Source organism: Methanobrevibacter woesei (genome assembly GCF_003111605.1).
In the GTDB taxonomy this organism is placed as follows: Archaea; Methanobacteriota; Methanobacteria; order Methanobacteriales; family Methanobacteriaceae; genus Methanocatella; species Methanocatella woesei.
Map to the genome: position 1 here is coordinate 1 of NZ_MZGU01000007.1, position 57,671 is coordinate 57,671.

The 57,671-nt window shown below is 28.0% G+C and carries 56 protein-coding genes (1 of these 56 running past the window's edge); 21 read left to right on the forward strand and 35 right to left on the reverse strand.

Annotation, left to right across the window (positions count from 1 at the left end; all coding sequences use genetic code 11):
- The 7 genes from MBBWO_RS07515 to MBBWO_RS07545 all read right to left on the reverse strand — a co-directional run.
- Positions 1-292, reverse strand: a 292-nt coding sequence (locus tag MBBWO_RS07515) for a glycosyltransferase family 2 protein (protein WP_133241511.1), incomplete at its 3' end; no start/stop codon positions are given.
- Entirely contained in the window at positions 285-1,886 is a 1,602-nt protein-coding gene (locus tag MBBWO_RS07520; protein WP_116670285.1) for a glycosyltransferase, read from the reverse strand. The genes MBBWO_RS07520 and MBBWO_RS07515, both read right to left, overlap by 8 nt.
- Positions 1,877-3,490, reverse strand: a complete 1,614-nt coding sequence (locus tag MBBWO_RS07525; protein ID WP_116670286.1) for a glycosyltransferase family 2 protein — start codon at positions 3,488-3,490, stop codon at positions 1,877-1,879. Before MBBWO_RS07525 ends, MBBWO_RS07520 begins: the two co-directional genes overlap by 10 nt.
- Positions 3,491-3,500: 10 nt before the next feature.
- Positions 3,501-4,523 (reverse strand): glycosyltransferase domain-containing protein, encoded by a 1,023-nt coding sequence (locus MBBWO_RS07530; protein ID WP_116670287.1) that lies wholly within the window; start codon positions 4,521-4,523, stop codon positions 3,501-3,503.
- 167 nt (positions 4,524-4,690) lie between these two features.
- Positions 4,691-4,975 carry a hypothetical protein gene (locus MBBWO_RS07535; protein ID WP_116670288.1) on the reverse strand — a complete coding sequence of 95 codons (285 nt, stop codon included), beginning with the start codon at positions 4,973-4,975 and terminating at the stop codon, positions 4,691-4,693.
- A gap of 9 nt (positions 4,976-4,984) precedes the next feature.
- Positions 4,985-5,302 (reverse strand): hypothetical protein, encoded by a 318-nt coding sequence (locus MBBWO_RS07540; RefSeq protein ID WP_337956480.1) that lies wholly within the window; start codon positions 5,300-5,302, stop codon positions 4,985-4,987.
- Between the two features lie 136 nt (positions 5,303-5,438).
- Positions 5,439-6,989: a glycosyltransferase family protein gene (locus MBBWO_RS07545; protein ID WP_116670289.1), complete on the reverse strand. Its 1,551-nt coding sequence runs from the start codon at positions 6,987-6,989 to the stop codon at positions 5,439-5,441.
- A gap of 65 nt (positions 6,990-7,054) precedes the next feature.
- On the opposite strand from MBBWO_RS07545, the gene MBBWO_RS07550 reads away from it, so the two are divergent.
- Positions 7,055-8,170, forward strand: a complete 1,116-nt coding sequence (locus tag MBBWO_RS07550) for a glycosyltransferase family 2 protein (protein ID WP_116670290.1) — start codon at positions 7,055-7,057, stop codon at positions 8,168-8,170.
- Here MBBWO_RS07550 and MBBWO_RS07555 read toward each other — a convergent pair.
- From MBBWO_RS07555 to rfbD, 8 genes are all read right to left on the reverse strand, one after another.
- Positions 8,160-10,733, reverse strand: a complete 2,574-nt coding sequence (locus MBBWO_RS07555; RefSeq protein WP_116670291.1) for a glycosyltransferase domain-containing protein — start codon at positions 10,731-10,733, stop codon at positions 8,160-8,162. The two genes, MBBWO_RS07550 and MBBWO_RS07555, sit on opposite strands and share 11 nt — an antisense overlap.
- Positions 10,734-10,737: 4 nt before the next feature.
- Complete coding sequence (locus MBBWO_RS07560; RefSeq protein WP_116670292.1) at positions 10,738-12,357, reverse strand: glycosyltransferase family 2 protein; 1,620 nt, start codon at positions 12,355-12,357, stop codon at positions 10,738-10,740.
- 10 nt (positions 12,358-12,367) lie between these two features.
- Entirely contained in the window at positions 12,368-13,804 is a 1,437-nt protein-coding gene (locus MBBWO_RS07565; RefSeq protein ID WP_116670293.1) for a glycosyltransferase family 2 protein, read from the reverse strand.
- A 7-nt stretch (positions 13,805-13,811) separates the two neighbouring features.
- Positions 13,812-14,951 carry a glycosyltransferase gene (locus MBBWO_RS07570; protein WP_116670294.1) on the reverse strand — a complete coding sequence of 380 codons (1,140 nt, stop codon included), beginning with the start codon at positions 14,949-14,951 and terminating at the stop codon, positions 13,812-13,814.
- A 2-nt stretch (positions 14,952-14,953) separates the two neighbouring features.
- Entirely contained in the window at positions 14,954-15,958 is a 1,005-nt protein-coding gene (gene rfbB, locus MBBWO_RS07575; RefSeq protein ID WP_116670295.1) for a dTDP-glucose 4,6-dehydratase, read from the reverse strand.
- A 9-nt stretch (positions 15,959-15,967) separates the two neighbouring features.
- Positions 15,968-16,525 carry a dTDP-4-dehydrorhamnose 3,5-epimerase gene (gene rfbC / locus MBBWO_RS07580; RefSeq protein WP_116670296.1) on the reverse strand — a complete coding sequence of 186 codons (558 nt, stop codon included), beginning with the start codon at positions 16,523-16,525 and terminating at the stop codon, positions 15,968-15,970.
- 6 nt (positions 16,526-16,531) lie between these two features.
- Positions 16,532-17,398 (reverse strand): glucose-1-phosphate thymidylyltransferase RfbA, encoded by an 867-nt coding sequence (gene rfbA, locus MBBWO_RS07585; RefSeq protein WP_116670297.1) that lies wholly within the window; start codon positions 17,396-17,398, stop codon positions 16,532-16,534.
- A 62-nt stretch (positions 17,399-17,460) separates the two neighbouring features.
- Complete coding sequence (gene rfbD, locus MBBWO_RS07590) at positions 17,461-18,297, reverse strand: dTDP-4-dehydrorhamnose reductase (protein ID WP_116670298.1); 837 nt, start codon at positions 18,295-18,297, stop codon at positions 17,461-17,463.
- Between the two features lie 103 nt (positions 18,298-18,400).
- Between rfbD and MBBWO_RS07595 the strand changes: the two genes are divergently transcribed.
- A complete protein-coding gene (locus tag MBBWO_RS07595; RefSeq protein WP_116670299.1) occupies positions 18,401-19,639 on the forward strand; it encodes a nucleotide sugar dehydrogenase in 1,239 nt (412 codons plus the stop codon).
- Between the two features lie 4 nt (positions 19,640-19,643).
- Here the strand turns inward: MBBWO_RS07595 and MBBWO_RS07600 are convergent, their stop codons facing one another.
- The 3 genes from MBBWO_RS07600 to MBBWO_RS07610 all read right to left on the reverse strand — a co-directional run bounded on the left by MBBWO_RS07600 (position 19,644) and on the right by MBBWO_RS07610 (position 23,213).
- Positions 19,644-20,786, reverse strand: coding sequence for a polysaccharide pyruvyl transferase family protein (locus MBBWO_RS07600; RefSeq protein ID WP_165807948.1), 1,143 nt, complete (start codon positions 20,784-20,786; stop codon positions 19,644-19,646).
- Entirely contained in the window at positions 20,786-21,916 is a 1,131-nt protein-coding gene (locus tag MBBWO_RS07605; RefSeq protein ID WP_116670301.1) for a glycosyltransferase, read from the reverse strand. Before MBBWO_RS07605 ends, MBBWO_RS07600 begins: the two co-directional genes overlap by 1 nt.
- Positions 21,917-22,001: 85 nt before the next feature.
- Positions 22,002-23,213 (reverse strand): DUF2264 domain-containing protein, encoded by a 1,212-nt coding sequence (locus MBBWO_RS07610; RefSeq protein ID WP_116670302.1) that lies wholly within the window; start codon positions 23,211-23,213, stop codon positions 22,002-22,004.
- A gap of 98 nt (positions 23,214-23,311) precedes the next feature.
- On the opposite strand from MBBWO_RS07610, the gene hacA reads away from it, so the two are divergent.
- From hacA to mmp11, 6 genes are all read left to right on the forward strand, one after another.
- Positions 23,312-24,559: a homoaconitase large subunit gene (gene hacA, locus MBBWO_RS07615; protein WP_116670303.1), complete on the forward strand. Its 1,248-nt coding sequence runs from the start codon at positions 23,312-23,314 to the stop codon at positions 24,557-24,559.
- Positions 24,560-24,563: 4 nt separating this feature from the next.
- Complete coding sequence (locus tag MBBWO_RS07620) at positions 24,564-25,049, forward strand: 3-isopropylmalate dehydratase small subunit (protein ID WP_116670304.1); 486 nt, start codon at positions 24,564-24,566, stop codon at positions 25,047-25,049.
- Positions 25,050-25,064: 15 nt separating this feature from the next.
- The gene (locus tag MBBWO_RS07625) at positions 25,065-26,048 is read left to right on the forward strand and encodes an isocitrate/isopropylmalate family dehydrogenase (protein WP_116670305.1); all 984 of its coding nucleotides are present in this window, start codon (positions 25,065-25,067) and stop codon (positions 26,046-26,048) included.
- Positions 26,049-26,058: 10 nt separating this feature from the next.
- Complete coding sequence (locus MBBWO_RS07630) at positions 26,059-28,404, forward strand: glycosyltransferase (RefSeq protein ID WP_116670306.1); 2,346 nt, start codon at positions 26,059-26,061, stop codon at positions 28,402-28,404.
- Positions 28,405-28,557: 153 nt separating this feature from the next.
- A complete protein-coding gene (gene ribH, locus MBBWO_RS07635; protein WP_116670307.1) occupies positions 28,558-28,974 on the forward strand; it encodes a 6,7-dimethyl-8-ribityllumazine synthase in 417 nt (138 codons plus the stop codon).
- A gap of 8 nt (positions 28,975-28,982) precedes the next feature.
- Positions 28,983-29,921: a methanogenesis marker protein 11 gene (gene mmp11, locus MBBWO_RS07640; protein ID WP_116670308.1), complete on the forward strand. Its 939-nt coding sequence runs from the start codon at positions 28,983-28,985 to the stop codon at positions 29,919-29,921.
- A gap of 27 nt (positions 29,922-29,948) precedes the next feature.
- Here the strand turns inward: mmp11 and MBBWO_RS07645 are convergent, their stop codons facing one another.
- Positions 29,949-31,664: a glycosyltransferase gene (locus MBBWO_RS07645; RefSeq protein ID WP_116670309.1), complete on the reverse strand. Its 1,716-nt coding sequence runs from the start codon at positions 31,662-31,664 to the stop codon at positions 29,949-29,951.
- 157 nt (positions 31,665-31,821) lie between these two features.
- On the opposite strand from MBBWO_RS07645, the gene MBBWO_RS07650 reads away from it, so the two are divergent.
- Positions 31,822-33,975 carry a Tex family protein gene (locus tag MBBWO_RS07650; RefSeq protein ID WP_116670310.1) on the forward strand — a complete coding sequence of 718 codons (2,154 nt, stop codon included), beginning with the start codon at positions 31,822-31,824 and terminating at the stop codon, positions 33,973-33,975.
- Here MBBWO_RS07650 and MBBWO_RS07655 read toward each other — a convergent pair.
- Positions 33,958-34,899 carry a glycosyltransferase gene (locus tag MBBWO_RS07655; protein ID WP_116670311.1) on the reverse strand — a complete coding sequence of 314 codons (942 nt, stop codon included), beginning with the start codon at positions 34,897-34,899 and terminating at the stop codon, positions 33,958-33,960. The two genes, MBBWO_RS07650 and MBBWO_RS07655, sit on opposite strands and share 18 nt — an antisense overlap.
- A gap of 64 nt (positions 34,900-34,963) precedes the next feature.
- On the opposite strand from MBBWO_RS07655, the gene MBBWO_RS07660 reads away from it, so the two are divergent.
- From MBBWO_RS07660 to MBBWO_RS07670, 3 genes are all read left to right on the forward strand, one after another.
- Entirely contained in the window at positions 34,964-35,398 is a 435-nt protein-coding gene (locus MBBWO_RS07660) for a GtrA family protein (protein WP_243408504.1), read from the forward strand.
- A gap of 67 nt (positions 35,399-35,465) precedes the next feature.
- Positions 35,466-36,482 (forward strand): 5-(carboxyamino)imidazole ribonucleotide mutase, encoded by a 1,017-nt coding sequence (purE, locus tag MBBWO_RS07665; RefSeq protein ID WP_116670312.1) that lies wholly within the window; start codon positions 35,466-35,468, stop codon positions 36,480-36,482.
- 8 nt (positions 36,483-36,490) lie between these two features.
- On the forward strand, positions 36,491-37,753 hold the full coding sequence (locus tag MBBWO_RS07670; protein ID WP_116670313.1) for a UbiD family decarboxylase: 1,263 nt from the start codon (positions 36,491-36,493) through the stop codon (positions 37,751-37,753).
- On the opposite strand, the gene amrS is transcribed toward MBBWO_RS07670, so the two are convergent.
- From amrS to MBBWO_RS07695, 5 genes are all read right to left on the reverse strand, one after another.
- A complete protein-coding gene (gene amrS / locus MBBWO_RS07675) occupies positions 37,737-38,747 on the reverse strand; it encodes an AmmeMemoRadiSam system radical SAM enzyme (RefSeq protein WP_116670314.1) in 1,011 nt (336 codons plus the stop codon). The two genes, MBBWO_RS07670 and amrS, sit on opposite strands and share 17 nt — an antisense overlap.
- Positions 38,748-38,756: 9 nt before the next feature.
- Positions 38,757-39,689, reverse strand: coding sequence for a thiamine-phosphate kinase (gene thiL, locus MBBWO_RS07680; RefSeq protein WP_116670315.1), 933 nt, complete (start codon positions 39,687-39,689; stop codon positions 38,757-38,759).
- A gap of 50 nt (positions 39,690-39,739) precedes the next feature.
- The gene (gene cfbA / locus MBBWO_RS07685) at positions 39,740-40,222 is read right to left on the reverse strand and encodes a sirohydrochlorin nickelochelatase (RefSeq protein ID WP_116670316.1); all 483 of its coding nucleotides are present in this window, start codon (positions 40,220-40,222) and stop codon (positions 39,740-39,742) included.
- Between the two features lie 263 nt (positions 40,223-40,485).
- The gene (gene cfbA / locus MBBWO_RS07690; RefSeq protein ID WP_116670317.1) at positions 40,486-41,421 is read right to left on the reverse strand and encodes a sirohydrochlorin nickelochelatase; all 936 of its coding nucleotides are present in this window, start codon (positions 41,419-41,421) and stop codon (positions 40,486-40,488) included.
- On the reverse strand, positions 41,393-41,791 hold the full coding sequence (locus MBBWO_RS07695) for a Zn-ribbon domain-containing OB-fold protein (protein ID WP_116670318.1): 399 nt from the start codon (positions 41,789-41,791) through the stop codon (positions 41,393-41,395). The genes cfbA (MBBWO_RS07690) and MBBWO_RS07695 overlap by 29 nt, the downstream gene beginning before the upstream one ends.
- Before the next feature lie 280 nt (positions 41,792-42,071).
- Between MBBWO_RS07695 and MBBWO_RS07700 the strand changes: the two genes are divergently transcribed.
- Complete coding sequence (locus tag MBBWO_RS07700) at positions 42,072-42,971, forward strand: hypothetical protein (RefSeq protein ID WP_243408505.1); 900 nt, start codon at positions 42,072-42,074, stop codon at positions 42,969-42,971.
- Position 42,972: 1 nt separating this feature from the next.
- Positions 42,973-43,845: a hypothetical protein gene (locus MBBWO_RS07705; RefSeq protein ID WP_116670320.1), complete on the forward strand. Its 873-nt coding sequence runs from the start codon at positions 42,973-42,975 to the stop codon at positions 43,843-43,845.
- On the opposite strand, the gene MBBWO_RS07710 is transcribed toward MBBWO_RS07705, so the two are convergent.
- The 5 genes from MBBWO_RS07710 to MBBWO_RS07730 are packed head-to-tail and all read right to left on the reverse strand — an operon-like array spanning position 43,846 to position 47,695.
- Positions 43,846-44,079, reverse strand: coding sequence for a hypothetical protein (locus MBBWO_RS07710; protein WP_116670321.1), 234 nt, complete (start codon positions 44,077-44,079; stop codon positions 43,846-43,848).
- A 32-nt stretch (positions 44,080-44,111) separates the two neighbouring features.
- Positions 44,112-45,476 carry a magnesium transporter gene (locus MBBWO_RS07715; RefSeq protein ID WP_243408506.1) on the reverse strand — a complete coding sequence of 455 codons (1,365 nt, stop codon included), beginning with the start codon at positions 45,474-45,476 and terminating at the stop codon, positions 44,112-44,114.
- A 42-nt stretch (positions 45,477-45,518) separates the two neighbouring features.
- On the reverse strand, positions 45,519-46,112 hold the full coding sequence (locus MBBWO_RS07720) for a potassium channel family protein (protein ID WP_116670323.1): 594 nt from the start codon (positions 46,110-46,112) through the stop codon (positions 45,519-45,521).
- A gap of 9 nt (positions 46,113-46,121) precedes the next feature.
- Complete coding sequence (cobJ, locus tag MBBWO_RS07725; protein ID WP_116670324.1) at positions 46,122-47,195, reverse strand: precorrin-3B C(17)-methyltransferase; 1,074 nt, start codon at positions 47,193-47,195, stop codon at positions 46,122-46,124.
- Between the two features lie 8 nt (positions 47,196-47,203).
- Positions 47,204-47,695 carry a hypothetical protein gene (locus MBBWO_RS07730; RefSeq protein ID WP_116670325.1) on the reverse strand — a complete coding sequence of 164 codons (492 nt, stop codon included), beginning with the start codon at positions 47,693-47,695 and terminating at the stop codon, positions 47,204-47,206.
- A gap of 184 nt (positions 47,696-47,879) precedes the next feature.
- Between MBBWO_RS07730 and MBBWO_RS07735 the strand changes: the two genes are divergently transcribed.
- Positions 47,880-49,616, forward strand: a complete 1,737-nt coding sequence (locus MBBWO_RS07735) for a DNA-directed DNA polymerase II small subunit (RefSeq protein ID WP_116670326.1) — start codon at positions 47,880-47,882, stop codon at positions 49,614-49,616.
- A gap of 59 nt (positions 49,617-49,675) precedes the next feature.
- Complete coding sequence (locus tag MBBWO_RS07740) at positions 49,676-50,260, forward strand: class II aldolase/adducin family protein (protein WP_116670327.1); 585 nt, start codon at positions 49,676-49,678, stop codon at positions 50,258-50,260.
- A gap of 20 nt (positions 50,261-50,280) precedes the next feature.
- Here MBBWO_RS07740 and MBBWO_RS07745 read toward each other — a convergent pair whose 3' ends face one another.
- The gene (locus tag MBBWO_RS07745) at positions 50,281-50,433 is read right to left on the reverse strand and encodes a Met repressor (RefSeq protein ID WP_116670328.1); all 153 of its coding nucleotides are present in this window, start codon (positions 50,431-50,433) and stop codon (positions 50,281-50,283) included.
- A gap of 138 nt (positions 50,434-50,571) precedes the next feature.
- Between MBBWO_RS07745 and MBBWO_RS07750 the strand changes: the two genes are divergently transcribed.
- On the forward strand, positions 50,572-50,820 hold the full coding sequence (locus tag MBBWO_RS07750; protein ID WP_116670329.1) for a UPF0147 family protein: 249 nt from the start codon (positions 50,572-50,574) through the stop codon (positions 50,818-50,820).
- Here the strand turns inward: MBBWO_RS07750 and MBBWO_RS07755 are convergent.
- Both MBBWO_RS07755 and MBBWO_RS07760 read right to left on the reverse strand, forming a co-directional pair.
- Entirely contained in the window at positions 50,817-51,833 is a 1,017-nt protein-coding gene (locus MBBWO_RS07755) for a cobalt-precorrin 5A hydrolase (RefSeq protein WP_116670330.1), read from the reverse strand. The two genes, MBBWO_RS07750 and MBBWO_RS07755, sit on opposite strands and share 4 nt — an antisense overlap.
- Positions 51,830-52,834 (reverse strand): cobalamin biosynthesis protein, encoded by a 1,005-nt coding sequence (locus MBBWO_RS07760; protein WP_116670331.1) that lies wholly within the window; start codon positions 52,832-52,834, stop codon positions 51,830-51,832. The genes MBBWO_RS07755 and MBBWO_RS07760 overlap by 4 nt, the downstream gene beginning before the upstream one ends.
- 62 nt (positions 52,835-52,896) lie before the next feature.
- Here MBBWO_RS07760 and MBBWO_RS07765 point away from each other — a divergent pair, with 62 nt between their 5' ends.
- Together MBBWO_RS07765 and MBBWO_RS07770 are read left to right on the forward strand one after the other, a co-directional pair.
- Positions 52,897-53,391 carry a DUF2299 domain-containing protein gene (locus MBBWO_RS07765; RefSeq protein ID WP_116670332.1) on the forward strand — a complete coding sequence of 165 codons (495 nt, stop codon included), beginning with the start codon at positions 52,897-52,899 and terminating at the stop codon, positions 53,389-53,391.
- Positions 53,392-54,010: 619 nt separating this feature from the next.
- Positions 54,011-55,159: a Cdc6/Cdc18 family protein gene (locus tag MBBWO_RS07770; protein WP_116670333.1), complete on the forward strand. Its 1,149-nt coding sequence runs from the start codon at positions 54,011-54,013 to the stop codon at positions 55,157-55,159.
- 44 nt (positions 55,160-55,203) lie between these two features.
- On the opposite strand, the gene pyrB is transcribed toward MBBWO_RS07770, so the two are convergent.
- Positions 55,204-56,139: an aspartate carbamoyltransferase gene (pyrB, locus tag MBBWO_RS07775; RefSeq protein ID WP_116670334.1), complete on the reverse strand. Its 936-nt coding sequence runs from the start codon at positions 56,137-56,139 to the stop codon at positions 55,204-55,206.
- A 6-nt stretch (positions 56,140-56,145) separates the two neighbouring features.
- The gene (gene hisG / locus MBBWO_RS07780; protein ID WP_116670335.1) at positions 56,146-57,006 is read right to left on the reverse strand and encodes an ATP phosphoribosyltransferase; all 861 of its coding nucleotides are present in this window, start codon (positions 57,004-57,006) and stop codon (positions 56,146-56,148) included.
- Positions 57,007-57,208: 202 nt separating this feature from the next.
- Between hisG and MBBWO_RS07785 the strand changes: the two genes are divergently transcribed.
- Together MBBWO_RS07785 and MBBWO_RS07790 are read left to right on the forward strand one after the other, a co-directional pair.
- Positions 57,209-57,415 carry a histone family protein gene (locus MBBWO_RS07785; protein ID WP_116670336.1) on the forward strand — a complete coding sequence of 69 codons (207 nt, stop codon included), beginning with the start codon at positions 57,209-57,211 and terminating at the stop codon, positions 57,413-57,415.
- A 36-nt stretch (positions 57,416-57,451) separates the two neighbouring features.
- Positions 57,452-57,671: the beginning of an amidohydrolase family protein gene (locus MBBWO_RS07790; protein ID WP_116670337.1), read on the forward strand. Its footprint extends 1,073 nt past the window's final position; only the first 220 of its 1,293 coding nucleotides appear in the window; the start codon lies at positions 57,452-57,454; the stop codon falls past the right edge of the window.

The following is a 57,671-nucleotide window of genomic DNA, read 5'->3' on the forward strand; positions in this document are numbered from 1 at the left end:
CATGATCTGCAAAAATAACACACTCACCCTGAGCCAAATCCAAACCAACATTACGCCCAGTACCCGGAAAACCAGAATTAACATCCAAAAAAACAGAAGAAACATTACTATAACAAGAATCAAGCTCTTTTAATAAGTTAATAGTGTATTTATCATCGGATGCATCATCAACAAAAATAACCTCAATATTCTCAAAACCAATAGTCTGACACATAAAAGACTCAAAAGTCTCAACCAAAAAATCCCCAGTATTAAACGTAGGAACAACAACAGATACCTTATATTTATCCATTCTTATCACCCATCATTCCATTATAGAGATTGATATATTGATTTAACATTTCTTCCCTAGATTTAATCTTTATTTTTGATAATGCATCAATTTTATTTAAATAATCTTCATTGGATATGCTAATTAGTTTATTGTAAATATCAAGCGGATTTTGAGGATTTACAAGCCAACCCACCCCTGATTCTTCAATCCTTTCTTTTAAAGCTCCTAAATTTGTGGCCACAACTGGAATTCCAGCAGCAATAGCTTCAGTTAAAGTATGAGAATATGTTTCAGGGCACACTGATAAAATAGCTATAAAGGAAGGGCTGATTTTTGAAATTATATTATTAAATTCTTCACGTTCATATCTACCGTGATTTATACCATATTTTTTAAGATTAGGAATTGTTGTTCCAACAAAATGGAATTCTAACTTATTATCCTTATCTAATTTTTTAATTTCTTGAATTAATAAAGATCCTTTATGCGGACTTACATGACCCGGAAATACAACTTTAATAGGTTTTTTATCAGGCAGGGAGAATTTTGAAGAAGTTTTCTCTAAATCTCTTCCATGTTCAATAAGTTTAAAATTATCTAAATTATTAAAAACACCCTCATAAAATCCAATAGCTGAATTAGATGGAAAAATAACATATTTTGCATTTTTTAATAAGTTATAACATAATTTCTGCCAAATATCCAATATTTTATGAGAATTTTCTTCATTATCTATATTAAAACTATGACAATTTTCACAATCAAAGTTACAATACTGATAGTTCTCATTAATTAAGTGAATAGAAGGGCAGATATAATAAAAGTCATGTACACTTAGCAAATATGGAATATTTTTTTTAATAAGCATATCCATTAAATCAAAACTATGATTAATTAAATGGTTGATATGGACAATATCTACATCTAATTTATTAAGAATTTCTTCATAAACAGTAGCTAATTTAGAGTTGTAAAGTTGATTTTTAAAATCATCTGAAATAATCCTATTTTTATTACTTTCATCAATTCTAGAAAAGTCATTGGAAAAGTTAATTTCCTCATGATAAATTTTTTCAAGTCTTTCTCCACTGTAAATCCATAATTCCAACTCTTCGCCAGTTGATGTTAAAATAAATCTCTCATATGAATCATCTAATCCTTCAATAATATCCAGATTAGTAAAACCAGTTCCACCAATAGTTCCAATCTTTTCATGTAAGATATAAAGAATTCTTTTTTTATTAGACTTTTTATATCCTTCTAAATTATTTTCTGGCATGATTTGCCTATTTTCAGCTAACCCATATAATGCATAGTGGATTAATGGATTAATATTAACATCATCATAATTATATTTGTAAAAAAGAGCATCAAAAGTTTTATTTGGTCTTTTTCCTTCTTTAAAACCGAAATATATGTAATGTAGCAAAGGATCCATATTAGAGTTTCTAACTTTAGGATAATTACTTAGGTAAAATTCATCATCAAATAGATTGTTTTTTCTAATAGCCTTATAACCCTTTATAATTAACCTAGCCATTTTCTTATCATGAGTTTTATGTAAGATATAGGCTTCAGGAATCTTACTAAGAAATTTATCTTTTAATCCCATAAAAATCCATCACATGAAACTAAACTATACTCAATATGGTCAATAATGTCTAAAGCAAACCCTACAGGGCTTTCACTATCTAAAAGAAATACATCATCATCTTTAACTGAATCTGAACTTACGATACTTGCTTGAGGCATAGTCGAATCTATATGGAGTCTAACTTTCACAACATCATCCCTAGCTATTACCTCATTAAAGTCATATTCATCAACTAAAGATATAACAACATCTGTAGAGTTACCAAGGTATTTGTCTTCAATATTGGAAATAACAGTAACTTCATATCCCAATTCACTGTAAGCTTTCACCATCTCAGAAACGGGCTTGTCAAAATTAGGATTGTCATTAATAAAAACAATTTTCAAATCTTTCACTGAGAAGAATTTCTCATTATGAATCTTGTCTAGGAGAAGGTGTTTTGATAGATAGCTACCCCACCTATTCCAGAATACATTGTAATTCTTTTTATCATTATCAAAGTAATCTTTATTTTTAACCCTAGTGCTTGATTCATGATGGAACAATAAAGCAGAACCACAGTAGTAAGTGTTAAAACCATTTTTATGAAGATTTAAACAAAAATCAACATCCTCCAAACCATAGTTATAATCTTCGCTAAGTCCTCCCAAATCCATATAAACATCCTTTTTAACAAGCATTACTGCACCTGTTACTGCAATGCACTTATTAGTTCCATTAAGATGAGAATCAAATAAATCTAAATCAGGATTTGAATTGTTTTTTGCATATAAACAGCAAGGAGTCATTCTTTCAGCAAATATATCACCACTGTGCTGAATTTTATAGGATTTATTTTTATCTAAATAATAATAAGGGAAAACAAGTTTAGCACCTACAGCACCTACTTTTTCATTGCGAAGCATTGCTCCCATCATCTCATTTAACCAGCCATAAGTAGGTTCTATATCATTATTTAATAAAAGCAAGTATTCTCCATTAGCTATTTCAGCAGCATCATTATTTCCTTTAGAAAAAGATACATTTTCAGAATTTTCAATAATTCTAATAGGCAATTCTTCTTTTAAATCCTTTAAATATTTAACAGATTCATCACTAGACCCATTATCAACAACAATGATTTCATAATTGGAATAATTAGTTTTCTTATCAAAATCTTTAAATAAACGTTTTAAATGAGACAGGCCATTTAGATTTAGAATGATAATTGACACTAAAGGTTCATTTTCAAATTTATAATTATTTAAAAACATTAGATTGGTTTCTAAAATCTCTTCTTTTCTTCTGATAGGATATGCACTTTGAACTAGCTTATCCTCATACTGGCCATGAGCAATATAGTGAAGAAGCGGATTAATACCTGCATTTCTAACCTGAGGATAAGTATCTAGATATGCATCACTATCAAAATTTAGGCTAGGTAAAAAACCTAATTTATATCCTTCAGTTAAATAATGAGTCAATGGATCTTCATTTTTCAAATATTCAGAATAGGTTTTTCTATAAAATGATTCGTCAAAAAAACCTGAGTTTTTAATTTCTGAATAAAATTTAAAATTCTTTAAAGCAGCTTTAAAGTTAAATTTATCTTTAATTAGAAATTTAAAAATATTATTTGACATTAATTAATCCCTACTTCTTTGATCTTAATTTTTCAGTTATTTTCCATGAAAAGGAATTCTTTGCATCGTTGATTTTATTGTCTAAATAATCCCTCTGAATATTAAGTTCGTTTACTTCAAACTTAAGTGCATCAATATCATTAAATAAGAGATTCATTTCCTCCTTAGATAATGTATTGACATCCTGAATATTGCCCTCTAAAGATTTAATAAGATTGCAAGAGGTCAAATAGCTAGTGATTTTATACTTATGATGATACTGCCCTTCTTTTTTCCAGTAATCATTAATCCAATAATATACTGGAGAAACAGATGGATGAAAATCATGTTTCCACATTAAATATGGAAGGCTTAACTGGTCCTGATTGGTATATTTTATAATTTCTCTCCACCAGTCTTCCATAAGCTTAATAACATCTGGATGATTGTGCTGTCTAAACAAAGCCCCAGAAGCTATAAGGCCATAATGCTCAGGCATTCCCATTTTTCTATAATCATTAACCTGTTTTTCAATTGTATAATTAGGATATCTTTCAAAAGGTATGGATCCTAAGGCTTCATCATAAATACAGTCCCTTTCTGGATGAACAACAACTAACATGGGTGAGTTAACGTATTTATAGACATACTCCCTAATACTGCCCACAATCTTAAAAGTTCCATCTAACCAGAAACTGTATTTATAATCTGAAAGATATTTATGAGGAAATAATCTATATTGTTTAGCTATTCTATTATCATCTAAAGTAGAATCTGCCATTTGAATTATTTTCCATGTATCAGACTCTAAATTAGGATTGTTAGTAAAACATATATAATCGCAATTATCATCAATGAATTCTGGTTCTTTAAGATAATCATAGTCACCAGTAAAAGCTGTGTAAATAGCTATTTTATTTTTCTTAATGTCTTCAACTAGGTCATAATCTACTTTTTTTGTATAATTAAACAGTTTACTTAAAACAAAGCTATCTACATTTGATTCAAATCTAGATTTAATAATCTCATAAGGATCAATGTTTTCTTCAGTCATACTAAAAACCAGCTAATTTTTATATAATTAATTAAAATTTAGTGCTAATCTTAATTAAATATATCGATATCTATAAAAAAAGTGTTAAAATAAATAAAAAAAGATAAGATTAATTTAAAAAAGTTTTTAGGACTAATTAAAATAATTAGATTAAAAACTCTTTCAAATTAAGCATAAATAATTTCAATCATACCCGGGACAGATTCCCACATGGATTGTATACCAAGTAAGAATATAGCAAGTCCACCAATGAATGTAATGTAATTTGCATATTTAATAGCAAACCTTGTACCGAATGTACCTATAGCATACCAAGCAACTACAAAGAATAAACTTAATAAACTTAAAACAATAGGATTAAGTCCTTTTGTAACCCCTAAAGATGCGATAATTAAGTTTTCTATGTTACCAAGTATTAATAAACCAATAAATTGTTTAAATTCTCCTGCCATCATAATCACCTATTCATCTTTAGGTGCATGTTTACCAAGTACACCTTTTTTAGTTTCTCCTTTAACAGAATCAATCATTGCTTGAAGACCTAAAACAAAGATTGCAAGTCCACCAATGAATTCAATGAAAGGAGCATAAGCTTCTACAGCCATAGTACCAAAAGTACCTAATAATAACCACATGACAACGAAGGCTACACTCATTAAAAATAACCTACCTTGTCTAGCACCAGCAACAACCCCTTGTGAAGCAAGTACTAAGTTTTCAATATTTCCGAATATTAATAAACCTAACAAAGCCATGTAAGGCATTAAAAATTCCAACATTTTTATCCTCCACTTAACACTTGAAGTTTAAAAAAATAATAAAATAAACTTCCATTAATAATAACTAATTTGAAGTATATAAAAGTATAGGTTAAAATAATAAGCCATATATAAATATTTGTATTTTAAGGACTGTCTAATTTATCAATTTGTTAAAAATCATATCCCATTTTTGAATCCTGTTAGAAATGGAATAATTTTCAACAACATCATCAATAGCATTATTTCGAATACTTTTTCTTAAATTCTTGTCCAATATAAGCTTTTTAATCTGATTAATCCATTCTTCTTCAGTTTTAGCCAGTAATCCATTATATGGTTCATGAACAACAGAGTTATAAACTTCCATGTCACTATATACTCCAGGTATCCCCAAAACAGAAAGCTCAATATATTTTAATTCACTTTTTCCTTTGTTAAAATTAGAATTTTCCAATGGAACAACACCAATATCCCAATTAACAGTTTTAGATAACCAACTCATAAAATTGGCAAAATTCATTGGATTTGGAGGCAAATCAATTACCTCAAACCAGCTATTATCAACCTCATCTCCTTCATTAAAACCACCAATTATCTCAAATCTAACATCAATTCCATAATCATCCTTCATTAATTTCTTAAGTTTGATTATAGCATTTTTAATTAGCAGTAGATCTTTTGTATGAGTTAAAGTCCCATAATAGCCTAAAGTAATTGGCCCTTCTTCTTTGATATCATCTCTTATTTGAAATACAGAATCCACATAATAGTTTCTTATAATACAAACATCTTTATTTGGAAACTTCCCAGCAAGTGCAGGAGTAGTAACAGTAACAATATCACAGCTGTCAATATACTTTTCTATACTGCTTCTAACTCTATCAACATATTCAAAAGAAGGGCTGTTCTCTTCAACACCCAATAAATCATCATCAGTTTCATAAACCATTTTTATACCATGCTGAAGGCATTTATCAACTAAAACATCCAAAAAGGGTAAAATTCTTTGAACAACAACAATATCAAACTGTTTAACTTTCAATATTTCCTCAATATCCATTAATGCAAAGCTATCCATACCATACACAAAGAAATTGTATTTTCCAGAGTCTGAAAGTCGACTGAAAGGTTCATGAATTCTGATATAAGGACAAGGAGCCAAATCAATAAAAGGATCGTTGATAAAAACTCCTACTCTTATTTTATCTGTTTTAAATTCCTCATTAGAGTTAATATAAGGAATGGAAATCTTTTTATCAGTTATATAATAGTTATGCTTTAATTCTTCTTCAATTTTTAATTTTTGATTTTTATAGAACTGTTCTGTTAAATCCCCATCTAAAAAATTAATGTAATTACAGTCCCATTGATTGATTAAGTTATTGTCAAAAAATCCCTTAGAAACATAATGTAAAATCGGGTCTTCATCTCCAGAATAGTTTTTTCTATAAAACTCTAAATCAAAAAGACTGTTAACATAAGTTTTTTTAATGTCATCTTCATCATAAACCCCATAGTACAAATAGTGGATTTCTGGGACAATATTCTGTTTTAAACAATCTGAATGAACCTTAAAATAGTCTTCATGAGAAATAAGATTTAAATTTTTTATAGCCTCAAATGATTTTCTATTAAACTTTATTTTTTTAATGTTTCCCTTTGATTTAATAGTAATAAAAAGTAATGGATGAGATTTAAAACCCATATTTAACACAACCACCGCATATGAGAACACTATATTAATATAATTTGTAACATAAAATAAAATTTATGTCTTATAAGGTTACTGTTATAATTCCAACATATAATAGTGTTGATTTTTTAGATGAAACAATTGATTCTATTAAAAATCAGACAATTGGATTTGAAAATATTGAATTAATATTAGTTGATGACTATTCAACTGATAATACACAGGAAATGATTGATGAATATTGTAGAAAATATGAAAATATTAAAACATATGAATCAGGTAAAAAAACAGGAACCCCTGGAAGAGCAAGAAATATAGCTATGAAACATGCACAAGCAGATTATATTATGTTTATAGACCACGACGATAAGTATTCAGAAACTTGTGTAGAAAATTTATATACTGCAATAACAGAAAACTCTGCAGATGTAGCTATTGGTAAATTTCAAAATTTTGGAGAAAACAACATTGTAACTGAGCATTGGATTACAGAAAATGTTATTTTAAATTCAATTGATGAAAATCTATTATTTTTATCAATAAACGGAATTTGGAGAATGATTTTCCCTAAAGAATTCCTTAAAAAACACGATATAACCTTCCCTGAAGGAGTTTTTGCTGAAGATTTAACTTTTATGATTGATGTTTTTGTAAATTCAAATAAAATTGTTTTTATTAATGATATTGTTTATAAATTTAGGTTAAGAACTGGTGAAAATAGTTCAACAAGTTTATCAAAGGGGATGCACTATTTAAATGGATTAATTGAAGGTTACAAAAATACAGTAGAGGTTCTAAAGAAAAATAATGCTATGAAATATTATGATACTGTTTTTAACCAGCATTTAACCTGTTGGCTTAGTGATGTTGCTTTAAGTGAAACAATAAGTTCTGATGATAAAAAAATGTTAATAGACAAATCAGTTCCATTTTTTAAAAAGATGAATAATATTTCACCATTTCCTCCAAATGACACCCTTAAAGACATAATTTATGACATTTCAGATGAAAATATGGAAGTTGCTTATGAAAAAGTAGAAAACTACAATATCTACACAAACCAAATACATCTTTTAGAATTAGAAATAGAAAACCAAAGAAACAGAATAGCTAACTTACAAACAACTAAAGGATGGTTTAAATACAAAACAAACAATATAAAAGAAAGATTAATAAATAAATTTAATCATTGATTAATCTTTCAAAAAGATTATCCCACTGTTCAACACGTGAATTTAAGCTATAATTTTTAAGAATATTGTCATGGGCATTATTTACCATGCCATTTCTTAAGACAGGATCTTCAAGCAAAGTTACTAATTTTGATACCCATTCATTTTCAGAAGTGGCTAGATAACCATCAACACCATCTTCAATAGCTTCTTCATATCCTTCAATTCTACTTGCAACAACAGGAATTCCTAATGCAGAAAATTCTATATACTTTAATTCGCTTTTACATTTATTAAATTCGGTGTTAACAAGTGGTGCAATACCTACATCCCAATTAACATTATTATTCAGCCATTTCATAAAGTTAGACATTGGCATTGGATAAAATGGAAGTTTTTTTACTGAATACCAATCCTGAGCATTGTTTAAAGCCCCACCAACAACTTCTAACTCAACATTAATATTCTCTTTTAATAAGTAATCTTTAACTCTTAAAATCACATTATGGATTAATTCTAAATCACCATCATGAGTTAAAGTTCCAAAGTATCCTATTTTTAAAAATTTAGTTTCATTGTTTTTAAAAGGATTTAAAGGGAATAATTCGTCAACAAAGTAATTTCTAATAATCTCAACATTATCATAACCATAATCTAAAAAACGATTCTTCAATTCAGTTGTAGTAACTGTTATTTTATCAGCATTTTCAATTAATTTTACAATATTTTCCTTATTCTCATTAATATAGATATAAGATGGGTTTTCAGGTGACAAATCAACTAAATCATCATCAACTTCATAAACAACTTTAATACCATGCATTTTAGCTTTTTTTAATAACTCAGTGGCATATGCATTATTCCTTTGAATAACCATAACATCAAAAATCTTGCAGTTAATTACATTGTTCATGTCCAGTTTAGGCAATAATTCTCGTCCATAAACGAAAAATTGATACTTTCCCTTTTTACTTAATTTCTTAAATGGAACATGTAATCTAATAAAGGGGCAAGCATTCATATTATCAAATGAATCCTCTAAAAATACACCAACTTTAATTTTATCATCATTACATGGCTCATTTTTTTCAATGTAATATTTTAAAACTTCACTATCAGAAATATAGTTATTTGACTTAAGTTCATCACTAACAAGAGTATTCACATAATTTTCATATTGAGTATCAATATCTAATTTAAGATTTTTAATAAAAGGTTTATGTTCCCTATTAAATTCAAAATTATTAAAGAATCCATGAGATACATAATGAACTATTGGATCTACATCTAAATCTAAATCATTTGCAGATAAATAATAAACCATATCAAATAAAGGGTTTACATAAGATGCTTTAATATCAATAGGATCATTTTTTGATGAATAAGCCATATAATGCAATATGGGATTATCAATTGCCCCTGGATGAATAGCTAAATATTTTTCTTCATTTATAAGATTCAAATTTTTAATTCTGTAATATAAAGATAATTGATTTGAAAAATCTGTCTTAAAGTATTTTACTGCCTGAAAATATCTATTTTTCTTAAACCTACGTGATAAATCGCCCGCTACCCTTAATGGTTTTGTTAACTTTAAAGAGTTAGAAGACATCATTGCTGAATATTCCTTATTTAAAAAAGCTATTCTTCCAGCAGTATCTATCCTATAACCATTCATTCCCTTAATATCATTTATCAATAACAATAATTCCTCTTTTGATAAATCAATAGTGTCTCCAATGCTCATATTGTTAACTTGCACGCCAATTTTAGATCTTAAGTTATCACTTGTTATTGGAGTTTGTAAAACTACTTTATGATGATATTCTCCTTCTTTTGCCCAATATTCATTATCCCAATAGTATAACAGAGAAACAGAGGGATGGAAATCCTGTTTCCATGCAACATAAGCAAAACTAAGTTGATCTTGATTAGAATATTTGATTATTTCATCCCACCAAGCTTCCATAAGATTGATAACCTCTGGATTATTATGTTGTCTAAAAATAGCTCCCATTACGGCAAGCCCATAATGTTTAGGAAAACCTTCTTTTTTATAATTTTCCATTTGTTCTTCCATAACAGCCCTAGGATATCTTGGAATGATTTTAGATGCTTCATATTCTTCATAAATGCAATCTCTTTCTGTATGAATAACATTTAGCATTGGGGAGTTAGCTTTGATATTTTTATATATGTATTCTCTTATACTACCTTTTATTTTAAAAGTACCGTCTAACCAAAAGCTATACTTATAATCTGGGAAATATTTATGAGGTAAAACTTTGTATTGTTTAGCTTTTCTATTATTGTCTAAAGTAGACTCTTCCATGAAGATTATTTTCCAAGTATCTGATTTTAAATTAGGATTATCAGTAAAACAAACATAATCACAATTTTCATCAATAAATTCAGGTTCCTTTAAAGAATCATAGTCTCCTGTAAATGCAGTATAAATAAGTAATTTATTGTTTTTTATATCCTCAATTGTATCTTCTGGAGATTCATTTGAATGATTAAATAACTCCCTATTTATATTATCCTCAGCAACCTCTTGAAATACCTCATAAATATCTTCATACATTTTATCATCTCATAATATAACAATCAAATATAATCTTCAACAATTCCCTTGAAAATGATTTGCCATCATTAGACTCGAATATAATGGCGTTTTCTATTGTAGAATCTTTTGTTAAAACTAAATCATAATTATCTAAATACTTTTGATATTCCCCATTTAAATCATTTAACACTAAAATTTTAATTAAATTTAATCTAGATACAGTTTTATCAATTTCATATTCTGGATTAAATGAAATAGCTATATCACAATTAGGACCCAAAATCTTATTATTCAAGTTAGAAATGATTAAGACATTGTACTTTTCATTTAATTCCTTGGATAACCCTTTAATAAATTCTTTATTCTCATCATGAGTGTTTATAATTGAAAAGTCTAACTTTTTATTAGTGAAAAATTTATTTCCTTCCAATTTATCCCTTAACATCTCTTTAAACAATAAATCTCCCCATTTATTGAAAAAATACATTATGTTTTCATAATTTAATTGATTTTTGCGCTCATCATCAACTCTTGTAGCAGATTCATGATGGAATAACAAGGCCTGCGGATTAAAAATTGAGTCATAGCCTGCCTCATATAATTTAAATGCAAAATCAATGTCTTCATAGCCATAGAAATAATTCTCATCTAAACCGTCTAACTGAGCATAGACAGATTTAGGAATTAAAATACATGCTGCAGTATTGGAAATTACTTTTTTCGGCATATTAACATTATTTCTAAAAATTAAGGTATTGAACATGTTTTCATGAAAAGGCCCATAGATATAAGGAGTTAATTCCTCCCTAAACTTAACAGAAGCATGCTGTATTGAAAAGGATTTAGGCTGATTTGAAATATCTTCATAATAAGGAAATATCAATTTGGCACCAACTGCTCCAACATTCTCACTATCCAACATAGTTCCCATCATTTCATTAAGCCATCCATAAGTTGGCTCTATATCATTATTTAATAAAAGCAAATATTCTCCATTAGCTATTTTAGCAGCATCATTATTTCCTTTAGAAAAAGATACATTTTCAGTATTTTCAATAACTTCAATAGGCAAATCCTTTTTAAGAGAATATAAATATTCAACTGAGTGGTCACAGGATGCATTATCCACAACAATAATTTCATAGTTAGAATAATTGGTTTTTTTATCGAAATCCTTAAATAAAACCTTTAAATGGTTTAAGCCATTCCTATTTAAAATGATAATTGAAACAAGAGGTTCCTCATCAAATTCGTAATTATTTAAAAAAGAGAGATTAGTGCTTAATATTCTTTCTTTTTTAGCCTCAAAAGGATTGGATTTTTTAATAAACCCTTCATTATTGTTTTCAATATAATGAATAATAGGATTCAAGTTATTTTTTTCAATTTCAGGAAATTTTTTCAAGTATCCTTCCATGTCAAAACTAGCAGTGGGTTTTTTACCTTCCTTATAACCATAGAATAAGTAATGCACCAAAGGATCCATTCCAGAATTCTTAATATGAGGATAGCTACTTAAATAAAAACCCTCATCAAATAAACCCAATTCCATAATCTTAGAATACATTTCTTTATAGTAATTAGCTTTTTTCAGATTGAATTTTGATTTTTTCAAGAATTCTAAAATTGAAATATCACTCATAAAAACACCATTATCTCATAAAACCAAATAATCCTTTTTTCTTCTTAGTTTCTTCTTTTTGATTATTTAAATCATTAATCAAATTATTTTTATCTACAAATAAGCTACTTAATTCTTCATCATTCAAGATGGATAATTTAAATCTGATTCTGATTTCATCAACATCTTTTGCTTCAATAATATAAGAAGGATCCAGAGTTGTGAATAGCTGATACTCTTCATTAATACCATTTTCACTATTTGAAGACAATATTTTCAAATCTGGAGAAATATCTAGAATTTTAACTTTTGAAAAAGCGCCTTCAATTGGATCAAATCTCAAAGAATGTATATTTTTAAAATTTTTTAAGTCAAATGACAATAAATTCTCACGGGATAATCTATAGTTAATAGCTATCTTATTATCCTCATTAAAGCCTTCTCCAGCATCAACATATAAGTTAGCTATTGAATTAACCTTAGGCAATCTATTATACTTAAATTTAGCTAAAAATGTTTCATCATCATATTTATTTAAGCTTCTTATATCTCCTTCAAACAAAAGTGAAAAAGGAATATTTTCATTGAAAAAATCCAGATTTTCATTTGTAATATCATATGTAACTGACTGTAACAAGTTAATAGCTTTTAATTCTTCATCAACAAACCATTCATAATCACAAAGCCAAAATAGAATATCATCTACAAATTTTATAATCAAAGAAGTTATACTCATTTCATAATCAGGATATTTTAAAATTAACTCATTTAAAGTATTAATAGAACCTACTAACCCTTCAACATTGCTCATTGTTATTACTTGAGTTATAGAATCCTTATTTTTTCTATAAAAATAAGTAACTTCATTATTAAAGTAAATTTGATTTGCATTTATAAAAGTTTCAATTGTTACACCATTATCCTCATATTTAGATTTTGGAAACTTGAGATATTGGAATAACTTCTTATGATATATCTTATTCCATGCAGAAGTCATAAAAATAAAATCAGGATACTGCCTAAAATCTTCAATTATCATATCCTCTTTAAAATGAGGTTTATGTATTGAAAATGGTTCAATTTCACCATCTTCACGATAAAATTCCCAATTATAAATTAATAAATCTGAATTTGATGATTTAATTTTTTTAAGAGAATCTTCATAGACATTTTCAGATAAAAAGTCATCACTATCTACAAAAGTAACATAATCAGAAGTAACTTCATTAAGCCCCCTATTTCTACTTTCTCCTAATCCAAGATTCTCTTCATTGTTAATTATTTTAATAGAAGAATATTTAGAAGCATATTTTTCCACAATTTCCATAGAATTATCTGGAGTTGCATCATTTACTATAATCACTTCAATATTTTCAATTCCAATAGATTGATTTACAATTGAGTCCAAACATTGTGCAACATATTTTTCAACATTATAAATAGGAATAACAACACTTAATTCATACATCTTTTCACTAACTTCTAAAAATATTCTTAAATTTATTTTTAACTGAAGAATTATTATTCTTTAACTGATTAATTTCTTCTACTAATCTCTGATTTTCATTTTCTAATTTTTCAACTAATCCTTTATAATGATTAACTAAAAAAGTTTGACAATCTTTATTATAAATTAAATCAAATTCATAACCATCTTTAGCCTTTTTAATGGATTGATAAAATATCCTATCTTCATAACTCCATCCAGAAAAATCATTATCAACTTTATCTAAACCAAAATATTCATAATTTTCAAGCATTGACTTAAAATAGTCATTTTTATACTCATCTTTTAGCCTTACAAAAACAAATTTAAGATTTACGATAATAAACATTAAATAATCTTGTAAATACTTATTAACTATTATTGTTGTATTTTTTAAACTATTATTAACTAATTTTAAACTTTTAAAAATATCAAAAGATTTTTCTCCTCCAGATGTGGAAATTGAATTTTCTCTAATTCTATAGAAAAGCAATTCTTTTTTTAATATAGACACTCTTTCTGCTTTTAAAAAAACATCATAAAAGAAAACTAAATCTTCATAGTTTATGCCCTCAGGGAAACTAGCATTAATTCTTTGTAAAAAAGATGTTGAATAAAGTTTATTAAATGCTGAATGAGGAATTTTAAAAATTATTGAAGCAACATCTTTATAATTGAATATTTTACCTTCAAAGGAGTCATCAATAGCAGTCATTCCACCAAACTGATTTAATTCATACCTGCCATCTTCTTCATAATAATCCACAGTTTGGAAAAAAAGCATGTCCAGATTATCATCTAAATGAGACCAATACAATTTAGAAAGAGCATCCTCATTTAACCAGTCATCTGAATCAAGAAACAGAACGTATTCCCCTTGAACATGCTTCATTCCTGTGTTTCTAGCACCACTTAATCCTTTATTTTTTTGATTTATTATTTTAATTCTAGAATCCTTTTTAGCATAATCTTCAAGAATAGCTAATGAATTGTCAGTGGAACCATCATTTACACAAATAATCTCAATATCTTCAAGTGTTTGATTAATTACACTATTTAAACAGTCTTTAAGATACTTTTCAACATTGTATACTGGTACAATGACTGAAACTTTAACATTTGAAGTCATTTTTATTCCTGATACATTTTTCTGTAATATTCCTGATATTCGCCAGATTTAACTTGATTCATCCAATCTTGATTATCCAAATACCATTGAATAGTCTCATGAATTCCTGTTTCAAAAGTATATTTTGGTTTCCAGCCTAGTTCTTCCTGAATCTTTGTAGAATCAATTGCATATCTCCTGTCATGCCCCAATCTATCATCTACAAATTCAATTAAAGATTCATCTTTATTTAATTCCTTAATAATTAATTTAACAATTTCAATATTTTGTTTTTCGTTGTTTCCACCGATATTATACACTTCACCAAGTTTTCCTTCATGCAATACCAAATCAATAGCTGTACAGTGATCATATACATGTAACCAATCACGGATGTTCTTACCATCTCCATAAACAGGCAACTTTTTATTTTCTAAAGCATTGGAAATCATTAAAGGAATTAATTTTTCTGGAAATTGATAAGGACCATAATTATTTGAACAACGAGTTATATTAACTGGTAAATCAAAAGTTTCATGATATGCCCTTACAACTAAATCAGCACTAGCTTTAGAAGCTGAATAAGGACTATTTGGTTGTAAAGGAGTGGTTTCAGTAAAGTAACCTGTTTTTCCTAAAGTTCCATAAACTTCATCAGTAGATATTTGAAGGTATTTTTCAACCCCATATTCTTTAGCTGCGTTTAATAATACTTGAGTTCCTAAAACATTTGATTTTATAAAGATTTCTGGATCCTGTATACTCCTATCTACATGACTTTCAGCAGCAAAATTAACTACATAATCTGAATCTTTTACTAAATCATTAACTAACTCTTTATCCCTAATATCTCCTTTAATAAAATTATAATTTTCATTATTTTCTATATCAATGAGATTTTCAAGATTTCCACAATATGTAAGAGCATCTAAATTAGTAAAATTGTAATCCGGATACTTATCAACCATATATTTTAAGAAATTACTTCCAATAAATCCTGCTCCACCTGTAACTAATACATTAACCATAATAATCCCTTAATAAGTGTAATTTGACTCTTTTAAAGTTTTCCATTCTTTATCTTTATCTGAGAGAATAATTTCATCAATATCATCAAGAGGCCAGTCAATTCCAATATCTGGATCATCCCATTTTATTCCTCCTTCATCATCCCCATGATAGAATTCTGTACATTTATATACAAATTCTGCTTCATCAGATAAAACTAAAAATCCATGTGCAAAACCTTCTGGAATAAATAGCTGTTTTTTGTTTTCATCAGAAAGAATAGCTCCAAACCATTCTCCATAAGTATCGGAATCTTTTCTTAGGTCTACCCCCACATCAAATACTTCTCCCTTAATTACACGAACCAATTTTCCTTGAGGATGATTAACTTGTAAATGAAGGCCTCTAAGAACTCCTTTAGATGATTTAGACTGATTATCTTGTACAAAATTTAAATCATAACCCTCATCTTTAAAATCATTTTCATTATATGTTTCCATGAAGTATCCTCTATTGTCTTCAAATACTGCAGGTTCAACTAGAAACATTCCTTCAATTTTAGTATTAGTAAATTTAAATTGACCCATAATATCTTACCTATTAGCTAAATTAAATAAATATTGACCATAGTCTGTTTTTTTAAGCTCTTTAGCAGTTTTTAATAGTTGTTCTTTTGTGATGTAACCCTTATTATAAGCAATCTCTTCAAGACATGCAATATACAAACTTTGCCTTTTCTGAACAGTTTCAATGAAATTGGAAGCATCAAGAAGACCATCATGAGTTCCAGTATCAAGCCATGCCATTCCTCTACCCAATAACTCTACCTTAAGCTTATCTCTTTTTAAGTACTCTTCATTAACAGAGGTAATTTCCACTTCTCCCCTATCAGAAGGTTTTACACTCTTAGCTATTTCAATAACATCATTATCATAGAAATAAAGCCCTGGAACAACATAATTTGATTTAGGATGTTCTGGTTTTTCTTCAATTGAAATTACATTACCATCATCATCAAATTCAACAACACCAAAACTTTCTGGATTGTTAGTATAGTATCCAAATATAACCGCTCCCTCTTCAAGCGCAGTCGCCCTTTCCAATATTTCAGTGAATCTATGACCATGGAAAATGTTATCTCCCAAAATAAGAGCAACATTATCGTCCCCAATAAAGTCTTCACCAATTATAAATGCCTCAGCAAGACCATTAGGATTTTCTTGAACTTCATATGAAAAATTAATCCCCAAACTACTTCCATCACCTAAAAGATCTTTAAACATTGGTAAATCTCTAGGAGTGGATATAATTAAAATATCTCTAATACCTGCAAGCATTAAAACAGAAATAGGATAATAAATCATTGGTTTATCATATAACGGTACTAATTGCTTAGATATTGCTTTAGTAATTGGGTATAATCGAGTTCCAGAACCACCTGCAAGAACTATTCCTTTCATTAAATCACCTAATTATTAAGTAGTAAATTGTCTGTTTTTAATAGTTAATTAAAATATCTATTTTATAAATGTTTTAAATAATCTTTAATGGCTTCTTTATAACTTCTTAAAGGTTTAAAACCATTTTTAATCCAGTACGAATTATTTAAAACTGAATAATGTGGCCTTGATGCAGGTCTTGCAAATTCTTCAGCTGTTACAGGTACAACATTTACATCAATATCTTTAACTTCAAAGATATACTTTGCAAAATCAAACCAGGAACAATAATCAGAATTTGTAATATGATAAATTCCATAATAGTCTGTTTCAATTAATTCCGCTATTGCTTGAGCTAAATCTAAAGTATATGTTGGAGTTCCAATTTCATCTGTAACAACAGTCAAAGTATCATGAGTTTTAGCCAATTCCAACATTGTCTTAGGAAAATTTCCACCATTAATCCCATAGAGCCATGATGTTCTAATAATAAAGAATTTATCAAGAATGCTTTCAATAGCTTCTTCTCCTTGAAGTTTACTTTTACCATAAATACTAATAGGACCTACTTCATCATCCTCCATCCAAGGTTTAGTATTTTCACCATTAAAAACATAATCAGTACTTATATGCACTAAAGGGCAATCGACCAATTTACAAGCCAATGCTAAGTTTTTAACACCTTCACCATTAACTTTATAGGCCATTTCTTGATTTGTTTCACATCCATCAACATCAGTATATGCAGCAGAGTTAATAACCATATCTGGATGCTCATTTACAATATAATCTTTTACTTTATCCTTATCAGTTATATCTAAACTTTTAGAAGTGGTTTTTATTAGTTCATGCTTTCCATCTAAAACATCAATTAAATCATGACCTAACATACCATTAGAACCGGTTATTAAAACTTTCATAATAATCCCCAATATTTAATTAATAATAAATACAATAGTTATTCAATTAATTTATAATTATTAGTTAATATACTAATTTTTAAATTTGCAGAGGGTATTTAATATGAAAATTTGTATTGTTGGTCAAGGATACATCGGACTTCCAACAGCAGCATTATTTACAAGAAGCGAATGTGAAGTTGTTGGTGTTGATGTTAATGAAGAAATCATAGATAATTTAAATAAAGGAAAAATTCACATTGAAGAACCAGGAATAGCTGAAATAATAAAAAATGCCATCGATAACAACAGATACCATGCTTCATTAACCCCAGAAAAAGCAGATGCTTTTATAATAACTGTTCCAACACCGTACATTGCAGAAAATTACAGTTGTGACCTAAGCTATGTAATCGAAGCATGTAATGAGATATTACCTTTCATTGAAAAAGGAAACACAGTAATCGTTGAATCCACAATAGCTCCAATGTCAACAGATGATGTTATAAAACCAATCTTTGAAAAAGCAGGATACACAATCGGGAAAGACCTATACTTAGCACACTGCCCTGAAAGAGTACTCCCTGGAAAAATAATAGAAGAACTAATCCACAACGATAGGATTATTGGAGGAATAACACCAGAATGTTCTAAAAAAGCTAGTGAAGTTTATGGACAGTTTGTTGAAGGCGAACTAATGTTAACAGAAGCAAAAACTGCAGAACTATCAAAATGTATGGAAAACACCTATCGTGACGTTAACATTGCATTAGCTAATGAACTTGCAAAAATATGTGCAGAAATTGGAGTGAATGCACTAGATGTAATCAAAATGGCAAATAAACACCCAAGAGTAAACCTCCACTCACCAGGACCAGGAGTAGGAGGACACTGCCTAGCAATAGATCCATATTTCATCTATGCAAAAGCGCCAGAAACTGCAAAAATAATAAAACTCGCAAGAGACACAAACAACTCCATGCCACAATTTGTATATGAAAATGTTTGTAAAATAATTCCTGAAGGAAAAATAAGCATTTTTGGTGTGTCATATAAAGGAAATACCGGTGATGACAGAGAATCACCAGCATATGAAATAATATCTTTGCTTGAAAATAAAGGATATGAAATAGCTATCTATGAACCACATATTGAAAGAGAAAACTTTGTTGATTTCAACGAAGCTATTGAAGGTTCAAATTTAATTCTTATACTGGCTGATCATAATGAGTTTAAAGAAATGGATTATGAAGTAATTAAAGATAAAATGGAAACTCCAATAATCTTTGATACTAAAAACATCATAGAAAAAGTCCCAAAAGAAATAAAACTTTACAACTATGGAAATTTATATGAGCTTTAGGAAATTATTTTCTAAAATTCATAATATTTCTTAAAGGTTTGGTTAATTTCCAGCTATTTGAAGAAGCCATTTCATTAATAATATTCTTTTGATTAATATTTTCAGCTTCAAGTTCTTTAATTCTATTTTCTAAATTAAATACCCTTTGATTAGTTTCATTTAAAGAATTATTAATCTTAGATAAAAAGACTGTGTTAAACTTCATGAAATCAAAAGAATCTAACTTGAAACTATGGTAAGAAGGATTAATGTGGCCTGTGAACTTTTTAACTGTAGAAATTAATTCTTTTCTAATTTTTAAATAATCTTTTTTATTTTGAGGAGGATTATTAACATCAAAAATAGTGTAGTTATTCATATACTCCTCTAATGAATAAAAGTTAAGTAAATCTTTATAAGAAGAAAATCTTCTTTCTCCATTGATAATTTCATCATTAATAACTAAAACAGGAGTATTAAATGCCAAACAAGGCAATGCAACATGTAATCTTTTAGTAATAACACAAGATGCTCTTTCATATAAATTTAATAAACATTCTGCAAAAAAGAACTTTTCCTGACTATTATAAATCCTATCTTCAAGGTAGTGAAACTCAGGAGATAATCTACGTTTATTTAAGTCCATAGGAGGATTGTGAGAAAGCACATAAACTTTTTTATCAGTTTTAGATTTAATAAAACTAATTAATTCTTTAGGAACATCAACTAAAAGAATATAATCTTCTTTTTCAACAGATTTATCTCCTTCAAGTGTTAAAGTTAAACAACCAGAAAAATAAGCAGGAATATCATTTTCAAGTAAAAAATCACGAGTTAAATGATCTCTTGTACCAACAGGCCCATATTTTACTAAAAAATCCCTGCTTTCTTCTGTTAAAAAATGATTTAAAACATTTTTATTATTTATATTAATATGCATTGAAATAAGTAAAGGATGGATAAATTCATCTACAGGAGGCCAAGATTTTGTTTCATGGAAATACCATGCATTCATAATCATTTTAAAGTCATCAGATGCTTTAAATGTGGATAAATTATTATAATCTATAAAATAATCTATTTCGGGTAAAAAACGTCTTGCAGCAATACTCTGAATTTCATTACCTAAATTTTCTAAATAATCATAACATAATAATCCATATTTCATTAAATCCCACCCCATATTTCAATAAGTTTCTCCATAGTCATTTCTACACTAGATTCATTTTGAACATCTTTCTGAGCCCTAGTAACTATTTTTAAAATATCTTCCTTAGACAAAGACATGATTTCTTTAATTTTTAAGGCAAATGCTTCTTTATTATTTGACTCAACAATGAATCCATTAACTCCATCACTGATTACTTCAGGGATAGCTGAAACATTAGTAGTTAATATAGGAGTACCATAACCCATAGCTTCAAATACCACTGTTGGAAATCCATCAAGGTCTCCGTCACTTCCACGTTTACAAGGAGAAACAAGCAAATCCGCTTCTTTTAAAACTTTTTTAACTTCTTTAGCACCATTTAACCTTCCTTTAATAGAAATATTATTAAGATTTAACTTTTCAATTTTGGCTCTTAACTCATCTTCCAAATCACCAAAACCATAAATGCTAAAATTATAATTTTCATTCTCTAAAATTTTAGCTATATCAATTAAATCATCTAACCCTTTTTTTTCAACAAAACGAGAAATAGAAACAATAGATTTTGTCTTATTATCATTTAAAGTGATTGGTTCAATTTCATAATTTGTAGCTTGTTTTGTAATGATAATTTTATTTGATGGTACTCCTCTCTCAATCAAATAATTCTTATGAAATTCACTTAAAGTAAAAATGCCCTTACAATACTCAGAATTGGTAATTTCAGAGATGTTATTGATTTTGTCAATCTCATATTTGAAAATATCAGCAGCATGTGCAAATAATGTAAAAGGGATTTTTAATTTTTGAGAAACTGGAAAAGTGAATAATGTTCCAACAGGATAAACGAAATGAGTATGAATAAGTTCAATTTTATGTTCAATTAAAAGCTTTTCTAAATTCCCCAATAAATCATCAGAATCAAAATGAATAATTTCCAAATCAAAATCTAAATCAACTGGCATTTCAGGGTTAGAGAATGAAAAAACTTTAACATCATATCCATTATGTTTTAACCATCTTAATTCATTTACAACAAAAGTTTGAGAAAGTGTAGGAAAAGCAGCTAGAACATAAGCCATTTTAATATTTTTTAAATTTTTAAAATCAGAAGAACGACTGAAAACTCTTTTAAAGAAATTAAACATTATCCCACCATTGATATTAAATTTATATCCTGATAATAAAAAACTCTTTCTTTAAAAATTAAAAAAATAGAAGTATAAAAATAATTTAAAAATCAATAGACTGATCCACATCAATTGAATTTCCATTCCAAGCTTTTAATGAAGACCATTCTTCAAATGGATCTGACCAAAATGGATCATTGAAAGATAATCCTAACGGTAAAAATACTTCGCAACAAAGATAAACACTACCTGAATTAATGCTTTTTTCTGATGCATCAAGTTGATTACCATTAATTCCTACAGTTAACCATCCATTTCCATCAAAATTATGATTTCCTGCAAAATGAGATTTTAAAACTGCAGTTAAAGCTGTTCTAACCTGTGCAGGAGCAATATTTTTTGGCAATATTTTGAATAAAGATGCTTGAGTTAAAGCATGGAAAATACCTGTACGATAAGATAAAGATTTTCCAACTAATGGATAAGTTCCTTCTGGAGAAATAGAACGTTCTAATTGTGAAGCTAATCTGCTTGTCCTCATTAGTTGTTTATTTAAAAAGTCATTACCTTCAATATTATATTTTCTCATAACCATTAAAATATCGTTTAACATTGGATGGATTATAAGACTATTATAATAATCTTGTCTAGCTTCATCCCCATTTGAATAGATTGCATCCCCTAAATACCATTCTTTCCAGAATTTACGAACACCATAACGTAAACGCTCCATATCACATTCACCAGTAAATTCTAACAAAGTCGCTTCAATTATTGAAGTAAAAAGCAACCAATGATTATCATAAGGTGCAATATTTCTAGTATTTTTAAGTTCTGTGATAATCCTAGCTTGAACATCAATAGGTAAATTTAACCATATTTGATTTTTAGACCTGAGTAATCCTTGAGCGAAAATAGCTGTTTCAGACAATATTTTCTTATTATTACCATCAACAAACATATAATCTTCACTATTTGGATAAATAGCGTTTTCCAAAGCTTTTAAGGTCATTCCAATATATTTTTCACGAAGTCTACCCTCATCAGTACTATCTCTTCCCAACTCCAACCAAGGTGCAATTCCATTAAAAACCCTTGAAAATGCTTCAAAGGATGCTGTTCTTTGTCCTTCATTAGATTTAGAGATATAAGGCATGTTTTTTCTAAGAGAACCCTTTCTTAAATTAGATAAAACAGGATAAGTAATTTTTTGCATTGTATCAACCCAAAAAATCCTATCTTCCCATACAGAAGGTTCTTCTTCAAAAAATGGCTCTTTATTTTTTTTAAATCTTCCAAAAATAGACTTACTCATGATAGTATATTTTATTATACATAATATATAAATTTTAATTATGATTAGTTTTTAATAAAAAATCATATTAATTTGATAATTTATAGCGAGGTTTAATAATGTCAAAAACAATGTCAGAAAAAATATTAGCTCGAGCTTCAGGAAAAAAGAATGTTGAAGCTGGAGATATTGTTATAGCAAATATTGATGTGGCTATGACACATGATTTAACTGGACCTCTCTCAGTACAATCTTTTAATGAAATTGGGACTGAAAAAGTATGGGATCCATCTAAAATTGTTATACCTTTTGATCATCAAGTCCCTGCAGATTCAATTGACTCTGCTACAAATCACATTATAATGAGAAAATTTGTTGAAGAACAAAATATTGAAAACTTTTATGATGTTAATGCAGGAGTTTGCCATCAAATACTTCCAGAATTAGGACATGTTGTTCCTGGAGAAGTTATTGTAGGTGCTGACTCCCATACATGTACTCATGGAGCATTAGGTGCTTTTTCAACAGGTATTGGCTCTACAGATATGGCAATGGTATTTTCTGAAGGAAAATTATGGTTCAAAGTACCAGAAACTAATAGATTTGAAATTAGTGGACAACTAAATGATAATGTCTATGCAAAAGATGTAATTTTAAATATAATTGGACAAGTTGGTGCAGACGGATCCACTTATAAAGCATGTGAGTTTGCTGGTGAAACTGTATCCAATATGAGTGTTTCAGACCGTATGGTGCTTTCTAACATGGCAATTGAAATGGGTGGAAAGACAGGATTAGTTGAACCTGATGAAAAAACCATAGAATATGTTAAAGCTAGGTCTAACAAACCATACAAATTATTTAAAACTGATTTAGATGCTCCATCTTTAAATATTATTGATATTGATGTTAGTGACTTAGAACCACAAGTTGCATGCCCACATAATGTAGATAATGTTAAACCAGTTAGTGAAGTCGATGTTGAAATTGACCAAGTGTTCTTAGGCTCCTGTACCAATGGAAGATTAAGTGATTTAAGAGATGCTGCAAGAATATTAAAAGGAAAAACAATAGCCAAAGGAACAAGAATGCTTGTAATACCTGCATCAAAAGAGATTTACATGAAAGCTCTTGATGAAGGATTAATTAAAATATTTGTAGAAGCAGGTGCTTTAGTATCAGCTCCATGTTGTGGTCCTTGTCTTGGAGGACATACTGGACTTATAGGCGCTGGTGAAGTAAGCCTTTCTACTTCAAATAGGAACTTTAAAGGAAGACAAGGAAGCCCAGAAGGAGAAGTATACTTATCATCAGCTGCAGTAGCTGCTGCATCAGCAATTGAAGGAAAAATAGTGGTACCACAGTGATAACATGAAAGGAAAAGCTTGGAAATTTGGAGATGATATTGATACTGATATTATCATCCCTGGAAGATATTTAATTTATATTGATGAAGAAACTCTTGCAAAACATTGTATGGAAGGATTAGATCCTAATTTTAATGAAAAGGTAAATAAAGGAGATTTCATTGTTGGAGGAAAAAATTTTGGCTGTGGTTCTTCAAGAGAACATGCTCCAATAGCTATTAAAGGAAATGGAATAGCAGCTGTAATAGCTGAATCCTTTGCAAGAATATTCTATAGAAATGCAACTAATGTAGGAGTTCCACTTTTAGAAGCTCCTGGAATTAGTGAATTTATTGAAAATGAAGATGAAATTGAAGTAGATATGGAAAATGGTAAAATAATCTCTAAAAATGGTGAAGAAATAAAATTTAAACCATTACCTCCATTTATGTTAGAAATTTTAAATGAAGGAGGATTAATTCCATATCTCAGAAAAAAACACGAAGAATAAGAATGGAGGTATTTAATGTTTAAAATTGCTGTAATTCCTGGAGACGGTATTGGAAAGGAAGTAATGGAAGCTACAATAAATGTTTTAGATGCTCTAAACCTTGATTTTGAATATACATACGGTGATGCAGGCGATGAATGCTTAGAAAAAACAGGTACTGCACTTCCTAAAGAAACATTGGATTTAATTAAAAATTCTGATGCATGTTTATTTGGAGCTGCTGGAGAAACAGCTGCAGATGTTATTGTTAAAATACGTCAGGAAATGAAGATGTTTGCTAATTTAAGACCAGTGAAATCCTATCCAAATACTAATTCATTATTTAAAGATGTTGACTTTATGATTGTGCGTGAAAATACAGAAGGAATGTATATTGCAGATGAAGAAAAAGAAACCGAAGAAGGAGCAATAGCTAGACGTATTATCACAAGAAAAGCAGAGGAACGTATTATAAGATATGCATTTGAATATGCTAAAGCAAATAATAGAAAAAAGGTAACTGCTGTTCATAAAGCTAATGTCCTTAAAAAAACTGATGGTTTATTCAAAGAAATATTTTATGAAGTTGCTGAAGAATATCCAGATATTGAAAGTGAAGATTTCTATGTAGACGCAACAGCAATGTATCTTATTACTAATCCTCAAAGCTTTGAAGTAATTGTAACTACAAACCTCTTTGGAGATATCTTATCTGATGAAGGTGCGGGGCTTGTTGGAAGTTTAGGTTTAATACCATCAGCAAATATAGGTGAAGAAGGTGCACTATTTGAACCAGTGCATGGATCTGCCCCAGATATAGCTGGTGAAAAGAAAGCTAATCCAACAGCTATGCTTTTATCTGCAGTTATGATGCTTAGACATTTAAATTTAACTGATGAAGCAGATAAATTAGATGCAGCCATATTAAAAGTTTTAGATGAAGGCAAATATTTAACCGGCGACCTTGGAGGTTCATCAAATACCTTTGAGATGGCTGAAGCTATTAAAAATAATTTATAAAGGGATTTTAATGAGTTTAAATAATTTAGAAAAAGGAATAAATGTTATAATACCTACATATAAAGGTGAAAAGTACATTTCTAAATTATTAGACTCATTAGTTAACCAAACTATTAATCCAGAACTATTCGATGCTATTTTTATTGTTAATGGGGAAAAAGACTCAACATCAGACATAATAAAAGAATATCAAAAAGACAACCCCAACATAAATATAATATTAACCTACAGTGATGAAGGAGTATGCAATGCCCGTAATCATGGAGTAAATATTTCAAAAAGAGAATACACTATTTTTATAGATGATGATGATTTTATCAGCGAAAATTACCTTGAAACACTCTATAAATATAGTAAACCAAATAGAGTTGTTATTGGCACTTTTTTAGATATTAATGAAGATACAGGAGATGTTCAGGAGTCATACTTATCTCCCCCATTGCTAAAAAATTCAGGAATAATTAAAGAAGCTTATAGTTATATGCCCGATATCCTTGTTATCACAACCGATAAACTAATACCAACATCAGAAATTAAAAAGACTTTATTTAATCCTGAATTGAAAAATGGAGTGGATATATCTTACTATGCAAGATTTTATCCTGAACACGACTTTGAATTTTATTTAATTGATAAATCAGAAGGTGCTACATATTATAGATTATGGAGAGACAATTCCATATCCAGACAACCAGTATCCTATGAATTTAATGTTATTGGAAGATTAAATGTAATTGAAGATATTAATAAAGGACTTAAGACCGCAAAAACCGATGAAATGAGAAATTTTATAAAATCACTAACTGGTGGCCAAGTAAATTTCATTAATGAGTATCTTAAAGAAAATCCAAAAGATTTAGAAAAAGTATATAATGAAATAAATAGATATAATTTTGATTTTTTCCCTTACAAATATCTTAATGAAAATTATACTCAATTAAATAAAGAAAATAATGAACTAATAATTTCCTATGCATTCCCTCCCACAAACACAACAACAAGTAATGTAGTAGCTAAAAGAATTATAAATAATAAAAATAATGTTAGTGTTATCTGTGGAAGTCTAAATGACAAGCAAAAAGATTATGAATTTGAAAAAATTGTTAATGAATTTATAATAGATAAAATGACTGTCAACACAGACTTTAATGATACTTGGGAAAGTACTTTAAAATTTATAAAATCAGGAATGAAAATTTTAGAGAATAAGCCTATTTATGATAAAATTTACAGCAGAAGTTATTTTATACCATCTAATTTTTTAGCTCTTGCATATAAGCTAAAATATCCAGATACATATTGGAAAGCTGAATTTTCAGACCCTTTAAGATATACAAGTACAGGTTATAAAATAGAAAGATACATTGATAAAAATTATATTGAAAAAATTAATAACATCATTCCTAATGAATATCCATCCATTAGAGAAACAGATACTTTAAATTCAATTTGTGAATATTTAACCTGTTTATTTGCAGATAAAATAATATTTACAAATGAAAATCAAAAAACATTTATGTTAAACTATTTACCTGCTGAAATAAGAGAAAAAATCAATTCAAAAACTGTAATCAGCCCACACCCAACATTAGATAAAAAGTACTACTATGTTAAAAATACTGACTACAATATTGATAAAAAGTACATAAATTTTGCATATTTTGGAGTTATATTTGGAAGTAGAAATTTTGAAGATGTAATAAATGCATTAGACAATTTAAATAATGAATATAAAGATAAATTTAGATTACATCTTTTTACACCAAATAAAACAATGTTTGAACAGATATTAAGTAAAAATATATTTGATAAAACCTATATAAACAGCCCAATTAGCTATTTAGAATTTTTAAACCTTACAACTAAATTTGATGTGCTGATAGTGGAAGATAGTGCTGTTGAAAGTATATTTAAAATAAACCCTTATTTACCTTCAAAAATATCAGATTACTTTGGAAGTGGTAGTGATATTTGGGCAATATGTGAAGAAGAAAGTGCAATGGATAAGTTAAATGAAATTACATACAAATCTAGAATAAAGGATATAGAATCTGGAAAAATAGCTGCAAATAAAATAATGCAAGATAAATTGCAAGTGAAAATAAGCAAAAAGGATCCAAATAAAGAAAATAATGAAGAATATTTGAGAAATAGGATTAACCATCTTACAACAAAGATTGATGAACTCATACAAGTAGCTGAAGAAGAATTCAGAAAAGATTCACAATATGAAAATGAAATTAATAGATTAAAGGATAACATAAACCAATTAAAAGAAGAAAATGAAAGTATTAAAAACTCAAATAGTTGGAAAATAACAAAACCATTAAGAAATATTACAAACAAATTTAAATAAAGTATTAATCTATAAGTTAATAATACATTAAAGGAGAATTCGATATGAATAAACTTCAAATAGCAGCAATTTTTATAATACTTATTATGGTATTCAGTGCAGTTGCTGGATTTATACTTTTAGTACTTGGATAAACTAAATGGAGATTTTATTATGGCAAAATACAATATAGGCGCAGTTGTCGCAGAATTTAATTATGATATCACTCAAATGATGTTAGGTTTAGCAAAAGAAGAAGCAAAAACCAGAGATTGTGAAATAACCCAAGTTGTAACAGTTCCTGGTGTCTTTGATATGGCATTAGCTATTAAAAAATTACTTGAAAAAGATGATATTGATGCAGTTATTACACTTGGTGCTGTAATCGAAGGTGCTACTGACCACGATCAAATCGTGGCACAACATGCTTCCCGTAAAATAGCTGACTTATCTTTAGAATATGAAAAACCAGTAGCCCTTGGAATCAGCGGACCGGGTATGACAAGATTAGATGCTCACAAACGTGTAGATTACGGTAAAAGAGCAGTTGAAGCAGCTATTAAAATGTGTGACAGATTAAAAGAAATTTAGATGATTAAATGGAAATTTTAAAACCTGAACAATTAAAAGAAAAATTTAACGACCCTTGGGTTGCACCTTATGAAAAAATCTTAACTATGGTTGATGGCGACAAAGTTGAGATTGTAGAGTACCACCCATGTATTTCTGGTTCTCATTGGTTACTTAATCAATATAGAAACAATAGTGAACTTATTGATTCCGCTTACAGAGATGGAAACAAACATGTTTACTCCTGTCATGTCGGATGTGCTCCATTAGACCTTAAAGCTAGTTTTAATGCTGCTGGAATTGATGAAATCGTTATTGACGGCGATGAAGTAAAAGTAACCCATGCAGGACTTGCTGGAGCAGGTGTTGGAGCTGGAATGTGTAGAGGAATGGGTGAAGGAGTAAAATATGTGGAACTCGAAAAAATTGGTGGAGGATCAAAACCTGGAAAAGCTACAGTAGTTACACCAAAACTTGAAAAAGTTGTTATAGGTATTGATGATACTGATACAAAAGAAGAAGGTGCTACATGGACAATGGCTCATAACGTTGGTATGGAGCTTAAAAGTGAAGGTTTTGAATACATAGACCACATTATTGTCCAATTATACCCACATAACCCTCATAAAACTCAAAATTGTGTATCAATAGCTTTAACTTTTGCAGTTGAAAGTGAAAGAAAAGAAGAATTAATCAACAAACTTGTTGAAATCCTTAAAAGAGATTCACTTTCAGATAAAACAGCTATAGCTATTTTAGAAGGATTAGATATTCCTGAAAAATTAAGAGAATATTCAATAGCTACAAAATCTGGTATGATGACAGTTGAAAAAGCTGAAGAAGTTGCAAAAGAATTAAACATTCCTTTAATCGCTGTTACTGGTGAACAAGGAAAAGTTGGTGCATTAGCTGCTTTAGGTCTTTACAATGATGTTGAAGAAGCAGTAAAAGTTTATGATAAAAAATAAACTCTTTTTTTTTACTTTTTTTATTTATTAATATGTTCTAAAATCAAAGAAATTGCCTTCTTGGGAATTTACAAAGTGATGTATTGTTGTTATATTATTAGATACAATATTTATTCTATAATCATGTCCTTCAAAGTCAAATTCAATAGTATCATTTTCAAAAGAGTTGTTAATATACTCTATACTTTCAATAACTTGACCATTGACAGCAATATTATATGAAGAGTTATTTTCAAATATTCCTCCAATTGAACCCATTGAAACATTATCCACACTTACTTCTAATCTAGATCCATTATTATACCTGTCAGAGATTATGAAAGTGTCAAATAAAGTTGTGTTATTTGTAGAGGATACATTATGAGAAACAACTGTTCCATCAAATACCTGATTTAAACGGCTATTTTGTAAGATATCACCATCATTTACTTCAAGATGATTTTTAACATCAATAGGAAGTCTTAATAAATCCAATTCTCCATTTTTTGTTTCATTTACATTATAATGAACTGAATTTATTGTAATTGTATCGCCATATGAAATTCCCAATGTTTGAAGGGCATCAGCAGGCATACGAAGCAAATTAGACTCATTTTCAAGTGCACTATCTACAGTATATGGCCCCCTTACTGAAATAGTGTTATTTGTATCATCAGAAAAGAGTATAAGGTTTCTTGAATTTGGTTCAATAGATATCGCTCCATTTTCAATATGTGCTGCTCCTAAAAATGTTGAAAGCATTAAAAGAAGTATCACAGCAGAGATTAAAACTGGAAAATGAATTTTAATAAATGATTTAATCAGATTATGTCTAGGCATTTTTTTATACATATCAACGGATTTTGAAACTACCTTAATAAGATAATAAACTGCAATAGCCATACCAAATACAATAATTAAAACACCTACTTCCATAGGTATGAATCTAACAAAGAACAAGGTAAATAATCCTAATATAACAAGAGACAATCCAACAATTGCCATACGGATTAAATATCCAATATCATCTATCATCACAACTCTACCGTACTTATTAGCACGATCAATAATAGTTCTTACAACTTCATTAGCCATTAAATGTAAATCAGCTAATGGAGACATGTCATGTTCTATTTCACCAATATCTACTTCTTTAATTGAAATTCCTTGAACATCAGCATCTAAAACAATACCAACATCCACACCATAATCTGGTTCAAAATTAATTTTCTCTAAAACTTCTCTTTTTGCAGCAAACTGACCACTTAGTGGTTGTTCAAAAGAGATTTCTGGGAAGAAAAAGTTTAAAAGAGGTTTAGCAGTTAATTCTGTTACTCTTCCACTTTCACGAGCAAATTTAGTCTTAGTGATATCAGTTTTTCCCTCTAAAATTGGTTTAATAATAGCATCTACCTTTTTAGGAGTTAAATTATGAATATCTGCATCAATAAATGCAACAATATCTGAATTGGATTTTAAATATCCAGTTTTTAATGCTTCACCTTTCCCTTTATTTTTTGAATGAGAAAAAACAATAGCCCCTGCTTTTTTAGCTTCTTCAACAGTATTATCTGATGAACCATCGTTTACAACAATGACTTCATCAACATAAGAAACCGATTTAATAACTTTAACAACAGTAGCGACGGTTTCTTCTTCATTATATGCAGGTACAATAACAGAAACTTTCATATATTTCTTTACATTATTATTTGACCTAAATGAAGCTAATAAAAAAACGAGCAATACTATCAACCAAGACAAAAAAACTCATCTCCAATTTATTATACTAATATTTTTTCTTTTTAAATACTATAAATATTATTGTTAAACAAACAAAAATGGTATAAATCTATAAATATTTTTAAAATTAAATGATAAAAGAAAAACCAATTCTTTGAATAATGTAAAGGTAGTTTATATGATAGAAAAAACACTTGAAAAAGAGCTTAATATCAAATCATGGCAAGTTAAAAAAGTTATTAAACTTATTGATGAAGGAAATACAATACCTTTTATTGCAAGATACAGAAAAGACATAACTGGCGGATTAGATGATGAGGTATTAAGAAAATTTGACACTCGTTTAAAATATCTCAGAAATTTAGAGCATAAAAAAGAGCAAATTATTGAAAAAATAAACAACCTTGGAAAATTAACCAAAGAATTAAAGGAAAAAATATTATCTGCAGAAACATTAGTTGAACTTGATGATTTATATCTTCCTTATAAAAGTAAAAAAAGAACAAAAGCAACTATAGCTCGTGAAAAAGGTCTTGAAGGTCTTGCAAACACAATTTTAAAACAGGATTTAACAGAACCTGTTGAAAATATAGCAAAAAAGTATATAAACCCAGAATTAGATGTTAACACTGCACAAGAAGCTATTGATGGTTCAAAAGACATAATTTCAGAATTAATATCAGAAAATGCAGATTTTAGAAAGAAAATAAGAGAGAATACTTTATATCATGGATTTATTGAAACAAAAGTCAAAAAAGATAGTGAAAATCCAGAATATGAAATATATTACAATTATTCAGAAAAATTATCAAAAATTCCTCCACATAGGTTACTAGCTATCAACAGAGCAGAAAAAGAAGGAGTTTTAAAAGTAAAAATATATATAGATGCTGAAGAGATTCTAGAATATCTTAAAAGACATATCCTAAAAAGTTCTTCAGATATTCCTGAAAAAATAGAATACAACAAATATACAACACCAATTATTGTTGATTCAATTTCTGACTCTTATAAACGACTAATAGCTCCTTCAATAGAACGTGAAATAAGAAAAGAACTTAAAGAAAAGGCTGAAGAAAAATCAATCGATGTATTTGCAAAAAATTTACATCAATTACTTATGACAAGCCCATTAATAGGCAAAACAATATTAGGGTGGGATCCTGCATTTAGAACAGGCTGTAAACTAGCTATTATTGATGAAACAGGAAAAGTTTTAAAAACCGATTTAATTTATCCAACAGAACCTCAAAATAAAATAAAAGAATCAACTGAAACTATCCGTAACTTAATAAAAGAATATGATATTAATGTAATAGCTATTGGAAACGGTACTGCATCAAGAGAATCAGAAGAAATTGTTGCAGAGATAATAAAAGGAACAAATGTAGAATATATTATTGTTAATGAGGCAGGTGCATCAGTATACTCTGCAAGTGAATTAGCTAGTGAAGAATTCCCAGATTACAGTGAAGGTGAAAGAAGTGCAATATCTATTGCTAGAAGACTTCAAGATCCTTTAGCAGAGCTTGTAAAGATTGACCCGAAATCAATTGGTGTTGGTCAGTATCAGCATGATATGAATCAGAAAAATCTAAATGAATCATTAACAGGGGTTGTTGAAAAAGTAGTTAATGAAGTTGGAGTAGATTTAAACACTGCATCTTACAGCCTTTTAAGTTACATTTCTGGAATTAATAAAACAACTGCAAAAAACATTATTGAATATAGAGAAACAAATGGTGCTTTTAAAAATAGAAAAGAATTAATTAAAGTTAATAAACTGGGTAAAAAAACATTTGAACAATGTGCTGGTTTTGTAAAAATTGATAACCCTGAAATGCCTTTAGATAACACCACTATACATCCAGAATCTTACAAACAAACAATAAAATTATTAAATAAATTAGGATATAATGTTGAGGATATTGGAAAAAATAAAATAAACTTTGATAATTTAGATTATGAGAAATTAGCAGAAGAGCTAGATATTGGAGTTATGACTTTAAAAGACATAGTTAAAGAACTTAAAAAACCTGGTCGTGACCCTCGTGAAGATATGCCAAAACCAATACTTAGAAAAAATGTTTTAACAATAGAAGATTTAGAAGAAGGAATGATTCTTCAAGGAACCGTTAGAAACATTGTTGATTTTGGAGCTTTTGTTGATATTGGAGTGCATCAAGATGGTCTTGTCCACATATCTCAGTTAGTGGAAAATAAATTTGTAAAGCACCCATTAGACATTGTTAGTGTTGGAGATATTGTTGATGTTCGTGTTATTGAAACAGACTTAGAGAGAAATAGAATTAACTTATCTATGATTCTCTAATTCTCTTTTTTTCATTTCAACCATGTTTAAAAACTGTTCAAATCTTTGCTGATGTTGTTTTTTAAGAACATGTAAAACAACTCCTGAAAAAAAGATTACAACAGCTATAATCACAACAGTTGAAGCCATAATTAATGTTGGTATCTTTTCTACATAACCTGTACTTAAATAATTAACAAAAATAGGTAGGAAATAAATAGCTGCAATTAACAAAAGAACAAGAGTAGCTAATGAAAAGAAAAACAATGGACGTGTATCCCTAAATAATGAAAGAATAAGAGATAACACCTTAAAACCATCACGATAGGTGTTTAATTTAGATTCACTTCCTTCAATCCTGTCTCTATACTCTACCTGAACTTCTTCTATTAAAAAATTATTATTAAGAGAAAAAATAGTCATTTCAGTTTCTATTTCAAATTCCTGAGATGAAATTGGATATGATTTAGCAAAACGATAACTGAAACCACGCATTCCAGTCATTATATCTCCAAGATTACTCTTAAATAAAATGTTGATAGCCTTACGAACTAATTTATTACCAGTGTTGTGAAAACGACGTTTATTTTCTTCAAAATATTTTCCAGACAATCTATTACCAATTACCATGTCTGCCTTGCCTGAAAGAACAAGTTTTTCAATTTCAGATGCTGCTTCAACACCATATGTATCATCACCATCTACCATAATATAACAATCAGCATCAATATCACGAAACATTGATCTGACTACATTTCCTTTACCTTGCCTATACTCTTTTTTTACAATAGCTCCAGATTCTTTGGCTATTTTATAGGAATTATCAGTGGAATTATTATCATAGACATAGATATCTGCATGAGGTAATTCTCTCTTAAAATCTGTAACAACTTTTTTAATTGTTAATTCTTCATTATAACAGGGTATAAGGACAGCAGTTTTCATAGTAATAAAATATATATTTATCTTTATATTTAATTACATATTAAATAATTCTGGGAGATTCAATTTGGATTATAGTAAAAGTGAAATAATAGAACTTCTATTTAAAAGAAAAACAGACAATATTTATCTTCAAATGTTTAGATATTGTTTTGTTGGTGGAATCTCTTTTTTAATAGATTTTTTTATTTATATTGGCTTAATTGAAATTTTTAATGTAAATTATTTAATATCAGCGGCAATTGCATTTGCTATTTCAGTTATGGCAAACTACTATTTAAGTACATCCTGGGTTTTCAATCAATCCAACATTGAGAATAGAGTTATTGAATTCAACCTATTTATTTTAATAAGTATAATGGGTCTTGTTTTTACTGAAATTCTTTTATTTATATTCATAGATTGGTTATCAATAGGATATATAATCTCCAAAATTATAGCCTCACTATTAGTTATGCTCTGGAATTTCAGTGCTAGAAGAGTTATGTTTTATGGAACTTAAACTATAATTAACTTTATTAGTACCTATAAAGTAATTATTATTCATAAAAAAATTAAAAGGTTAAATTATGGTTCCAAAAGTAATGATTATTCTTGGTAGTGGCTCTGATATTGACATAGCTAAAAAAAGTATTGATATTTTAGAGAAACTCGAAATTCCATATAGTTTAAAGGTTGCTTCTGCTCATAGAACACATAGTTTAGTCAAAGCACTTGTAAAAGAGGCTACTGAAGCTGGAGTTGAAGTGTTTATTGGTATTGCAGGTTTAGCAGCTCATCTTCCAGGCATAATCTCTGCTTATACTCATAGACCAGTTATTGGAGTTCCAGTTAAAGGGGCTGTTGGAGGAATAGATGCTCTTTATGCATCAGTTCAAGTTCCTTATCCAACCCCAGTAGCTACTGTTGGAATAAACAGAGGAGATAATGCAGCTATTTTAGCAGCACAATTTATTGCTATCCATGATCCTAAAGCAGCTGTTAAAATTTCTGAACTTAGAAATGAATATGCAACCAAAGTAATTGACAGCAATTATACTGTTATTGATGAAATTGAAGGAAACTATATTGATAAAGATTTCTTAGACATTAAAAGCCTTAAAATTGAAGAAAAAGAAATTGAAACTTGCCGTAAATACAATTACGATGCTAAAGTTGCAGTTTTAGCAGGTAATTATAGCGACATAGTAATAGCTAAAAAAGTTGCAATTATATTAGATAGGCTTAAAATAGAACATGATATGCAAGTATTATGTCCAATCAGACATCCTGAAGCCTTTGAAAATTATGTAAAAGGAATGAAAAATGTAGATGTTTTCATTGGAATTAGCTCAAACTCTTCAATAATCACAGGAGGTCTCTGTGGACTTACAGAAAAACCAGTTATTGGAGTTCCATGTGGAGAAAAATTAGGAATTGACTCATTATTATCAATGGTAAATATGCCACCAGGAGTTCCTGTTGCTACTGTTGGTGTAAATAACGGTAGAAATGCAGCAATACTCGCAGGAGAAATATTGGCTGTGGATAATCCTGATAAAAAAGTAATCTTAGAAAAAACAAAAAATAAAAAAATGAGCATATAGTGATTTTTATGAAATTAGAAAACACCGAAGATATAATTGAAATTAATGATGAACTTAGTTGTGAATTTGAAGTAGCTAAGGTATTGAGACAATATCCAAAAGATACTGTTATTTTAACTAATGTAAAAAATAGTGAGATGCCAGTTGTCTCTGGAATTTGTAATACTCGTGAAAAAATAGCTAAATCAATTAACTGCGAAGTAAATGAAATAACTTCTAAAATTATTGAAGCTAGTGATAATCCGATTAAAGTTGAAAATTTCACTGATTTCTCTGAATATAACACAACAGAAGCAGATTTAAGTAAACTACCAATATTAACACATTACAAAAGAGATGGTGGAGCTTATATAACTTCTGGAGTTGTATTTGCACGTGACCCTGAAACAGGTATTCAAAATGCATCAATTCACAGAATGATGGTTCTTGATGATAAAAGATTAGCTATTAGGATTGTACCAAGAAACCTTTATACATACTTCCAAAAAGCTCAAAAACTTAATAAAGATTTAGAAATTGCAATAGCTATTGGAATGGATGCAGCTATTTTACTTGCAAGTACCACATCAATCCCTATTGATTACAATGAAATGGATGTTGCAAATGCATTTAAAAACGGAGAATTAACCCTTATTAAAACTGAAAGTAAATTAGAAGTTCCACAAGCAGACATTATACTTGAAGGTAAAATATCAGTAACAGAAACCACAGCAGAAGGACCATTTGTTGATTTAACTGATACTTATGATATTATTCGTGACCAACCAATTATAACATTAAGTAAAATGCATATTAAGAAAGATAACCCTTGTTATCATGCAATTTTACCTGCTGGATTTGAACATAAACTCCTACAAGGGCTTCCACAGGAACCAAGGATTTATAAATCTGTAAAAAATGCTGTTCCTACAGTTGAAACTGTTGCATTAACTGAAGGAGGTTGCTGTTGGTTACATGCAGTTATTTCCATTAATAAACAGACCGAAGGGGATGGAAAAAATGCAATAATGGCTGCACTTTCTGCTCATCCCTCTCTTAAACATGCTGTTGTTGTAGACACTGATGTTGATGTATTTGACCCTCAAGATGTTGAATATGCAATAGCTACACGTGTAAAAGCAGATAGGGACATTATGATTGTTCCTAATGTAAGAGGATCTTCTCTTGACCCTGTTGCTGAAAGTGATGGAACAACTACAAAATTAGGTGTAGATGCAACTAAATCACTTAAAACAATTGAAAAATTTGAAAGAGTTAGTTTTGGAGAATAAAATTTAACTCTTTTCCACATTTTTTACATTTATTTTCTTCAATTTTTCCTAAATCTTCTGTTTTATAACCATTTCTTCTAATTAGTAGCTCTCCACATTCTGGACAATAGCTATTATTATCAAATGGAACATTTCCAAGATATACATATTCCAACCCTTTTTCTTTAGCTAAATTTAGTGCGTTAATTAGAGTCTCTTCTTTTGTTGGTTCCATATTTGGCATTTTATAATATGGAAATGCACGTGAAAAATGGAGAGGTACTTCACAACCTAGTTCTTCTAAAATAAAATCAATTAAATGAGATATATCTTCTTTTGAATCGTTATAATCATTAATCAATAAATTTGTAAGTTCCAAATGTTTTCCAGAATTATAAATATCCTTAATATTTTCCAATACAACATTTAAATCTGCCTTACATACTTTCTTATAAAAATTTGAAGATATTGATTTCAAGTCTATGTTAAAAGCATCCACAAAATTTAATGTTTCAATCAAAGATTCTCTTGACATATATCCATTACTTACATAAATAATTTTTAAATGTTCTCTCTTAGCAAGTAAAGATGTTTTCTTAGCAAAATTAAAGTGTATAGTAGGTTCATTATAGGTCCAAGAAATTGACTTACATCCGCTTGAAAGTGCATTTTCAACAATGCTTTCTGGCATTATTTTATCCTTATCAGAAATTTTATCATAATATTGTGATATGATATAGTTCTGACAGTTTAAACAGGACATGTTGCACCCAAAACCACCAACAGAATAGCTGAAAGAACCTGGAAGAAAATGATAAAGTGGTTTTTTTTCAATTGGATCTGCATTTAGAGAAGATACTACTGAATAGCTGAGGTCAAATAACTCACCATTAAGATTTTTATGCTGACCACAGATTCCATATTCATCTGGTTTAATTTTACAGTAATTCGAGCAAATTTCACAGCGAACTTTTTGAGTTTTTGAACTTTTTTTAAAAAATACATCCCTAAACATGATGAAAACCTATTTAAAATGATTATAACCTTTTGAAGAAATTCCACATACTTTTCCACTATTTAAAGTAATTTCTATTTTTCCGGAATCATTAATTTCTCCAATTACAATAAAATCCAATTTATCTTTAATTAATTCTAAATTTTCTTCAGATATTGTAAATAATAACTCAAAGTCTTCACCAACATGCAAAATTAAATCCAAATAATTGAGATTTAAAGATTTAGATATCCTTTTATATTCTTCAGATATAGGAATCTTATCTTCATATATCATCATTCCATAAGAGTCCTTAGAAATCTCATAAAGTTCACTAGCTAATCCATCTGTAATATCTGTAGCTGAAGTGGCACCATTTTCTTTTAAAATAATTCCCTCATTGAGTTTAGCAACAGCTTCCAATGCTTTCTTAACATAAATAGAGTCATCATCTAAATTAAAACCCAAAGCAGCAAGGCCAATTTCACCAGTAATGCAAATCAAATCTCCTTTAGAATACCCATCTTTTCTTAAAGAAGTTTCTTTATCATTTAATCCAAGTGCAGTTCCAGAAATTATTATCTCATCTGCTTCATTTGTATCCCCACCAATTAAAGGAATATTATAAAATTTACAGGCTTTTAAAACACCCTCAATAATTTGTTTAAAATCAGAGACCAGAATGTCTTTTGGAATAGCTATTGAAAGTAAAAATCCCAATGGTTTTGCACCCATAGCTGCTAAATCACTAACATTAACAGTGACTGCTTTAAATCCCATTTGAAAATAAGACATGTTTTTAGGAAAATGTTTTGACTGAATTAACATGTCAGAGGTGGAAATTAATTCTTTATTTTGAGAAATAGGAGTGATAGCTGCATCATCAAAGACAATATCCTTACAGTTATCAACTATATATTTAACTAATTCTTTCTCACCAATATCTGAAACTTTTAAATCCATAATCTTAATTTTATATCTTCAAATAATATATATTTTAAAAAAAAAAGAAATTAGAAATTATCTTCTACTCTTTCTTTAATTATTTTGTAAAGACGAGTATCAATTCCTAATGGGTCAGTTAAGATAATTTCTCCATCAAAATCAGCTGTTTCAACTTCATGATGATGGTGATGATGATGCCCATGATTGTGGTCATGGTGATGATGCTCATGGCTGTGAATTTCTTCTTCATTAAAATCACTTTCAATTCCCAATATTTTTGGTATATCCCTTTTTGTGTGAAGTCCATGAGCTACAAAGACAGGAACTACAATAATTCTTTCTAAATCATTATTTTCAGCTAATTTAGCTATTGATTGAGGAATAGTAGGTTCTCTTAACTCCATAAATGCATAATCAATAATTGCATCAGGATAATCAACTTTGAACATGTTTACATAAGCTTCAATTACATATTTTCCTTGAGGTAATTTACTTCCATGACTTAAAAGAAGTATTCCTGTTTTAGAAGATTTAAAATCAATATCTTTCATAAATACACCTAAAGTAAATTTGATTATATTACAATATTACTTTATTTATATATTTAAAGATAGTGGGAAGCTTACTTAAAAACGATTATTAATTCTTAGTTTAAAGAAAAATAGAATAATAATTGCTAAAGTAGATTTTAATATCAGATAAACTAGTAATATTAAGTAAAATATTATGAAAAAAGGTTGAAAATATAACTTAATTAAACTAAAGTTTAAAAAAAATAAATAAATGTCTATTAAAGAAAAAAAATAAAATAAAATTAAAGAGCATCTTCAATTCTATTTTTTAGTATATCAATTAAAACATCATCAGATCCAATTGGTTCTGGATATAATATTTCCCCATCAAATTCAACTTTTTCTAAGTCATGATGATGGTGATGATGATGCCCATGTCCGTGACCATGATCATGATGATGGTCATGACTATGACTATGTGAATGCTCAGATTCTTCTTTTAAACCTAAAATAGTAGGAATATCAGAAGTAGTGTGCATTCCAGGAGCAATAAATACTGGAACAACAACTAATCTTTCAATATCGTTTTCTGATACTAATTTATTAATTGAAGTTGGAATATTAGGTTCTACAAGCTCCATAAATCCAAAATTATTTGGATAGGAACATTCTTCATCAAATAACCTATGAAGTTCAGTTATAAACTCCTTGTTATAGTTTAACCTACTTCCATGTGAAACAAGTAAAATTCCAGTTTTAGCATCCTCATTTAATTGAGATTCAGCAAGTGCCTCATCAATTCTTTTATCTATTACTTTTAAAAGTGATTTATCTGGACCTATAGCAGATAATAATTCAATATCTCCATCAAATTCAACATCTTTTACAATAGATAAATAGAAGTCATCAGGATATACGCCGTCAGGATATCTAGGATCAGTTTCTAAAGGTTCTAATCCTAACATTATAGGAATATCAATATTAGTATGAATTCCTGGTGCTAAAAATACAGGTAATGCTAAAATTCTGTTAATATTATTATTTTCTTTTAATATATCAACAGCTTCAGCAATGGAAGGACTAGAAACCTTCATATATCCAATTTCAGTAGGTAATCCAGTAGCTTCAATAAACTTTTCTTTAATTTCACCGAAAGTTTTTTCAGCGTAAGGTAAGCTACTTCCATGACTAAGTAAAATCACAGCAACATTATTTGATGACTTTGAATTTGTATCCATAGGAAATGACTCCGTCTTCACCATCTTCTCTAATTTTCCTGAATACTAACTCAACAGGATCTCCAATTTCTAAATCATCTACATCACAATCAACTAATTGTGAAGTTAATTTAGCACCTTCTTCTAATTCAATAATTGCAACTGCATATGGTGCAACTTTTTTAAAGTCATCTGAAGGAGATCTAATAACTGAAAAACTGTGTATTTTACCTTTTCCACTAAATTGGAATGGTTCAATATTTCCTTTTCTTCTACAATTTGGACAAATTACTCTTGATGGGAAGAAAACATCCCCACAAGTGGTACATTTTGAACCAATGAGATTATATCTTTGTTGTATATGACGCCATGATTTAATTGTATCTGACATATATAAATCCTCCGTTAATAAAAAATTTTTATTATGTATAATTTCTCACACTTAATATAAATATCTATTTTTTTTAGTAGTAAAAAGAAGGTTAGAGTATTAAAAAATAAAAAAAAGACTGATAAAAAATAATACTCAATCTGCTTTCCAATAAACTTTCAACACAAAATCACTAAAACACCATCTCACACTTCAAAAAGTAATTTATAATTTCCAACCTTAACATCATATGATGAAACTTCTAAAAATAGGTTCAAAAGGAAATATACTAATTGGAACAATGGCAATTCTAATTGTATCCTTTATAATATTGGCTATTTTCATTGTATCAAGTTTATATTTAGTTGATAGTGAAAATATCGAATCTATATCAAATGATAATTTCAAATATATCATTGAAGATTATGATAAAAATATCGAATCCAAATTACATGAATCTATTGAAGACACCTCTCAAAAAGTTGTAATGAGCCGTTTTCCAGTTCAAGATAGTGAAGATACTATCAAAAAAGAATTAAATAAAAAATTAGACTCCCAAAATAGAGAATTTAAGGAAAAATACGGCATTACAATTGAATCCAATGTATTATCAGTTGAAACAACAGATAGTCCATTTATAATAAAAACAAACGTGCAAATAAATGCTGAAAAAGATGGTGAAAAGTTTTCCAGTGTTTTAACTGGAAAAACTTCCATTGAAGGGTTAAAAGACCCGCTACCCTTTACAAAATGTGGTTTTTCACTACCCTTCTTCTACATAGGAGATAGAATACAATATGGAACCTCTCTTACAGAGTATTTGGCACTCCATGGAGCTGTCGATGCTGGACAAGGATATATTGGTGCATCTTCTCCACTTACAATAAAAAAATGTCCATTTGACCCATATACTCATCATGGAGATGGACTAACACTGAAAAAATGTTTAGATGATGGTTATTTCCATGAAAGTGCTGATGGTAGCTGTTACCTATGTAGATTAGAAGGAAAAGGCACTTGCCCCCATTATGGCCTTGAAGTATTTATTGTAACTCTTCCTAATCCAGAAATTCAAATGTCAACTTCAGCACCAGATCATGTAATTTTTAAAGATAGCTATCCTGGACTTGCATATGAAGTTTGGCCAACACAACGCCTATTTTTAGATAGTTCTCATCGACAAAAGTATGGATTAATATAATATGGATGAAAAAGGATTTAGTTCAGTTGAAATACTTGTAGTTTTAATATTGCTTCTTTTAGCTATAGGAGTTATATTAGAATTTACACAGGAAAGTAGTGAAAAGTTATCAACAGCTATTTCTGAAGGAAATTTAGAAAAAATAACAACAGAAGCCTGTGATAATCTTATTAATAATCCAGGAAGTCCCAAAAATTGGAACGAACTAAGACAAAAAGAAAATGTTATTGCTGGATTAGCTATTTTAAATGAAGACAATAAAACAATTCCAAATAGTGTATCCTTTGAAAAATTTTTAGCAATAGGTAAAGATTATAACAAATTAATAAATGAAAATATCTTTAAAAACCAAGTAAAAAGCTCAATGATTTTAACACCATTTAATGAAAATATTGAACAGAAGACATGGGGTTCAAGTGTAACTAGTGAAAATATTTTTTCTATAAATCGTATAGTGACTTGTGATTTTTATAAGAAATTTTCTATAAATAGCTTCCAAAACAATGGAAAATGTAATCAATACCATATTGGTGAGCATAGCTGCAATTATTTTAAAATATTCAAATCTTACCTAAAAACAACAGATTATTATCTTTTATTTGATGAAAATTCATATAATGATGTATATTACAGTTTAGATACAACTTTAATCCCATCTATTTCAAAAAAAGTTACTAATGATGTTATTAAACTAAACAATGAAATTGAAAGTAAACTTATTTTTAGTGAAGATGGAATTGTTTTTGTACACACGAACAAAGAAGATGTAAAGGCAGTAATAATTGGAGTTCCAAAAGATTTTGATAAAAAATATCTGAAATATGATTATTTTATTTCCAATCAATGTAAATTTACAATTAAAACTAGCTATTGATTACAATTTAGACTCATCAATATCTATAGGATTATCATGAGTGCCGAAAAAAGAAGGTAATTGATTCCATTCGATACACCACTCTTTCCACTCATAATATTTTTTAGGGTCTTCTTTCCATAGCTTTTTTACATGTTTTTTCTGGTCTTCATAATTCAAATCTTCCATAAAGACAACCTCATACATGTTTAATTCTTCGCCATATCCTTTAACATGCCCAATTAATAGACTCATATTCTTTTCTCCCTTTAGAAAAAATCATACTATTAAAATACAATAGCTCCTGTAACAATCAAAGAAACTCCAATTAAAATTAAACTTGAAATTGAGTCTGTAATACTGGTTGAAATTGGAATAACAATATTATCTGGATCATAACCTCTACGATAGGATAGTGTAGATACATAAAATACAATAACCATCATAATTGGAATTAAAATCAAACCAGAAGCTAAACTAATGAAGATTGTCTTATCAAAACCTAATCCCATAACTCCTAAAAGATAAGAAGACTCATCAGCCATAAATCCAATGATTGGATAGATTATAATAGCTAATATAATAATTATTAAAAAGTTGTACAAAGTATTCTTTTTAGGTCTTAAAATAGGTTCAATTAAACCTGAATGAAGACCAGAAGATAATCTTGCACCTAAAATACTTACAATACTTCCACTTTCACCAGAGAATAATGGCATCAAGGTTAATAATGTTGGATTGGATAGAAGTGTTGAAATTGAATTATTAAATATTCCTCCTGCAAATACTCCTAAAACAGAACAAATAAATAGCACAGGAGTTGACTGTTTAATAATTGATTTAGTTTCCTCAGATGAGTTAAATCCATAATAAATAGCTGCAAGAACAATTACAATTAAAAGTACAAATACAACATATTTTAAAATTAAACTATAATTAAGTAATGACAAGATTAAAATAGCTACAATAATAGCAGGAAGTGTGAATAAATCACCAAATGCAGCTATTAATGGTGTTGTAATATTATCTGGATCCCATCCATTTTGAAAACTTTTTAAAGAAATAAGCATTGTTATTGGCAACATTATTAATGATGAAACAAGGCCTGCAACTAAACTAATTAACATAAAATCAATTAGGCTCATACTTTCAAAACCAAATATAATACAAATTAATTTAGCAATTATAGCTAAAAATAAAGAAAGTACAAGTGTCAATATAAAAGATACAGTGATATTTTCCATTAATACATCAGATTTTTTAAATTCTGGTGTTAAAATACCAATATGAAGGTTTGTTGATAATCTTGAACTAAATGATCCAAAAATATTTCCCCTCATTCCAATAGCACCTGGAATAAGAACTAAAAGCCCTGGAAATGTTTCAAGAAAATAAGTCATATTTCCAAGTATTATACCTGCACATAAGTCCCCTACAGCACAGATTAATAATGCAATAAGACCTTCTTTTATACTTCTTTTATGCTCACTGTAAAATTCAGAAAAATATTTAACAAATTTTGAAGATCTATTATCAAAAAGAGAAGTAGGCTTTTCAATAAATTTAAAAATAAATACAACAGCATTAGCAAAAAACATCAATATAGATAATATGCACTGACGAATCATGTTCACTATCCTTTTGTCCTTCACGCATATCACCTATTAACATTTTATCACACGTTTAACAGTCTATTATTCATCTAAGAAGTCATCAAATTCATCTAATGTAATTTCACCATTAGCTAATTTGTAAAATACTTCAGAACCTGCTTCAGTACCTTGTACAAGCAATACATCATTTTCATAAATCATTGTATGCTTATCAGGTCCATAAATCCAAGAATCATCACGTCTAATAGCAATTACTCTCATTCCAGTACGGTTTACAAGTAATAATTCTCCTAAAGTTTTATTACATAATTCAGAACCACCATCTACTTTAACTCTAGCCATCATTTTTTCTGATTCTTCCATTACCATTTTAAATACAGGATGAGGTTTGATTCCTTTAATTACCAAATCTGCTAAATCTTTTGCTGCATTTGCCATACTTTCAGCAGCTTCAGCAATTTCTAGAAGTGCAGTTAATTTTTCTGCATCTTCATATGAACGTGCAGCAACCAGAGACTGCTTTTTAATTTCATAATTCATGCTATTAATGGTATTTTCTAATTTTAAAACCTCTTCAGCTAATTCTTTATTATTAAATAAAACAGCAGAAAAAGCCAAATCAACCATTAATTCCGACATATTTTTCATTTCAATTAAAATATTCTTAATTGACATTTACTCACCTTATAAATTATATGGGTCGTTTTTTAAAAGACATGCCCTTCTAAGTTTTAATAATTCTTTCTTTTTAGATTTTAAATCATCTACTTCATTAAAAATTCTTGAAAAAGGTTCTCTTAAACAATTAACTGTTTTTGCTTCATGTAACCAAGTACAATCCTTACAATTCCATATTCCTTTATCTTTAATCCATTTTCCACCAGTAGAACTTTCACCACAAGGATAAAAAGGACAATAACAGAAATCACAATATTGTCCTTCAAAATGACATGGATAAAAATCACATTCTTCATTTGGTCCATGTACTACTTCACCATTTAAGAATTTCTCATAATGATTCTCAGATAACTGGTGAATAGGTGCACGTATAACATATCCCCTTGGAGTAATCATCTTATTATCCAGTTCATAGGTTAAGTCATTTCCAACAATTAAAGTACAGAACATATTAACCATATCTTCCTCTAAATCCTTTGCTTTTAAAATTTTTACAGAAGATGGAGATTCAGTACTATTTACAATACCAATTAGTGTATCTTCACCATTAATATCTAAAAGAAGTTTGTAAAATCGTCTAAACGGTTCTTTACGTGTTTTACTAATTGGATTATAAATGGCTATTATAAAATTAGCTTTTAATGCATATTCAATTTTTTTCTCAATTTCAGATAAAGGAGTTAAAATATTACTTAAACTAATAGCTGCAAAATCATTTAATGGTGCTCCAAGCATATCAGCAGCAAAATTAAGGGCAGATACTCCAGGATAAACTTTTATTTCAACATCTGAATATTTGTTAACAATCTGATATAAAACATTAGCCATCCCATAAACACCAGGATCTCCAGAACTAACTAATGAAACAGTTTGGTCTTCAATGCTTTTTTCAATAGCTATTTCAACTCTAGCTATTTCATCCCCCATTCCTTTTTTAATTATTTCTTTACCCTCAATTAAATCTTCAATTTGGTCAATATACTTCTTATAACCAATAATTACATCAGATTCTTTAATAGCATTAAGAGCGGAAATAGTCATGTTATCTCTATTTTGGCCAATTCCAATTACATTAATCATTATATCACTTAGTACAATCTTAAAATAGATGTTATTTTAATAGAGTCTGGATCTACATTTAATTCTCCATTAACATATCTTGCAATACCTTGAGAAACTACTTTATAAGATGGATCTTGACTAATAACTATTTGAGAAGATGTTGAATTTGGAGAATCAAATGCATTTGATTCTATAGTAACATTAAATTCTTCTACATCAGTATCATCATAAGTTGTAATATTCATAGTTTCTAAATCAACACCATCTACATTCGACAGATTTTCTATAGATAAAGCAACTTCTTGTTCATTTGTAATATTAATAGGAGTAGGATCTTTTACTAAAACATCATTAACTGACTGTGAGTTGAATATACCAGTTATTTTTTCAACTTGCATATCAATTAATCCTTGTACATCTGGAACTTCTGAAGTAACAATTGTATAAGAGCTCATTAGCCCAACTTCAAAAAATGCTACAAATAATACAATAACTATTAATACTCTAGAAAGTTTCATGTTATCACATTTCATTCCGTTAATAAATAACAAGTTTCTATTATGTTTAATTTTAATTATTATCTATAATAAAGATAACTAATATATAGTGAAAAATAAATTAAATAAAAAAAAATTCTAGAAGCTTTATAAAATATTAAAAATAAAGAATGTATTAAAAACTTTAGAAAAAATGCGATATTCTATGACAAATAAAATTCTATTAAAATTTGCTAAAAAGGGAATTAACCTCTCACCCTCTGCTTATAAAAAAATTATGGAAGATAATAACCCTTTAAATTTAACTTCATCCATCATTGTTAAATTAAAAGGTGATGATTACAAATCAAAAGATTTAGTATCAGTTAGTGGTGAAATTATTGATAAAATTAAAGGTGAACTCGGATTATCTAAATCTAGTGAAGAAAAACATAAAGTAAGCGAAAAACCTTTAGTAGATATTAAAAAAACAAAAAAACCAATTGAACCATTAATAAACACTAAAAAATCAAAAGAAACTCCATTTATAAATAAAAAAGAGAATTCAACAAAAATAAAAGTTGAAAAAACTCCTAAAAAAATCGAACCTAAAAAACCAGCTTCAATTGAAGATTCAAAAAGAGAATCTGATAAAAAAGAAAAATATACAAATGAAATAATAGAAGAAGCTTCTGAAAAAGTATCTGATACAAAAGTCCAATTTAAAAGAAATTTAACAAAATCAAATGTTGAATATGACTTTAAAATAATACAAGATACAAGTAAAAAATCATATACCAGTGGAGAAATTGAAAATTTAATTTCATACTTCCAAAGTAGATATGAAAAATTACATAAAATATTATCTAAAAGACCAGAACTTAGAACTGCTCAGAAAGTTGCAGATATTGAAGAAGCACAAACAGAATTAAGTCTTATATTAATGATTAGAGATATAAGAACCACAAAAAATGGTCATAAATTAATAGAATTTGAAGATGATACTGGAACAATTCCTATTCTATTTTCAAATAAAAATGAAGAATTGTTTAGAGAAGCAGAAAAACTTGTTAAAGATGAAGTTATTGGCGTAATAGCTGATAAAAATGGAGATTTAGCTATTGCAAATCAAATTATCAACCCTGGAGCTCAAAGAATAGCTAAAAAAGAAATGGATTTTGGAATTGTATTTATTTCAGATGTCCATATAGGAAGTCTTACCTTCCTTGAAGACGCATTTAACAGATTTATTGATTGGATAAACTGTGAATATGGTAATGAACAGCAAAGAGAAATAGCTAGTGATATTAAATATCTCGTAATTGGTGGAGATATTGTAGATGGAATTGGTGTATATCCAAACCAAGAGAAAGAATTAGCTATTAAAAACATTACTGAACAATATAATGAAGCAGCAAGACTTTTAGGAAACATTAGAAGCGATATTAAAATAATTATTGCTCCTGGAAACCACGATGCATCTAGAGTTGCTGAACCACAGCCTGCAGTACCTGAAGAATATGCAAAAGCATTATATGAACTTGACAATGTTGAATTTATAAGTAATCCTGGTGTTGTATCTTTAGATGGAATAAATGTTTTAATTTATCACGGACGTAGTTTTGATGATCTTGTAATGGATATTAAAGACTTCAGCCATGAACGTAATGATTTATTAATGGAAGAATTACTTAAAAAAAGACATTTAGCTCCAATTTATGGAGAAAGAACACCATTAGCTTCAGAACTTGAGGATTATCTTGTTATTGATGAAATCCCTGATGTTTTCCACACAGGACATGTTCACATTAACACATATAGAAAATTTAATGGTATTCATTTAATAAATTCAGGAACCTTCCAGACTCAGACTGAATTCCAGAAAATTTATAATATTGAACCAACTCCTGCTGAAGTTCCTGTTCTTCATAAAGGAAAATATAAACACTTAAAATTCATCTAATTTTTTTCAAAATTTTTATAAATAATCAACAAAAGAAATTATAATATCTAGGTGAAATAATGGATATTGATGTTAAAGAAATTGTAAAAATTTCTCATGATTTATATAAAAGGCAATTAGTTTCTGGTAAAGCTGGAAATATAAGTGTTAGAAGTAAACTAGAAAATAAAGACATAATAGCTATTTCTCCTACTTTAAAATCATTAAAAGATTTAAAAGAAGAAGAAATTGTTTTAGTTGATTTAGAAGGAAATGTTTTAACAAAAGGAAAACCTTCTTCTGAAGTAAATCTTCATTTAGAAATTTATAAAGCTAGAAATGATGTAAATGCAATTGTCCATACACATTCTCCATATGCAACAGGTTTTGCTTTTTCATCAAAGAAAATTAAAAGATTAGAAGGATTTGGAAAAATAACTACACCATTTTTAGAAGAAATTGATTATTTACCTCCAGGTTCAATAGAATTAGCTAAAAATGCAGCTAAAGCTATTGGAAATGAAGATGTGCTTATATTAAAACATCATGGAGTTCTTTGTGTTGCTGACCAATTAAAAGAAGCTGCAAATCTCGCTGAATTTGTTGAAGATATTGCAAAAACTCAGTTTATTACACATACATTAAATTTAAGTGAAGAAATTTAAAAAAAAGAGAATTGAATTAATTAATCTTTTTTCTGATTTCTTAATTCAACACTTTCATTAATCATTTTTAAAATTAATCCTGATAAAGTTGTTTCTTCATCAATTGCTATTTTTTTCAATTCTTTCTTTAACTCTACAGGAATACTGATTGTTGTTTTACTTGTTTCAGACATGATTAATAAATATAAATTAAATTAATATAAATTTTTCTATAAAATCTATTTTACCATAACATTTATTAAATAACAAAACTAAAATATATAATTTAATGTTATTATAATTTTAATATTTATTTTTTCGGAGGGGTATTTATGAGTAATCAAACAATTGATGAGGTATCAGAAATATTAGAATATATTAAAGAAAATAACACTGTACCACGTAATATTAGAGAAGCAGCAAGTGATTCTAAAGATTTATTAAATGATGAAACACAAGATCAATCTGTAAAAATAAGTACAGTTTTAACTAAACTTGATGAAATTAGTAACGATCCTAATATTCCAGTTCATGCTAGAACTTTAATATGGGAAGTTTTAAGTAAATTAGAATCAATCTAATTTATTTCTTTTTTTGAAACAGCTATTGAAATTGTAACACCATCATAGACTGTTTTTTTATATATTAATTGTGAATCAAATCCTGCAGAGATTAAAGCTGATGGTTCACAAACACCAATTATTCCAAATTTTGATTTTACAAACTCTGATTCCTGAACAATATCTGATTTAAACAATTTTAATTTATCTAGCTCAACAAAATGAATAGGAATATTTAATTTTTCTGAAAGTTCCAATAAACCTTTTTCATCTTTTTTAATTTCAGCTGATGTTAATAAATCAATTCTACTTAAAGGAAGATTAAGATCTCTTAAAGATTGTTCAATTGCAGTTAGAATATCTTTTGATGATTTGTTTCTACGACAACCAATTCCAACAACAATTTTTCTTTTATGTAACTTTAAAATTGTATCATTGCAAACAACAATAATTTCATCTTGTTTAAGATTATTATTATTATTTTCAATTAAGAGGTTGATTTCAAGTGTATTTTTGCTTATATAATCTTCAATAAATTTATCATTTGTTTGAATAATAATTTTTTTATCCTTTAAAATTGCTTTATTAAAATTCACAATACTTTGAGGATTTTTAATATCTAGAAATAAATCATTAGCAATTGTATCAATACCTAATTTGTGATTTACATCAGTTGCAGTTGTAATAATAGCTTCACTGTTAATTAAATTAGCTATTTTCACTGTTAATTTATTAGCTCCACCCATATGTCCAGACAATACACTAATAACATATTTTCCATTTTCATCCATGTTTAAAATAGCCGGATCTGTAATTTTTGAGTTGATTAATGGAGCAATGCTTCTAATTAATATTCCAGAAGCCATAATTGCAATAATTGCATCATATTTATCAAATAATATTGGCATTGATTTTTTAACATTTTTATAATATATGTCTGTTAAAATAACTGTTGAATCTTTATCTAAAATATTTTTTAATTTTTGAGACAATGATTTTCCTTTATCTGTAACTGAAATTATAGCAATTTTCATATTAACAACTCAATTAAGATTAAAATTAAAAATGAAATAATTGTAAATAATAAAATTGTAAATTTAGACAATTTAATAGCTTTTGAAATATGTAAGACATCAATTTCAACTGTATTATCACCAAGAATATAAGTGTCTTTTTTAACTAATTGAATATTTAATGCTCCTGCAGTTGATGCCATTGTAAAACCGGAATTTGGACTTGGACAATTTCTAGCATCTCTCAACATTATTCTATAACTGTTTTTCCAATTTAATTTTAATATAAATGCTGAAACAACAACTAAAAAACCAGCAATTCTTGCAGGGATATAATTGAGGATATCATCAATTTTTGCTGGAAAATAACCTATATATTTTAATTTCTCATTTTCATAGCCAACCATTGCATCTAAAGTATTTGAAATTCTAAATAAAAATGGAATCCATAATATAATAAATATTAATAAAAATGTGTTGATATTATTAGCAAATAATAAAGCAATAGCTGAAATTATTGTAAAATAAAAAATTGGACTAATATAGCTATCTGTGATATTTTCAGTAAGTGATTCTATAGTAGCTGATACAATTAATTTTTCAGATAATTCATTTGTATTTCTACTTACAAGATATGAAACAGATTTCCTAGCTTTTTCAATTCCTTCTTTTAGATCATTAGATATATCATTTGCAGATGATAACAATATTTTTATTGAAAATGTAGATGATAAAAGCAATCCATAAACAATAAACATCAAATAGAAATTTAAATTAATAACAGAAAATAAAACAAACAAAATTACAGTTGAAAAAATTGTTGTTGATAAAAACAATAATAATCCTGAAAATTTATTTCTAATTTTTATAAATAAACCTGTGAAAAAATCTATAATTTTACCAATTATTACAACAGGATGAATTTTAGAGGGTAATTCACCTATAAGAATATCAAATACAATTGCAAAAACAAGTGCTGATATTATGAATAAAAATAAATTAAAATTGATAAAATTAAACATAGGAATTATTTATAATTAAATAAAATAAATAATTTATTATTAATTTATAGAATGTGGTTTTTATGTCAATGGAACAGAATATACAAAATTGGTTAATTGAAGAAGGTCTCCTAAAAGAAAAAGCAAATGATCCTAATGCTAATTTTCATTATGTAATTAATTATCCTGATAAAAATAACATGGACGTTGTACAACCAAAAGGAAAAAATGATTTAATTATTATTGGATGTGGAACTCAAGTTTCATCAGAACATATTCAATTAATGAATGAATCATCTAAATCTGAAAAAGAAGAATTTTTATGGGAATTAAGGTTTGGTTTAAATAATTTATTATTAGATTTCCAAATAAATGTTGATACAAATAATAATTTAAATCAATTTATAATCACAGATAATATATTTGAAGATGGATTAACAAAAAATTCACTTATTAAAACTATTAATAAAATTTTTAAAGCAAAATTATTATGTATTTGGTTAATTGAAAAATATTTTGGCAGTACTACAAAGTCTAATTTTGATATTCCTGAAATTAATGATTCCATGTTTGTATAATTTTATTATATATAAATTGAGAGAGTGAGAGGTACACTTCAACTGAAACAATTTCGAAGGACTTGAAAGACTGAAGGGGTATATTTCATCTGTAAAAATTTAACACATGAAATGGTCCTCTTAATAATCTCGCAGGATATCACTTATTTTACACTTGAAATATATCTCTTGATTTTTGTTTTTTTGAAAATTATCATTTCAGTTGAAATACATCTCTCACTCTATATGATAAATTATTATAATTTTTTTAAGTTTATTTTAATAATATTTTCATTTTATAAAATTTTTCTTTTTTTATATTTTTTCCTTAATTATATTTTTTTATTTTAATTAAAAATATTTTTACATAGTTTAATATTGTGTTAACTGTTTTCTAATTAGTATTTTTTAATTTAATCGATTTATTTCAATTTAATTTTTTATTTTTTTAATAATTTTATTATTTTTCATTGATTTTGTAATAAAAATATTTATTTAATACTTTTATAAAATATTAACACTGGAAATTATACTTTTCAATTTTTATTTCAAATGTTAATTTTTATACATTTTTACAGTTGAAATGTATGTTTTATCTCAATTTTATTAATTTATTATATTATTTGTTTGGTGTATTTACATGGGAAATATTTTTGATAATTTAGGTAAAAAAACAGTTTTTAAAGATAAAAAACCTTTGGATCATAGATTTTTACCTGAAAATTTACCTCATAGGAATGAGCAGATCATGCAAATAGCTAAATATTGGTCTGAAGCTCTTAACAATGTAACTCCTTCTGATGTAACTTTATATGGTAAAACTGGAACTGGTAAAACAGCTGCAGCTAAATTTGCAAAAGAACAGTTAAATGAAGCTGCTAAAGATAAAAATGTTTTTGTACGTGTTGAATATATTCGTTGTACTGATTATACAACTGAATATCAAGTAATTGCTCAATTATGTCAACAATTAGGAAGAAATGTTCCTCATAGAGGATGGACAAAAGGAGAAATTGTAAACACATTTAGGGATATATTTAGACAAACTTCTTTTGGTAAAAAGCTTATTTTAATTGTTATTTTAGATGAAATTGATATTTTACTTGAAAAAGATGGAGATGGAATTTTATACACTTTAACCAGAACAGACAATGTTTCAATTCTTTCTATTAGTAATTATGTTGATTTCAAAAAATTTATAAAACCTAGAGTAATGAGTAGTTTAAGAGATAAAGAAATAGTATTCCCTCCTTATGGAGCAGATCAACTAGCTGATATTCTATCTGAAAGGGCAGAATTGGCTTTTGATGAAGGTGTTTTAGAAGATGATGTAATTCCATTATGTTCTGCAATGGCTGCAAAAGAAGAAGGGGATGCACGTTATGCTTTAGACCTTTTAAGAACTGCTGGTGAAATAGCTGTTGATGAAGACTCAGATATTGTTCGTGGAGAATATGTAAGACAGGCAAAAGATGTAATTGAACATAATAAAGTTACTGATATCATTAGAACTTTACCTTCTCAACAACAAAGAGTTTTAGAAGCTATTTTAATTTTAACACAACAAAATGAAGAAATTACTTCTGGAAAATTGTATGATACCTATAAAGAAGTTTCTAAAGGAGATTCTGTAACTTATAGAAGAATCTTTGATTTTATTAATGAACTTGAAATGTTAGGTATTATTTCAACTAATACTATTTCACGTGGACGTGGAAAAGGAAGAACAAATATTATAAAATTACAATGTGATGATAAATTACTTGAAAATACTCTTTATGCAATTTAAAGAGTATTCTTTTTTTTAAAAAAAATAAAATAAAATATAATCCTTTATTTAGGATTATTTTTTATTAAAGTCTTTAAAATAGCCATTCTAACAGGAACAGCATTAAAAGCTTGTGTAAAGTACTTGTTGTATTTTGTATTGTCTATATCATTTGATATTTCATCAATTCTTGGTAAAGGGTGCATTACAATAAGATCTTTACCTTCAACTAATTTTTTATTAATAACATATGCTCCTTTTATCTTAAGATATTCATCATAATCAACGAAACGTTCCCTTTGAATTCTGGTTACATATAGAACATCAATATCATTTATAATAGGTTCCACATTTTCCAGTTGGATATATTTCATGTTCATTTCATCTAAATCATGAAGAACTTCTTGAGGCATTTTTAATTCATCTGGAGCTATAAAGTAAAGCTCAACATTATCAAATAATCCTAATGCATTAGCTAATGAATGAACAGTACGTCCATATTTCAAATCACCAATTAAAGCTATTTTAATGCCATCAATATGGCCAAACTCTTTTTTAATTGTGTATAAATCTAATAAAGTTTGAGTTGGATGCTGACTGGATCCATCACCTGCATTTATTACAGGAACATCAACTACATCTGAAATAAATTTTGAAACACCTTCAATTTCATGTCTTATTACTAAAACATCACTGTAAGCTTCAAACATTTTAGCTGTATCAGCTATACTTTCACCTTTTGAAACAGAACTTGATCCACTACTTGAAAATCCTATACATTCACCACCAAGACGTTTCATAGAGGTTTCAAAGGATAATCTTGTTCTTGTTGATGGTTCAAAAAACATACATCCTAATATTTTACCTTTTAATTCTTCACATATTTCTTTTGATTGAGCAATATTTTCAAGTTTACTAGCTTCATCTAATATATATTCAATATCATCTCTATCAAAATCCTTTATTGAAAGTATATTTTTTAATTTAAAAATTTTAATCAACCCTTTTTAGATTATTCTTTCAATTGGTACTACAAGAATATCTTTTGCTCCAGCATTTCTTAAGTCGTTAACAAGTTCAAACACTTGACTTTCATCAACTACTGCTTGTATTGCAACGGTCTTTTCTTCAGATAATACTTCTGATATTGTAGGTCCAGTCATTGAAGGCATTACTTCTTTTACTTTATCTAAATCGGAACTTTTAACATTCATCATTAAAAGTTTCTTACTTTCAGCTTCAATTACTCCTTCTATACTTGTAGCAACAGCTTCAACTAAATTCTTTTTATTTTTATAACTTTCTTCATTTGTAATGAGTTTAATTGTACTGTTTAAAATTGTATCAATTACTTTAAGATGGTTCATTTTTAAAGTTGTTCCAGTACTTGATAAATCTGAAATCAAATCAGCCACTCCAATAAAAGGTGCAATTTCAGTAGAACCACTTAATTTAACTATTTTTAAGTCTAATCTATGTTTATTAAGATATTTTTTTGTTAATACTGGAAATTCAGTAGCTATAACCATATCTGATGTAACATCTTCAATAGAATTAATATTTGATTCTTCTGGTGAAGCTATAACTAGCTCTGTTTGTCCAATGTGCAAGTCTACTAATTCTACAACATTGGATTCACTTTCTTTAATTAAATCTACACCAGTTATTCCCATATCTACAATTCCATTATCAACAAATTCAGGAATATCAGAAGCACGAGCAAACATAACATCTATATCTTTGTTATGAGTTGCTGAAATTAATTTTCTGTTACTATTATCTTTTAATCCTAATCCTGCTTTTTCTAAGATATTTATTGATGGATCACTTATTCTTCCTTTTGATGGAACAGCAATTTTTAATTTCATTTTTTTCCTCATAATCTTTTATATAAAATTATATAATATTTTCATGTTATAAATTTTTTTTAAAATGAAAAAATCTATATATATTTTTTGTTTTATTTTTTATAGCGATTGAATTTTATTTAATTATTTATAAGAGTATACATAATATTTAAATAGTATTTAAGAAAAAATTATTTTTTTATATTAAAAATGAGGTGATATTATGGTAGAATTACCAAAAGCTCCTATTGAAAGAATTATGAAAAATGCGGGTGCTGAAAGAATTAGTGATGATGCAAAAGTTGAATTAATTGAATACTTAGAACAATTAATTTTCGATATTACTGTTGAATCTAACAAAAAAGCTAAAATCGCTAAACGTAAAACCATCAAAGCTGATGATATTAAATTAGCTATTAAAGATTTATAAATAAATTAATAATATAATTTTTTTGGGAGTGGTTTAATGGCTGAATCAACAATTTTAATTAAAGATGCAAAATTAGTTTTCACAGGTGAAACTAAATCTGTTTTAATTAAAGATGAAATTATAGCTGAAATAGATGATGTAATTTCTGAAGAAAATGTAGATAAAGTCATTGATGCAAAAGGCATGATTTTGTCTCCAGGATTTGTTAATACTCATACTCATTTATCAATGTCTCTTTTTAGAGGTCTTGCAGATG

Coding starts and splice junctions, on each gene's coding strand:
- MBBWO_RS07520 (WP_116670285.1), bottom strand. CDS start 1,886: ATGGGATTAAAAGATAAATTTCTTAGTAAGATTCCTGAAGCCTATATC.
- MBBWO_RS07525 (WP_116670286.1), bottom strand. CDS start 3,490: ATGTCAAATAATATTTTTAAATTTCTAATTAAAGATAAATTTAACTTT.
- MBBWO_RS07530 (WP_116670287.1), bottom strand. CDS start 4,523: ATGACTGAAGAAAACATTGATCCTTATGAGATTATTAAATCTAGATTT.
- MBBWO_RS07535 (WP_116670288.1), bottom strand. CDS start 4,975: ATGGCAGGAGAATTTAAACAATTTATTGGTTTATTAATACTTGGTAAC.
- MBBWO_RS07540 (WP_337956480.1), bottom strand. CDS start 5,302: ATGTTGGAATTTTTAATGCCTTACATGGCTTTGTTAGGTTTATTAATA.
- MBBWO_RS07545 (WP_116670289.1), bottom strand. CDS start 6,989: ATGGGTTTTAAATCTCATCCATTACTTTTTATTACTATTAAATCAAAG.
- MBBWO_RS07550 (WP_116670290.1), top strand. CDS start 7,055: ATGTCTTATAAGGTTACTGTTATAATTCCAACATATAATAGTGTTGAT.
- MBBWO_RS07555 (WP_116670291.1), bottom strand. CDS start 10,733: ATGTATGAAGATATTTATGAGGTATTTCAAGAGGTTGCTGAGGATAAT.
- MBBWO_RS07560 (WP_116670292.1), bottom strand. CDS start 12,357: ATGAGTGATATTTCAATTTTAGAATTCTTGAAAAAATCAAAATTCAAT.
- MBBWO_RS07565 (WP_116670293.1), bottom strand. CDS start 13,804: ATGTATGAATTAAGTGTTGTTATTCCTATTTATAATGTTGAAAAATAT.
- MBBWO_RS07570 (WP_116670294.1), bottom strand. CDS start 14,951: ATGACTTCAAATGTTAAAGTTTCAGTCATTGTACCAGTATACAATGTT.
- rfbB (WP_116670295.1), bottom strand. CDS start 15,958: ATGGTTAATGTATTAGTTACAGGTGGAGCAGGATTTATTGGAAGTAAT.
- rfbC (WP_116670296.1), bottom strand. CDS start 16,525: ATGGGTCAATTTAAATTTACTAATACTAAAATTGAAGGAATGTTTCTA.
- rfbA (WP_116670297.1), bottom strand. CDS start 17,398: ATGAAAGGAATAGTTCTTGCAGGTGGTTCTGGAACTCGATTATACCCA.
- rfbD (WP_116670298.1), bottom strand. CDS start 18,297: ATGAAAGTTTTAATAACCGGTTCTAATGGTATGTTAGGTCATGATTTA.
- MBBWO_RS07595 (WP_116670299.1), top strand. CDS start 18,401: ATGAAAATTTGTATTGTTGGTCAAGGATACATCGGACTTCCAACAGCA.
- MBBWO_RS07600 (WP_165807948.1), bottom strand. CDS start 20,786: ATGAAATATGGATTATTATGTTATGATTATTTAGAAAATTTAGGTAAT.
- MBBWO_RS07605 (WP_116670301.1), bottom strand. CDS start 21,916: ATGTTTAATTTCTTTAAAAGAGTTTTCAGTCGTTCTTCTGATTTTAAA.
- MBBWO_RS07610 (WP_116670302.1), bottom strand. CDS start 23,213: ATGAGTAAGTCTATTTTTGGAAGATTTAAAAAAAATAAAGAGCCATTT.
- hacA (WP_116670303.1), top strand. CDS start 23,312: ATGTCAAAAACAATGTCAGAAAAAATATTAGCTCGAGCTTCAGGAAAA.
- MBBWO_RS07620 (WP_116670304.1), top strand. CDS start 24,564: ATGAAAGGAAAAGCTTGGAAATTTGGAGATGATATTGATACTGATATT.
- MBBWO_RS07625 (WP_116670305.1), top strand. CDS start 25,065: ATGTTTAAAATTGCTGTAATTCCTGGAGACGGTATTGGAAAGGAAGTA.
- MBBWO_RS07630 (WP_116670306.1), top strand. CDS start 26,059: ATGAGTTTAAATAATTTAGAAAAAGGAATAAATGTTATAATACCTACA.
- ribH (WP_116670307.1), top strand. CDS start 28,558: ATGGCAAAATACAATATAGGCGCAGTTGTCGCAGAATTTAATTATGAT.
- mmp11 (WP_116670308.1), top strand. CDS start 28,983: ATGGAAATTTTAAAACCTGAACAATTAAAAGAAAAATTTAACGACCCT.
- MBBWO_RS07650 (WP_116670310.1), top strand. CDS start 31,822: ATGATAGAAAAAACACTTGAAAAAGAGCTTAATATCAAATCATGGCAA.
- MBBWO_RS07655 (WP_116670311.1), bottom strand. CDS start 34,899: ATGAAAACTGCTGTCCTTATACCCTGTTATAATGAAGAATTAACAATT.
- purE (WP_116670312.1), top strand. CDS start 35,466: ATGGTTCCAAAAGTAATGATTATTCTTGGTAGTGGCTCTGATATTGAC.
- MBBWO_RS07670 (WP_116670313.1), top strand. CDS start 36,491: ATGAAATTAGAAAACACCGAAGATATAATTGAAATTAATGATGAACTT.
- amrS (WP_116670314.1), bottom strand. CDS start 38,747: ATGTTTAGGGATGTATTTTTTAAAAAAAGTTCAAAAACTCAAAAAGTT.
- thiL (WP_116670315.1), bottom strand. CDS start 39,689: ATGGATTTAAAAGTTTCAGATATTGGTGAGAAAGAATTAGTTAAATAT.
- cfbA (WP_116670316.1), bottom strand. CDS start 40,222: ATGAAAGATATTGATTTTAAATCTTCTAAAACAGGAATACTTCTTTTA.
- cfbA (WP_116670317.1), bottom strand. CDS start 41,421: ATGGATACAAATTCAAAGTCATCAAATAATGTTGCTGTGATTTTACTT.
- MBBWO_RS07695 (WP_116670318.1), bottom strand. CDS start 41,791: ATGTCAGATACAATTAAATCATGGCGTCATATACAACAAAGATATAAT.
- MBBWO_RS07700 (WP_243408505.1), top strand. CDS start 42,072: ATGGCAATTCTAATTGTATCCTTTATAATATTGGCTATTTTCATTGTA.
- MBBWO_RS07705 (WP_116670320.1), top strand. CDS start 42,973: ATGGATGAAAAAGGATTTAGTTCAGTTGAAATACTTGTAGTTTTAATA.
- MBBWO_RS07710 (WP_116670321.1), bottom strand. CDS start 44,079: ATGAGTCTATTAATTGGGCATGTTAAAGGATATGGCGAAGAATTAAAC.
- MBBWO_RS07720 (WP_116670323.1), bottom strand. CDS start 46,112: ATGTCAATTAAGAATATTTTAATTGAAATGAAAAATATGTCGGAATTA.
- cobJ (WP_116670324.1), bottom strand. CDS start 47,195: ATGATTAATGTAATTGGAATTGGCCAAAATAGAGATAACATGACTATT.
- MBBWO_RS07730 (WP_116670325.1), bottom strand. CDS start 47,695: ATGAAACTTTCTAGAGTATTAATAGTTATTGTATTATTTGTAGCATTT.
- MBBWO_RS07735 (WP_116670326.1), top strand. CDS start 47,880: ATGACAAATAAAATTCTATTAAAATTTGCTAAAAAGGGAATTAACCTC.
- MBBWO_RS07740 (WP_116670327.1), top strand. CDS start 49,676: ATGGATATTGATGTTAAAGAAATTGTAAAAATTTCTCATGATTTATAT.
- MBBWO_RS07745 (WP_116670328.1), bottom strand. CDS start 50,433: ATGTCTGAAACAAGTAAAACAACAATCAGTATTCCTGTAGAGTTAAAG.
- MBBWO_RS07750 (WP_116670329.1), top strand. CDS start 50,572: ATGAGTAATCAAACAATTGATGAGGTATCAGAAATATTAGAATATATT.
- MBBWO_RS07755 (WP_116670330.1), bottom strand. CDS start 51,833: ATGAAAATTGCTATAATTTCAGTTACAGATAAAGGAAAATCATTGTCT.
- MBBWO_RS07760 (WP_116670331.1), bottom strand. CDS start 52,834: ATGTTTAATTTTATCAATTTTAATTTATTTTTATTCATAATATCAGCA.
- MBBWO_RS07765 (WP_116670332.1), top strand. CDS start 52,897: ATGTCAATGGAACAGAATATACAAAATTGGTTAATTGAAGAAGGTCTC.
- MBBWO_RS07770 (WP_116670333.1), top strand. CDS start 54,011: ATGGGAAATATTTTTGATAATTTAGGTAAAAAAACAGTTTTTAAAGAT.
- hisG (WP_116670335.1), bottom strand. CDS start 57,006: ATGAAATTAAAAATTGCTGTTCCATCAAAAGGAAGAATAAGTGATCCA.
- MBBWO_RS07785 (WP_116670336.1), top strand. CDS start 57,209: ATGGTAGAATTACCAAAAGCTCCTATTGAAAGAATTATGAAAAATGCG.